This is a genomic window from Paenibacillus sp. GYB004 (assembly GCF_036577605.1).
GTDB lineage: Bacteria > Bacillota > Bacilli > Paenibacillales > NBRC-103111 > Paenibacillus_AB > Paenibacillus_AB oceani.
In genome coordinates, this window is record NZ_JARBDB010000067.1 from 1 (window position 1) to 57671 (window position 57671).

Consider the following 57671-nt stretch of genomic DNA (forward strand, 5'->3'; position numbering starts at 1 on the left):
TTACCGTATAATGGCCACTACGACTTGACTTTGATTAAACCATAAATTACCAAAAGTCGTTTAGAGAACGGCTTGTTTGGCATGCTCATTTCCGTTACTGCGTGCGTTGGCTAAGGATTTCAGACTTGTGTTCTCCTCTCCGGAATGGCTGGCTGTGAAGCCTGGATTGCAAACTAAACTTACCCGAATCTGTTCCTGACTACGGCACACTCATCCGCCTCAATGACGGCTTTGCTGGCCTCTATTATATCGCGGTGCGTAAACGTGCCGGGACGGCCGGCCACGCGATCGAGAAAATCGGATACGGAAGTTGCAACCGCCGCATCCGGCGCCATGACCGTACCCAGCTGATCCGGCGCGTCTCCCCGGGTAATCCGCAACTGCGCCCTGTTTTTCCCGTCCGCGGCATCGTAGCCTACGCTCCACTCCGCATATCCTTCGGTACCGGCCACGACGATCCGGCTAAACCGCCCGTCCGTATTGCAATCCGGCGTATGCCAGTCCGCATACAACTGTGCGGTCGTCCCGTCGTCCAGCACCGCCTGCACGGAGGCAACGTCATAAAAGTCCGGATACTCCGGCAATATATTTTTGGCCAGAACGCTTTGCGTCAAGACGATCTCTCGCCCGGTCAGCCAGCGCAGCAAGTCCGTATCGTGAATAAGCAGGTCGATCAGCACGCCGCCGTTCTGCTTCTTGGAGAAATGCCACGCATCCCGGGCGGACGGCATCAGCTTATGAGGACTGGATATATGGATATGAACCACTTTGCCCAAAGTACCGGCAACGATCTCCCGCTTCAGCACCGTCATCGCTCCGCTGAACCGCTTCGGCAGCATCAGTCCGATCTGGATCGCTCCCCGCTCCGCGACCGCCTCGAGCCTCTGCAAGCCATCCCGGTCCGTAACGGCCGGCTTGTCGAGCATGATATGGATGCCTCTTCGTTCGCATGCTTCGATCAGCTCGATTTTCTCATTATTCACCGCTGAGGAACCTACGATCTGCACAGAGGACGCCAGCAGCTCCTCCCTGTTACCCGCGAGCGGGATCCCGTACAGCTCGGCGTACCGGTTCGCCAGTTTCCAATCTTCCGGATCGTATATACCGACGCACGTATGACCGGCATCCAGCATCTCTTTAATAAAAGTCGAGATATGCCCGTGGCGACATCCGATAATCGCAAACCGAAATGACATGTCGCTCTTCGTCCCCCTTTAGCCGATAGAGTGCTAACTCTCTTTACAACAACAGGTTAACAATTTTCCGGCAAGCCGTATATGGGAGCGGGATGACTTTTTCATGGACTCAGATAAACACTTTTTCGAATTTCATGACTTTTCGAAACTTTTTCGTCCGCTTCCGAGTCCCCGATGGTATGATGAGGGATAACGGAGGTGAGAACGCTGGGCAAGCAACCGAACAGCTTTTTATTTGAATTGCATCAAGGCGGCTGGGTACGCATCAGTCCGGTCTCGCCCCATACGTTCCGGGTTCAATACAGCGGCTCCGGCCAGTTTCCCGAGTCGGGACTGATTCGTTACGGGATGATTCGGCAGCCCGGGGAACGCTGTCCTTATACGACCAGTATGGACGGGGAGACGGTGCACGTCCGCACCGAAGAAGCGGAGCTGCGTGTCGCGCTCGCAGACGGTCAGTTTAGTTGGGGCGGCGGGGAGCGAGTCCGCACGGAGACGGCGTCTCCGCCCTGGTCGCATCCGGGCGGCGGCTTTGGCTTGCGGCTCGTCTTAGGCGGCGACGAGTGTATATACGGACTGGGGGACGTCGCCCCCGACAAGATCGAGCGGCGCGGGCAGAAGGTGGACATGTGGGTGTCCGGCACGAACTATCATGCGCCGATTCCTTTCATGATGAGCAGCCGGGGCTGGGCGCTGCTGATGAACACGACGTGGAAGCATACGATCGACATCGCGCACGAAGTGCGTGGCGAGATCCGGATCGAAGGCCCCGAGGGCGGCCTGGACGTGTATCTGATCAGCGGCGATACGTATGCCGAGCTGCTGAACCGGTACACCGGGATTGCCGGTAAACCGCGTCTTTTGCCGATATGGGCGTACGGGCTTCATTATTATTGCTCGGTGGAGACCGGGGGACGCCAAGTACTTGAGGATGCGCTGAAGTTCCGCCAGGAGGGGATTCCGTGCGACCTGATCGGGCTCGTAGGCGGATGGATGGCTTCGGGTGAAGAGAGTTCCGCTCCCATAAGCTGGGATCCCCGCCGTTTCGTCGTCTCCCAGCAAGGCCAGCAAGGAACGCTGACGTTTATCGATACGCTCCACCGTCACGGCTTCAAGCTGAGTCTGTCGATGGATTGCAATTACGACTTGTCCGGATACGAGGAACAACTAGCCCGGTCCCCTGCAGCCGATGAAGTCCCTTCGGAAAAATCATGGTTCGATTCCATGCGCCGATTCGTCTCCGACGGTGTCGACGCGTTTAAGTTCGTCAGCGGCAAGCAGACGCTCGGTCAGCCGGAGAGGCAGTGGCAGAACGGGATGTCGGACAACGAGCTGCACAATCTGTACCCGCTAATGCTCGGCAAGCAAATGTATGACGGGTACCGGGAGCAAACCGGCAAACGGCCGATGATTCACGCGGTCGTCGGGTACACGGGAATGCAGCAATATACAGCCACCGAAAGCGGAAAATACGGCTTGCGTTCCACCGCCATCGTATCCGCTCTCAATTCCGGGCTGTCCGGCCATGTGCATACGGCGATCCATATTCATGTCGACGCTCCCGAGGGAATTCACGCCGGTTTATTATTGCCTTGGGCACAAAACAATTCCGACCGGCATTTCCGGCATCCTTGCTTTCTGGAGGAACGGCAGCGGAACTTATTCCGGACGTACACCCGGCTGCGTTATCGGCTCTTGCCTTATCTGTACTCTGCCGCATACACGGCCATGCTCACCGGCATGCCAATCGCGCGGGCGATGCCGCTTCTGTTTCCCGAAGATCCGGCCTGCCGCGATTTGAGCCGGCAGTATATGCTCGGCGATTATTTGCTTGTGGGCGTCTTTACGGATCGCGTCTACCTTCCGGAAGGACGATGGACGGATTTCTGGACGGGCGATCGTTACGAAGGGCCGTCCGAGATCGAGTACCGCCCTCCGGAGCAGGCAGGGGGCCCTTTATTCGTGCGGGCGGGGGCGATCGTGCCGATGTGGCCGGATATGGATTATGTCGGCCGGTCGTCTCCAGAACGAATCACGCTTCACATTTACCCCAGCGGGCAAAGCGAGACCGTTCTGTATGAGGATGACGGGGAGTCTTTCCAATACGAGGACGGGTATGCCGCGACGACCCGGATCGAATGCGATTCGGACGACGAGCGTACCGTCCTGCTTATCTGGCCGCGGACTGGGACATATGAGGGTATACCATCTAAGCGCAGCTATGAGCTTGTCGTCCATACCGGCAGGAAGCCGTCTCTTCTTGAGCTGAACGGCGAACAGTGCCCGGAGCAGCACCCTCGTTCCGCAGCCAAAAAGACGCTGTCCGGCTGGAAATACGACCGGGTCACAGGAACCGTGCGGATCTATGCCGAGGAAGATGCTGCCCGCGGGGAGCCTGTGAGCGTCGGGTTATCGTTCGCGGCACCGGAGCGCAAGCGGACAAGCAGCGGCCCGGCAGGTGAAACGAGTGACGCTGCGCTTCCGGTTGAAGAAGGAGCAGCGGCCGCAACCCGCGGCGATGCCGAGCAGTGGCTCCATATTGCGCTGGACACGTGCCGTCCCGACGAAGTGAACGATGCTTTGAACGCATGGTGGAGCAGCCGAATCGAGCTTTCTGCCGGTCCCGGCAATTGGCGGGTCCATCTGCTGGACGGGTGCCTGCTGATCGTCCGTCATGCCGAACGCCGGGGATGGAGTCTTGGCGAAAGCTTCGGCATCGCAGACAACCCGCTTGCCGCACTGGACGCGAAATATCCGGAGCAAGGCCTGGAGCTGCTGAAGCGGCTGGCGGACGAAGTGCTTGCAGCGGCGAAACGGACGGCCGATACGGCCCGGCATCCGATCATTCGCGAAGTGCTCGCTTTTGTGCAGCAAAGCTTGCATAAGAAGCTGTCGCTTCAGGAAATCGCCGGTCATACCGGCATCCATCCCGTCTACTTAAGCCGCCTGTTCAAAAAGGAAACCGGTCTGCCGTTCACCAATTATGTGCAAAACCGGCGCATGGAACGCGCGAAGGCGCTGCTCGAATCCGGCATGAAAGTGTACGAGGCCGCCGCGCTAAGCGGATTTGCCGATGTCAGCCATTTCTCGCGCGTATACAGCCGCTACTGGGGGCGGCCTCCGGTCAGTTTCCGGAGAAAATGAACGGCACACAGGCGCACGAGTCTCAGCGGCAAGGTGCCGTGCGGGAAGGAACAATTGTCGGTTCCGGTTCTGGGTTCTCGGTTTCGGTTGTCGGTTCTCGATTCGGTTCCGGTTGTCGCTCCTCATTCTCGGTCCGAATTCTTGCTTCCCGGTCTCGCTATTCGATCTCGGTCTAATTTTCTCCGTTCGCGCGCTCTCCCGGAGCCGTCAGGCGCTGCGATCGGCCAGAACGAAGACTTTGACGTTTTTCTTCACTCCGAAATCGACCGCTTCCTTCAAATCGTTCATGAAAACGTCGATTCGGGCGCCTTTGATGGCCGAGCCCGTATCTTCGGCTTTGCGCACGCCGATCCCTTCGATCAGCACCGTCGAGCCGAGCGGAATGATGGACGGGTCTACCGCGACCGTCCTCCCCTCCTCCGCTTTGCTGCCGCTGCGCGTAATGCCGTAAGCCGGATGCGAAGGGGTCTTGCCTGTGGATTCCTTACCGGCCGTGTAAGCGGTCAAGGTCGAGCTCAGTACGCGCTGCACGACCGGCCGGTCCGCGCTGCCTCCGCTCCACTCCGCATCCAGTTGCGGAATCTCCAGCATTTGTCCGACCTTCAGCCGGTTCGGATTATCCAGCGTATTGAGCGCTTGCAGGTCCTCGACCGTAACGCCGAAAGCTTTCGATATTTTATATAACGTATCCCCCGCGTTCACTTGATACTGGAGCAGTTGGATCGCCGAAGCGTCCAGCTCCGCCGCCTCGCTTCCAAAGGTAGCCGCAGCCGCAACTGTATCCGTCCCGGCTCCTTCATTCGCCTGCTGAAGGGCGGCCTCCCGCAAGCTCCACGCCTCCGCGGCGTACGACCAATGCTCGACTAACGCCCACTCCTCCGCCGGAGTCAGCTCCGCCTGGACCGCCTCGCCCGCACCGATCGTCAGCGCGATTCCCGCCGCCGCGGTTATCCACCATTTCTTCCCTCTAGCAGCCATAGTAATATCCTCCTCGTTTAGTAGTGATAGATTGGGATATTACAAGAGTTGACAGATTGAGAGGAATGTAAACATCAGCCGCTTGCTGCCGCATCACCGACGGCCGGAATGACGCCGATTGACAAAATGGCGCAGAAGAAATTAAAATGACCTTAGTCAAATTATGACCAAGGTCACTTATGGATTCAGGAGTGAACTCCAATGCTGAGAGAAACCCGCAAAAAAGCATTAAAAGAACAAATCTTCGTGCAGGCGCTCCAGCTCTTTCAAGAAAAAGGTTTCGAGCAGGTGACCGTTCAAGAAATCGCCTCCGCCTGCGGCATCGCCAAAGGGACGTTTTTCAATTACTTTACGAAAAAAGAAGAAATTTTATTGTATTTGGGGGAATCCCAGCTCGAAGTGTTGAACCGGGGCATGGAGGAGTATCAAGATGTCCCGGAGCCGAAAGAGCAGCTCAAGCTCGTATTAACCGACTTGCTGCAGAGGTATACGTCGAATGGGGAACTGATGAAGCTCTCCATCGTCGAAGTGATCAAGTCGGCTTACCTGTTCGAGAACGAGTCGAAAAGCATCCGGCGGCTGCAGCAAAGCCTCGCCTCCCTGATCGACCGGGCCAGACGGAACGGGGAGCTGAACAGCCGCTGGGACACGGACGTCATCGTCTCCACCGTCCTCGGCGTCTACCTCCAGACCATGATGTCGTGGTCGCTGCCGCATAACCAACATACAAGGATCGGCGACATGTTCGAACGGTATTTGGACGTCATATGGGAAGGGATCGCCCAGCGATAAATTATCACTCAACATGAAATTGCCGAGTAGTGTAGCAGCGGCAGAAGGAGATCGGAATGGTAACCATCATCGTTGTACTGGCTGCATGTATCCTGTTTGCTATCGGCCTGCTGCATGTCTTCTGGGCATTGGGCGGGCAGTGGGGGACAAGGGCTGTGATCCCCGAGCAGGAAGGCGAGCAGGCATTCGTCCCAGGCGTGTGGGAGACGTTTCTCATCGCGCTGCTCGTCAGCTTGGCCGGACTGTTTCTCCTGCTTCGGACCGGTCTGGTCGAGTTCAGCTTTCCCGCTCAGGACTTTATCGTCCGGGTCGGCGTATGGGTATGTGCCGTCGTATTTGCGCTTCGGGTAATTGGCGAATTCAACCTTTTCGGGATTTTCAAGAAAAAGCGGGCTACGACGTTCTCCAAAATGGACACGTATCTGTATGTGCCGCTTTGCGCGTTTCTGTCGCTGGCGTTTGTTCTTGCCATCGGCTATGGAGAGTAAGGGCCTGACCTGATCTGTTTTGATCTGATCTCGCTCCTCCGGTCGCAGTTGCCGCTAGCTCTAGTATGCCATAAAAGCCCGGTCTTATCGCAGCATCCCGCTAAGCTTCTCGACAAGCCGGTGCGTCTCGATCACCCGGTCAGCGCTGATCGTGCACCGGTCCGGCCGGTCCAGCGAAGCGAAAAAATGGTCGATGATGCCGGTAAAGCCCCGTCTGTACGAAATGCTGTCCCAGCTGCCGAAGCGCCGGCTGCGCTCGCCTTCGTTCCGGTCGCGAAATACGGCCGACTCCAGGTTGACGACCTCTACGGAGCGTCCGCCGCCGTGAAGCTCCAGCTTCTCGAGATCGCCGCCCGCTCTGCGGCTCATGCTGACGAAGGAAGCGGCCGGGCCGGACTTGAGGCTCCCCGAGGCATGAAGCAGCGCTCCGTCCCCCGTTTTCTCGCCAAGCCAGCTTGTCACCTCATACGAATCTTTGCCGAGCCAGAGCAGCAGATCGAACATATGAATCATGTCGTCATACATCGTTTCTTTAGCGCTTTGCTGCTGCGGGTGCATCCGATGCTTCTGCGCGATACACAAGTCGAAGCCGCCCAACTCCTCCACCCATCGTTTCGCCTCCGCGTACATCGGCGCGAAACGGCGGTTAAAACCGACGGCGACCAGCTTGCCCCGCTTCAGCGCTTCCTCGGCGATCCGCTCGGACTCCTCCAGCCGGTACGAGATCGGCTTGTCGACATACACGTGAAGCCCGCGCTCCAGGCAAGCCATCACGATATCGGCATGCGTCTGCGTCGTGCTGTGCACGAAAACCGCATCCAAATTTTCGCGAAGCAGCTCCGACAGCTCCGTAAACCGCTTCGCGATCCGGTACGTCTCGCCCACCCGCTCCACCGTCTCCCTCGAGCGGCTCAGCACGGCGGCGATCTCCGCCTCCGGATGCGACGCAAGCACCGGCAAATAAGCTTTATGCGCAATATCTCCCAATCCGATAATCCCGATTCGTTTTCTCATCCGCTTCTCCTCCAGCCGGTGCCGCCGAGTCGGCGGACCTGCAGCTTTTTGTCCAGCAGCACGCGCGAACCGATCGTCGCCGCCACCACAAGCATCAGAACGCCTACACCCAGCGATATCCCATACAACGCTACCCATACCGGAGCTCCCGCCGCCATCTTGTATACGGCTCCTCCGGACAGCGGACCTAAGAACCCGGCCAGTCCCGTCAGCGCGTAAAAGACGGCGATGAACATCGGCCGCTCCTTCTTCGGCGTATCGCCGACGACGAAATTAAACATCAGCTGGTTAAACCCGCCTACTCCGACGCCGATCAGCATATGTATAACTACCAGGACAGCCTTATCCGGCATAAAGGGCAGCGCCCCCCACCCCATGCAGGACAAAGCGATAACCGGCAGCGTCCAGAACAGAAGTCTTCGGGTCGCATACTTGGCATTTAAGTTCCCCCACATGAAATAACCGGCTACCATCGCGACATTTTGCGTTAAGGTGGCGATCGAGATCCAGTTGTAGCTGATCTTCATAATATCCATCATGACATAGTTGTAGAACGGGACGGAGATCCCTTGAACGAACAGCCACAGCGAGATAAACAGCATCGACTTCAAAAACTTCGTATGACGAAACGGCACGCTCAGCATCGCGGTCATATTCGTTTGCTCCGACTTCTCGAACGGAGGGCTCGGATACTTCAGGAACAGGACGATGTCCAGCACACCGCAAACCGCCGCCACGATATACAAAATATAAAATCCTTCCGGCTCGGGCATCCGGTCGAGAATTTGTCCGAACACCAGGATGGCAAGGCAGCCGCCCGCCCACAAAATCGTGTTGCGGATGCCGAAATAACGGCCGCGTACCCGGGCGGGGACCATGTCGGCGATCAGCGACGTCCAGAACACCGAGCCGATCGCTTGCCCGGCAAATCCGAACAGGCTGACGGCGATATAAGCGATTACGCCGAATTCCTTCGGAAGCAGCAGCGGCAGGGCGCCTGCGGCCACCCACATGACGCGGTGGAAGCCGCACAGAAGCGAGAAGAGCAGCTTCCGGTTCGTATAACGCTGAATGAGCAGCGCCCCGACTATTTGCAGCATGTTGGCCATGCTGGGGATCGCCAGCACGATCCCGATCTGGAACGAGGAGGCGCCCAAGTACAGCAAATAACCCGTAAGGAACGGTCCTCCGAGCAGTTGAAACAAGATGATCGCCGGTATGCCTTCAAGCGTGGCGGCTGTCATGCCGCTACGGTAATGGGACGGCTTCCGGGTGCGCATGCGTTTTGCGAACAGCCTCATGATGAGTGCCTCTCTCCGTAAATAATTTGTGCAAGGTGCCAACAACTTCATCTTCAAAGGCGCAAGCCCATATGCTATAATAAGTGCGTATTTTCGCGAAAACGCTCGACTTCGAGTTGGAGGAAGCTCACATGAAATCTAAGGGATATTTGTTAGCGGGTCTGATTATATTTGCCGCATTTTTCGGCTCCAGCATCTTTTTTGAATCGCCGCTTCTGCTATACATCGCCAGCGCCATCCCGATTTTTATCGTCCCGTTTCTGCCGGACATCCGTACGAGCCAGCGGCTCAAGCCCGAACAAAAAGGTGTCGAAATCGTCAAGCTGATCAGCGACGGCGGTCCGGAATGGCTGGTCGTGTCGTTTCGTCCCGGTACGGTGAACTGGAGCCGCAGAACGCTTATCGTTCCGTTCGAACAAGCTCCGACCGTAGAGTCCGTACCTACTGACGACTATACTGCGGCATTGACCGTGCTCCAATATGACTTGCGGGTCCGCAAAGGAAGACAGGGCCGATTCGGCATCCTTCTTTCGAACTTATCGGAGAGAACCACCGGAATGCCATTTACCGTAAACGAAGTAAACCGGCTCCTTATTCCGCTTAACGATATCGCCGAATCGATGCCGATGCCAATGCCTGCGTCCGCTGCCGTAACGTCGCATAGCGTCGAGCTGCAAGCGTAACGACTTAGCGACCGCAACTTTCTCTTTCGAACGGAGTCTGCCAGTTAAGATTTGATCTTCGAGCAAACCAAGGCCCGCCTGTGAAAAGGCGGGCTTTCTTATGTCCATCTATCGGCTTCCCGGCAGCGTTCCCCGGCTGGAGCCTTCTCTCTTAATAACTCGCGGCTGCCTTCTGTATAACCGACTGCATCGGCAGATGATAAGGACACTGCTGCTGGCACAACGGTTTTTCCTTGCACGGCTCATAGTCGGCGCACGATACAATCTTCTCTTTGTGCTTCTCATAAAATCCGCTTCCTTTCGGAAGCAGTCCGAACTCGCTGCGAATGTTGCTGGAAATCATCACGTCCGGAATCGGAATGCCGATCGGGCACGAACAGTAGTTGCACCGCCGGCAGTTATGCGTCCCGAGCCGCATAGCAAGACGCTCCAGCTCCTCGCGCTCCGCGTCCTCCACTTCCCGTTCCATCGCCGCGATATTTATTTTGACTTCCTGGGCGCTGACCATGCCCGAGATGATCACGTGGACGTCTTGACTGTACGGATAGCGAATCGCCTTCTCCACAGGCTGGATAAACCCGCCGGACAGCGGCTTCATCGCCACCTTGCCCATATCCCGCCGCGTCAGCTCCGGGATCAGCTCGTCCAGCGCGAACGGCTGCGCCAAATTCAGATGGAACAGCACCTGGTCGAACTGGTCTTTCCGAATCCACTTGGCCAGCAGCTCCGGACGATGTCCGGTTATCCCGATATGACGCACTTTCCCCGCCTTCTTTGCTTCCATAGCCGCCCGGTACGCCCCGTCCTCTTCCATCGCCGTCTTGAATTCATGCACATAGTTCACATAATGAATCTGCAGCAGATCGATAACGTCCGTCTTTAACCGTTCGAGACTTCGTTCGATCTCCGCTTTGGCCGTCGCGTAGTCCCGCTTATTCGTTTTGGTCGCCAAAAAATATTCACTGCGGCGGTGCGAGATGCATTCGCCGATGATCTCTTCGCTGTTCCGGTAAGCGGCAGCCGTATCGATATAATTAATGCCGTGGTCCAAGGCGTAGTTCAGCGCCTCACGGGCCTGCTCCAGCGGAACCCCGGGCAAGTTCATCGCCCCGAATCCGAGCGACGACACCTGAAATCCGATTTTTCCGAATGTCCGATACCGCATAAAGCTTCTCCTCTCTACAAGCGTAGCTACTATTAGTCCTTCGTATAGAAGTAGAAAGTTCCTCCTCATTGTAGCATACGGACTCAGCAGAGCGGCAGCGTTATTTTAAAAATCGTTCCTTCGCCGATCGTACTGTCCACTTGAATATGTCCGCCGTGATTTTTAATAATCCGGTAACATACCGCAAGTCCTAGTCCGGTGCCTTCAACCTTCGTCGTAAAAAACGGATCGAACAGCTTGGACTGCGTATGGTAATCCATCCCCGTTCCGTTATCCTCGACGCTGATCGCCACTTTGGCTCCTTGCTCCGCAGCGGAGATCCGGATGACGCCGCGTCCGCTCTGAGGGCTCTCGCCGACCGCGTCGAGCGAGTTTTTAATAATATTCAGCAGCGCCTGCTTCATCTGCTTGACGTCCACACATACGGTCGTAGACGGCGGCAGATCCTCTAGCAGAATATCGCAGCCTTTTAATATCGCTTCGCTTTCGAACAGCAGCGTAACTTCCTTCAGCAGATCGACGACCCGCACCTGCTTCTTATCCGGCGTCGAAGGCTTGGACGAATTCAAAAACTCGTAAATAATATCGTTGGCCCGGTCGATCTCTCCGATGACAATCCGTGCGTACTCGTCCTTTCCGAGCTGAGCCAGGTGCGGGCGCAGCAGTTGAATAAACCCGCGGATCGAGGTGAGCGGATTGCGGATCTCGTGGGCGATCGCCGCCGCGATTTTGCCGAGCATCGCCAGCTTGTCGTTCTGGTAGGCGGACTGCTCGATCTTTTTGAACTCCGTTATATCTTTCACGCTGATCAGAATATCCCCGTCCAGCTCTTCTCCGTATGTAGCGGTAACCAGATAATGCCGTCCGTTCTCATCGATTACCTCGTGGTATCGCAGCCGGTACAGGAACATTTCCCGATGCAGCTTGACGACGAGCCGCCGGAACGAACGGGACAGCCGGGAGTGGGCGGCGAGCCCAGGCAGATCGAGCCCAAGCAGCGTTTTGCGGGGCATGCCGAGAAACTTGGCCATCATCACATTAACGAACGATACGAATCCTTCGCTGTCGAATATAACAATTCCGCTGTCCATATGCTGTAAAACGTTTTCATATTTGCTTGCCACAGACTGGAACGAGTTATGCGTCTTGAACAGCAGATTGCGCAGCTCTTCGAGCACTTGCTCGTTGCTGTGGACATGACGGAACTGGAACCGGTAATGAGCGAACAGCTCCATCAGGAAGACGAACGACAACCGGTAATAGCGCAATGCCTCTTCCGGCTCTGCGCTTGCCGCCAAAATATGCATGCTTTGCTCATGCAGAAGGACGAGCTCTTCGGGTCCGATCGACTGCAGAGCTTCTCCGAGTGCAACCGCCGGATGGTGGGAGCCGCTGCTTCCGTCCTGAAAGTACTGGTTCAAGGCTCGTACATATTGCTTTCTCAATTCAGACATAAGTACACCCCGCACCCAATTGGTATATACCGCAAGCCTCGCGAGCAGCGCTCCCCCGGCGAACTACCAGTATCATAGTGTGTTTTTCCATATGTCGTCAATCGCAAATAAGCACTAATAAATGGGAACGATGTCGAAAAAAAGAAAAACGTTCTGCAGTCCCTCTATCCGGGAAGTTACAGAACGTTTTTGCAACAAAAGTCGACAAAATGCTGCCCCAAGCTGTATTCGTTTCCGAGCTTTTGCGCTAGTCGCCCCGGTTGTTATAGTCGGATCGGGAGGAGTCGCCTCTTCGATTTCCGTCATCTCGTGCAGGATAGCCGCCTTGCTTATTCCGCTCTTCTTCTTTTCGTTTCTCTTCTTCTTTCTTTTTCTGCTCTTCCTGCTTGCGCTTCTCTTCTTCTTTCTTCTTCAGTTCTTCATCCTGCTTGCGCTTCTCTTCTTCCTTCTTCTTCAGTTCTTCCTGCTTGCGGTTCTCTTCTTCCTTCTTCTTCTGCTCTTCCTGTTTGCGCTTTTCTTCTTCTTTTTTCTTTAGTTCTTCCTGCTTGCGTTTCTCTTCTTCTTTCTTCTGCTCTTCCTGTTTGCGCTTCTCTTCTTCCTTCTTTCTGTCGTCCTGTCCGCGGCTGCTGCCCGTATTGCCGTTTACACCGGCGGGGATCGTTCCCGGCTTCAGACCGGCTGTAGGCGTTTTGTTGCCGTTGTTCGAGTTGTTGCCGTTATTGCCGCCCGGACGATTGTTCGAATTGTTCCGGCCGTTCCGGTCATCATCGTCATCGTCATCATCGTCGTCTCGATCTCTGTCAGTTTTGTTTGTCTTATCGTTTTTATTGTCGTTTTTGTTATCGTTTTTGGAGGAGGAGGTATTCGGCTTCGACGATTTTTTATCGTCATCCTTGTCGGATTTGCCTTTTTCCGCAAGCTTTTCTTTCACCTTCTGATCGAGCTGGCCGCTTTTCTCGTCTTCCAGCAGTTTGGAAAGCGTTTCTTTTTTCGGCACTTCTTTTGTATCGATCAGTTTGTTCAAGCCACCCGCCTCTTGAGCGAGTTTACGTACGGAGTCCTCTTTAAGCCGATTCAGGTTGATGTCGTTTCCGTTGTCCTTCGCACTCAAGTAGACGGCATACTTGCCGGCCGACACACCTTTGGACAGCGCCTCCTCGCGGATGGTCGGGGGAGTGACGAAACTGGCGACCTGAATATTGGAGGCGGTTTGGGGATGCTGCTGCTCGATATGCTTCGTTACGGTTGCTTGAACGATCTGACTGAGGCTCGATTCGTCCACTTTCGCTTCTTCGTACACTTTTGTGCTGGAGATGATGACGTCCCCTTCTTCATCTTTAAAATACCCCTCTTGCTCGACCCGCTGCATCAATGTTTCCGTAGCCGTGACCAGCGGCTTTCCGGTCAGCAGCAAGTCTTCCAGCAGCTTGATGCCTTCGTCGTTAAGTCCTCTCGCCTCCTGCACCTCGTTGTCTTTGTCGATGCCGAATTCGACGCTCGGGTTAATATCCAGCGTCACATAGGCGACGATCGGCTTAACGCCTTCCAATTTGCCCCCTAGTCCGGTAAATAGAACGATACAAAACAGAACAGCGGCGGTAAGCGCGAACGTTATGGACCATACAGGCCGCTTCAGACGAATTGGAGGAGTGGAGAACAAAATTTCTTCCCCGACCTGGCAAACGCGTCCCGAACGGGGAATTTTCTTGAATTGACCGTCGGGCGTCATTACGACGACATCCGAGTCGGTCATTTCCATCACGATGCCTCTATGCATGTCCTTACTCCTCTCCTGGTTGATCTTCGGGGATATTCAAGTAATGTTTCAAATAAGGATAAGAGCCGTTCGTGATCAGGGCTACCGCAATGATGAATTTGCGGTTTCGTTCCAGGGTCTTGCGCGATACCTCCACCTTCTCCAGCAACTCCTTAATCGGCAGCATTTTCTTCGTCTGCACGATCGACATCATGACCTGATCCCGCGCCAATAACGCCCCGATGGCGAATAAAGCTTCTCTGGAATCGCTATGCTTGGGAGAAGCGTCCACAAGGTCGTTAAAGGAAATTCCGAATTCCTGCAGGCAGCGGTTGAAGTCAACGATTTCGCTTCGGCGTTCTTCGATTGTTTTTTCTTTCTCGTAATGCTCAATCGCCTGGTGAATCTCCACCGGATTGACGATGCTGTCTTCATCATCCTCCACTTCGAAGGAGCTGTACGGGATTTGTCCCGTAAAGCGCGTTTCTTTACGCACATGATCGATCAGCCGGCGTCGCATCACCGTCTCCGCAAAGCTCAAAAAAGACCTTCCCGACTCCGGGGAAAACTGATTGATCGCCTCATTGAAGGCGCCAAGCGCTATGCTGAATTCGTCGTCCCGGGACGGATCTATATATCGCTTGCAGAAGCGGCTTGTCACTTTGGCTACATAAGGCTGATAATCGGTTATGAACTGATTCCGGAGCCGGATGTTTCCTTCCTGGATTAGCTTGACTTTATGCTCCGGAGTTTCGGCTATATCGGAAGAGTCGTGAGACTGGCGTTTTCCCAGAAATTTCTTGAATAAGACCAGCAGCAAACGTTCCACCTCACACTACATGTTTCGAGTTGCTCCCCCAAGATATGGGGGTCATCCCAACCCGATGGTTGTTATTATAACACACAAATTTATGCAGAAAGAAGCGATTGGGCAGAGAAACGGCGTTATGCCACAAATTGGCATCCAGCAATTAGCAATCCGCCTCGTCTGCGGGCACAAAAAAACGCCCCTGTTAAAGGGACGTTTACCGCTTCAGTCCCGCCTTTGTCCGGCGGAGAACGCTTTTTTCTGAAATTTATTGCGCCGCTCGTTCAAGGCTGTCAGCCGCCTCTTCAATTGCTGCTCCCATTCGTCGTCCTTCAGCAATTTGGCGACGGTGAGCAGATCAAGCGCCATATCGATTTGCCGGTTCACCACATCCAGAGGTTCTTCGGCCTCGCTGTTGATACAGTTATCGTACAAGCCGGCTTCCGTCTTGTCTTCGACGTAGTCCTGGAAATCGACTTCCGCCGCCCCGTCGCCGTGCGCATACTCCGCCAATATCTCGTACTCGCTCTCCACCATATAATGCACCTCGATCCGGTGACATACCGGACAAAACAGCAATGGGACGTTATGAATATGCGTCTCGATGTGACGCAGCGTGCCTTTCGTGCCGATCATCCCGGCTCCGCAGCAATAACTCATCGACCTGCCTCCTCTTTATTCCCGGCCGCGAACGAAACCTTATCTATTGCGACATGCTTATGCAAGCAACGGTAAGAAATACGATCTTAACTTATTCGCCTTAGAGGCCGGAAATTCCTTTTTCGCCCCTGGACCATTATTAGGAAAGCTGCCAATCATAACCCGGTTGCCGTTGCCGTTGCCGCTGGTGCACGATAAGGGTACGATAAGGCCTATAAACCGCTTTCTTGAGCCAGATCCTGGTCAAAGACGCTGAACCGTAATGCGCATGGACTCTTGCATAGACTCTATTATGCAAACTCGATCGGTGAACAGCTCTCAGCGAAGTCGAGCGGTTTCTTGTCGCATAGCGGCAGTCGGCCGACTACAATAAGAGCCTCTGGGACCCGTTATTTCCGGCCATTTCGCTAAACCGAGGTGAGTAAAGGCGGTTTGCACTCTGCGAACCGGACTTATACGTTGTATGACCATGTCCGGCCGCCCGTCTCGGCTCGTGATAACGTTATAGTGAGCTTTAACAGCCATCAAAAACGACATTAAAAAAGACGCTTCGCCCTGCCGGATTGTTGCACCGGCGGGACTTGCGTCTGTTGAGCAGGTTATATGCGTCTTGCCGCAGCGTTTTACGAATCCGCCTTAGCCGTAAGTTTCCGTGTACTTCTCCGCGCTCCACAGCTTGTCTGCTTCGGAAGCGTCGTTCATCTCCACCACGATCATCCAGCCGTCCGAGTAGGGGGATTTGTTGACATTCTCGGGAGCGTCTTCGAGCGCGCCGTTTACTTCCACTACTTTACCCGTTACTGGAGAATACAGCTCGGATACGGTTTTCACCGATTCTACGCTGCCGAACGGCTCGCCGAATTCAACGGAGTCTCCTACTTTCGGCAATTCGACGAACACGATGTCGCCCAATTCGCTTTGTGCGAAATCGGTAATGCCGATCGTCATCCGATTGCCTTCGATTTTAGCCCACTCGTGCTCTTCACTGTACTTCAACTCTGCTGGTACGTTCATTGTACGATCCCTCCCGAGGATATTCCGGGTTGTCCTTGTCGGCCCACCCGATCGGTTCGCTACTACGCTTCCTTAGGCCCCAAAATTTTATGAAGCCGCTGCTCGACCATGCCGATCGCTTTCTCGCCGGCGCCGTAAAACCGCATCTGGCCTTCCGCGTCGAACAAATAATAAGCCGGCACAAATTCGTTCTGGAACGAATCGGTAACCGCATGATCGTTGTCGATGGCGATCGGATGTTTCATCTCATACTGCTTGATCGTTTCTTTGACCGAGTCCAGATCGGTATCCTTCTCGGAACGGGGCATATGGATGCCGAGGAGCTGCAGGTTGTACTGCTCCCCGTACTTCTCCCGCCATTCGTTCAGCAGCGGCAAGCTTTCTTTGCACATGTAACAGCTGACCGCCCAGAAGTGAACAAGTACAGGCTTTCCTTTAAACTGGTCTTTATTCAGTTCGCCGTTCACCCACTCCGTAATTCCGTGCAGATCGGGCATCGGCTCGCGCAAACGCAAAGGCATATCGGTTCCCTCCTCGGATGGTAAATGGTCGTGTTCCCTCAGCAATTGGCAAATGCTGCGAAAAAGCCCCCCACCTGCAGCTTGCAGACAGGGGGGCTTCCCTTATGTTCCGATAACGTCCTGGACGATTACTTCGCAGTCAGATGCTTCTGACCTGGTTTCCAGTTAGCCGGGCACAATCCGCCGGATTGGAGCGCTTGAAGCACGCGGATCGTTTCATCCACGCTGCGGCCTACGTCCAGATGGTTAACCACTTGATATTTCAATTCGCCTTCCGGATCGATGATGAACAATCCGCGAAGCGCGATGCCTTCTTCTTCGATCAATACGCCATAGTCGCGGGCAACCGTCTTCGTGAAGTCAGCTGCAAGCGGGTAGTTCAAACGGCCGAGACCGTTCATGTCACGCGGAGTGTTGAGCCAAGCGCGGTGAGAATGCTTGCTGTCCGTGCTGACGCCGAGGATTTCCGCATCCAGGTCGTCGAACAGTTCTTTGGCGTCGCTCATTGCAATAATTTCGGTCGGGCATACGAATGTAAAGTCGAGCGGGTAGAAAAACAACACCAGCCATTTGCCTTTGTAGTCGTTAAGCGATACTTTACCGAATTCTTCTCCGTTGCCAAGCGCCGTTTCCATTTCGAAATAAGGTGCTTTCTTGCCAACCAAACGATCTGCCATGAGACGCTTACCTCCTTATAATTCCGTATTCTCCGTCTGCCTGACGCAGCCGGGAACCGGTATGAATTCCTGCTTGTATGGGAGCCTTGTCCAGGCCCACTTGTAAAATCGTATCATCCTGATTAGTGAAAGTCAATATCGATAATGAGTACTTGTTTAAATTTATTATAAACTTTGACGATCCGATGGCAAAAGCGAAAAAAGCCTCTAAACGAAGCCATCTCCACGTCGAATGCCCTTGCGCAACCGGTAGCTTTTTCTGTGCCAGAAAGTACTCCGTTTCGCTAAAAAAACTCCGGGAATCGCAACAGCGACAGCCCGGATCCTTCGTACATCGTTTATTCGAATTAACGCTTCATCGCTGCAATGATCAGGTCGCCCATAGCGGTCGTGCCGATCGCCTTGCTCTTGTCAACCGCGATGTCGCCGGTGCGGTGGCCCGCGTCCAGCACGTCTTTCACTGCGTTCTCGATAACGTCTCCCGCTTCCTGGTAGTTAAAGGACAGCTTGAACATCAGCGCGACGGACAGAATGGTCGCAATCGGGTTCGCGATCCCTTGGCCGGCGATGTCAGGCGCAGAACCGTGTACCGGCTCATACAAGCCGAAGCTTCCTTCGCCGAGGGACGCCGACGACAGCATGCCGATCGATCCGGTCAGCATCGCCGCTTCGTCGCTCAGGATATCGCCGAACATGTTCTCGGTGACGATCACGTCGAAGCTGGACGGACGGCGCAGCAATTGCATCGCGCAGTTGTCGACGAGCACGTGCTCCAGCTCCACGTCCGGATACTCAGGAGCGATCCGGATCACCGTCTCCCTCCACAGGCGCGACGTTTCGAGGACGTTCGCCTTATCGACCGAACACAGCTTTTTACGGCGTTTTTGGGCGATTTGGAACCCTTGGTGCACGATGCGCTCGATTTCTTTTACATTATATACACAAGTGTCCACCGCTTCCTGGCCGTTGTCGCTGTCGCGGCGGAACTTCTCTCCGAAGTAGATGCCGCCCGTCAGCTCACGCACGACGATCAGATCGGTGCCTTCCAGCACTTCCGGCTTCAGCGTCGAAGCTTCCTTCAAGCAGTCGAAAATAACGGCCGGACGGATGTTCGAGAACAGGCCTAACGCTTTGCGGATGCCGAGCAGTCCGGTCTCCGGGCGGGTTTCCTTCGGATTACTGTCCCATTTCGGTCCGCCGACGGCGCCAAGCAGCACCGCATCGGCACGCTTGCATTTGTCGAGCGCGTCCTGCGGGAGTGGAGTGCCGGTCTCGTCGATCGCGATGCCGCCGAACAGGGCGCTTTCCGTCTCGAATTTGTACCCGAACAGCTCCTCGGTTTTTCTTAATACTTTTACCGCTTCGGCAATTACTTCAGGCCCGATGCCGTCGCCGGGAAGAATCGCGATTTTTTTCGTTTCTGCCATGGGGGAGGTCACTCCTAATTAGGGATTATAATCTCGGTCTATCTTTTTTACGTATACTATCATTTTTGCACATTTCCCCCGTAATGACAAAGATATAAAATCTATCGGCGTTATAGGAGAACGCAATAACTATAACAGATTCGCCATAGGAGCGGGGGAATACGGGCAGGATTTATTTCCCCGACTATGCTATTCTATTGCTATACGATTAGAAGCCGCACCTGCTGCAAGCCGCCGCACAAGGTCCGAACCGGACAAGCGCCGCTTGACTGGCCCGGAACGATCACTCCACCTAAGGGGCAACCTGTCATGAATCCGAATATTCAACAATTCAAAGCCGAATTTTTTAAAGCGCTGGCCCATCCGATGCGCATCCGTATTCTGGAAGTGCTTTGCGAGGGGGACAAAACCGTTAACGAGCTGCAAACGATTCTCGGTTCCGAAGGATCGGCCGTATCGCAGCAGCTGGCCGTGCTGCGCAATAAAAACGTCGTGTACGGCATAAAGGAAGGGACCTCGGTCATATACTCTTTGCGCGACCCCTTGATTCGAGATTTACTCGCTGTGGCGAAGCAAATCTTCGATAACCATCTGGTCGATGCCATTTCCTTGCTCGAAGTCATCCGAAATGAACCGTAACCGGCCGAAAACCGGCCGATTCGGAAGTTGACGGAATCGGCTCGGCGGCTTATTATTGTTCATATATTCAAATAATCAAATATTTAAAGAAAAGAAGGTTTGCACATGATACGGTCCGGCCGATTCGCCCGTTACGACGCCGCGGCTTTCCGGAAAGACCTCGTCTCCGGTATTCTTGTAGGGATTATTGCCATTCCGCTCGGAATGGCTTTTGCTATTGCCTCGGGCGTCAAACCCGAGTACGGGATCTATACGACGATCGTCGCCGGCGTCCTGATCTCTTTGTTCGGCGGCTCGCGCTTCCAGATCGGAGGACCTACAGGCGCCTTTATTCCGATCTTGTTCGCCATTGTGATGCAGCACGGCTACGAGGACCTGCTGATCGCCGGATTGATGGCGGGCGTCCTGCTCGTTCTCATGGGCCTGCTGCGGCTCGGCTCGCTGATCAAGTTCATTCCCCGCCCGGTCACGATCGGGTTTACCTCCGGCATCGCGGTTATTATTTTCAGCGGCCAGATCCCCAGCTTTCTTGGCCTGAAGGATGTGCAGAGGCACGAATTTTTCGGGGCGAATATGAAGGAAATTTTTCTGCATCTGTCTACCCTTAACTTCTACAGCGTCGCTCTGGCCGCTATCGGCCTGGCGGTCATTCTCATCTCGCCCCGGCTATGGCCAAAAGTTCCCGGCTCGCTGATCAGCCTTCTCGTAACGAGCGGGATCGCATACGTGTTCTTCCGGGATCAGGTCGCTACGATCGGCTCGGCATACGGCCAGATTTCGGGCTCACTGCCCAGCGTTCATGTTCCTGCCCTGACTTGGGACAAAATAAGAGAGCTGGCCGGACCGGCGTTTGTGATCGCCATGCTCGGCAGCATCGAGTCGCTGCTCTCCGCCGTAGTAGCGGACGGAATGACCGGAAGCCGCCATAACAGCAACCGGGAGCTGATCGGCCAAGGCATCGCCAACATCGTCACGCCGCTGTTCGGAGGCATCCCTGCCACCGGGGCGATCGCCCGCACGGCCACCAACGTTCGTACCGGCGCCGTCTCGCCGATGTCCGGCATCATTCACGGCGTCTTTGTCCTCGTCGTGCTTCTCGCTCTCGCTCCGCTGGCGTCCCATATTCCGCTGGCCGCGATGGCCCCGATTCTGATGATGGTCGCCTGGAACATGAGCGAGCGCAAAGAATTCGGCCGTATCCTGACGAGCCGCACGAGCGATTCGCTTGTCCTGCTCCTTACGTTTCTGCTCACGGTCTGGACCGACTTGACGACGGCCGTCGGCATCGGTATTTTGCTGGCTCTGCTGCTGTTCGTCAAAAGGATGGGCGAGATGCTTACCGTAGCGAAAGTGCTGCCCGATCCGAAAATTCCGCAGTCCCAAGTGAGCGCGTCGATTGCGGCGGAAGGGCACGGTTGTCCGCAAATCGAAATCTATACGATCGAAGGCCCGTTATTTTTCGGAGCGGCCAATATGTTCGAGAAATCCATTATGGACACCATCCATGACCGGCCGAACGTGCTGGTGTTGCGGATGGGCGACGTTCCTTTCATGGATACGACCGGGGAATCGAACCTTGCGAGCCTTGTCGAACATTTCGCCAAATTCGGCGGTACCGTCCTTGTCGCGGAAATTCGCACGCAGCCTATGGAAGTAATCCGGAGAACCGGATTGTACGAAACGATAGGCGAGGAGCGGTTTTTCGACCATACCGGAGACGCGATCCGTTACGCGCTTACGTATCTGGACAAGAAACAATGCTTGAGCTGCAAGCGGGCCGCCTTCCGCGAGTGCGCCGGACTGTCGCAAGCCGTTCCTTCGCCCGACCCGGGAGCTGCCCAGCCTTCGTCCGCCGGCGTCTCGGGATAATCACCTCTCCCTTCCTGAATTGGACCAAAAGTCGAACCTTGACAAAAAAAATAGAAACCACTTTCAAAATCGGGTACAATAGTTGTATGCGAAAGGAAGGGAGAACCCTTATGAATTACACATTTTCCAGTTTTACCGACGGCCTGAAATCGTCCGCGGTACGTGAAATCTTGAAGCTGACCCAAGGAAACGCGGTCATTTCGCTGGCCGGAGGGCTCCCCGCGGAGGACCACTTCCCGATCGAAGCCGTCAAGGAAGCATTCGAGCGCGTCTTCCAGCATGGAGGCAAAAGCTCGCTGCAATATGGACTTACCGAAGGCTACACTCCGCTGCGCGAAGAGATTTGCAAGCGAATGGCTGGCAAAGGCGTACACGTTAAGCCGGAGAACATGCTGATCACGACAGGCTCGCAGCAGGCGATTTATTTGCTTACACGCATTTACTTAAGCGCAGGCGACGTTATTTTGGTTGAAAATCCGACTTATCTGGCTGCGCTGCAAATCTTCAAAGCCAGCGGCGTACAGGTGATCGGCGTCGAAGCCGACAATGACGGAATGCTGATGGACGATCTCGAAGCGAAGCTGAAGCAATACCGCCCCAAAATGGTATATGTCACGCCAACCTTCGCCAATCCGACCGGCAAAGTATGGAGCGTAGAACGCCGCAAAGGACTGCTCGCACTCTGTAAGCCGAACAATGTGCTGATTCTCGAAGACGATCCTTACGGAGAGATCCAATTCGACCCGAACGCCAAATATCCGTCGATCATGTCGCTCGACGACCATCCCGAAGACAGCGCCGTGCTGTATACGAGCACGTTCTCCAAGACGGTCGTGCCTGCGCTTCGGACCGGCTGGATCGTCGGAGATTCGCATGTGATCGCTCAGATGGCCAAAGCCAAGCAAGCGGTCGATCTTCATTCCAGCACACTCGACCAGCAGGCGCTCTACCAACTGCTGGCGAACTTCGATCTGGATGCCCACATCCGGACGATCCGCAGCGAATACGGCCGCCGGATGGAGCTGATGAAGTCGCTGCTCCAGGACAGCCGTTTCTCCGATCTGCGTTGGAGCGAGCCGCAGGGCGGCATGTTCTTCTGGGTCGAGCTGCCTGAAGGAGTCGACGCTTCGGAGCTCCTTAAAAAAGCGGTCGAGAAAGGCGTCGCATTCGTACCCGGAGTTGACTTCTATGCGGAGAATCCTCGCCGCAACACGATGCGCCTGAACTTTACCCATACGGACAGTGCCAATATGAAGCTCGGCCTGAACCGGCTCGCCGAAGCACTGGACGCTTACAAGCAGAACGTATAAACCCGGCCCCGGCTCGAAAACGCCGGATGATGAGCAGCCCGCTTTCTCCTTGACGGAGAAGGCGGGCTGTTTGGTTTGACTTTGTCGGGTGCGGGTGAATAATTATTGCCAACTCGGCCATATTACGGACATAAAGGCAACCTGTCGGGATGCCGGCTTTGCTCCGCAAAGCTCAAGCTATGCTTACGAAGCAGCTTTGCGGAGCAAAGTTCTTAGAGAGAAGGCGATGAGAATCGAAAACAAATCCATCTCCGCCATCCTGTTATTTTTCCTGTTTATGGGCAGCGTGGGCTTCATGAACCATGTTATCGTCATTCCCGCCATCCTCGATATCGCCGGTCGCGACGCCTGGACGACCGTCCTGATGGGGTTTGCCCTCCTCGCTCTCTGGACACTGCTCCCCGCCCTAGTCGTCCGGAAGATGAACGGCAAAGCGTTGAACGACTGGCTTCGCGGCCAGACGGGTCCATTTTGGTCCAAGCTTATTTTGACGCTGCCCTTTATCGCGCTGCTGGGGAGTGTGGCGGTCACGCTGTTCGACACCTTAACATGGACGCGGACCAATTATTTGCCCGAAACACCGTTGGTTGTTACCGGATCAGTATTCATGCTTCTTTGTTTTGCGGCCGCCATCTCCGGCTTATCCGCCATTACGCTCGCCAACGGCATTTTGCTGCCTTTCGTCATCCTATTCGGGTTTTTCGTTATGACGGCCAACATTCCCGATAAACATTACGACCTACTCATTCCGGTATTTGAAAAAGGTCCCGTTCCGTCGATCACCGCGATTCCGTTATTCGGCGCCGGTTATGTCGAGCTTGTGCTGATCGTTCTACTGCAGCATCGGCTGAAACGTCCGGTCGGAGCGAAGTGGCTGCTGCTGATCGGCTTCGTCCTGGCCGGCCTGACGCTTGGGCCGATCATGGGCGCCATCTCCGAGTTCGGTCCGGCCGAAGCGGCCAAGCAGCGTTACCCCGCCTACGAGCAGTGGCGGCTTGTCCAGATCGGCAAATATATCGAGCATGTCGACTTTTTATCGATCTATCAGTGGATGACCGGCGCGTTTATCCGAATCTCCTTATCACTGTATTTACTCGGCCAGATCTCCGGTCTTCGCTCGGAGCGACAGAGAACGTGGCTGCTGTTACTGATTGGCGCCGCTGCCGTCGTTTTCGCTATCAGCCCGATCAGTGACGCCTCCTTTTATTACGCGCTGAGCCGCTGCTGGCTGCCGGCCTCCTTCGGGATACTGTTTGTTTTCTCGTTGGCCGTGACCGTTGCATCCTGGCTCCATACGGACAGAGGAAGGAGTAAACGATCCGATGCCTGATTCGAATTACGAAGCCAAGTTCCGCCAATGGTTTGAAAACTGCGCCGACGTTATCATCCAGCCGGTGTCCGCCGGTGCCACTCCGGACAGCCCCGGCTATGTGCTTCTCTATTGCGACGGGCTGTGCGATATGAACCGGATCGATCAGACCGTAATGCCGGCATTGCTGAACGGCTTCCATCCTTCCTTGGGTGCGGACGGCCTCCATGTGCCGGGTCTTCGCAGCAACCCGATCGAGGACACCGGCAATATCGAAGTTATATCCCAGCTCGTGTTCAAAGGACGTCTGCTGATCGCCTTCGAGGAAACGGGCCGACTGATCGACGTAGAAATTTGCAGCAGTCCCGAACGCCGCCCGGAAGAACCGAACATGGAAATGTCCGTGCTTGGCCCACGTGACGGCTTTACCGAGCATATGGCGACCAATGCGGCGCTTATCCGCAAAAGGCTGCGATCCCGTCAATTGTTCTACGAAACTTATCGGCTCGGCACCCAAAGCGCAACCGGGATCGGCCTCTTTTATTTGTCCGACCGCGTAGAGCGGGAATGCTTGGAGCAAATTCGCAGCAGGCTGCAAGCGGCAACACCGGAAATCGTCATCAGCGCTTCCCAGCTCGAGGAAATACTCGGCGACTCGCCGTTTGCCGTTTTTCCGCTGTTCAACTATACGGGCAGACCGGACTTTGCGATCAGCTGCATGATGCGCGGCAGAGTCATCGTGCTGATGGAAAACATCCCGCTCGCGCTGATTGCTCCCTCCAACCTGCTGCATATGCTGAAAAGTCCCGAAGATGCCCAGTTCGGATTCCTGATGGTTTCGTTCGGGCGCCTGCTCCGGCTGGTCGGGCTCGTATCCGCCGTATTTCTGCCCGGTTTCTGGATCGCTCTCGTCCAATACAATCACGACCAGCTCCCGTTCCCGCTGCTCGCTACGATCACCGTATCCCGCAACGGAATTCCGCTGTCCGCCCCGCTCGAGATGGCGCTTATGCTTCTGCTGCTGGAGCTGTTCCGGGAGGCCGGAGTACGTCTGCCCAAAACCGTCGGGCAAACGTTAACCGTAGTAGGAGGACTGATCATCGGCGAAGCGTCGATCCGCGCCGGCCTCGTCTCGCCGTCGATGGTCGTGGTAGGCTCGATTACCGCCGTAGCTACGTCAGCGCTCGTTAACCAGAAGCTGAGCGGCACGGTCAGCGTCCTGCGCCTGTATGTGTTTCTAGTCTCTTCCCTGCTCGGCATGTTCGGCTTTATCCTCAGCATTTTATCGCTCGTGTTGTATCTGGTCCGTCTGCAGTCGTTCGGACTCCCTTACTTGTGGCCGGTCAGTCCCTTATCCCTGGGCGACTTTCTGCAGGGTGTCATCCGGGTCCCTTGGAAGTACATTACTCCTTATTTCCAAAAGAAGAAACGGACGGATCCGAAATCCGGAGCGGGGAGAGATCCGGTATGAGACCACTTGCGCGGAGCCGCATCCGGCGCCCGCTGCTCCTCCTGCAAGCGGTCTTGCTTCTGCTGCTGAGCGGCTGCTGGGACGCCAAAGAAATTCAGGACGTCGCTTACGTTTCGGCTATCGGAGTCGATTACGAGGATCAGCTATACCGGGTCTACGTCCAGTTGATCAGTTTCGGCAATGTGGCCAAAACGGAGGGTGCGACAGTCGGTACCGCCCAGAAGGCGCCGATCTGGGTCGGAACGGGAGTCGGACAGTCGTTGAACGAGGCGTTTTTCGACCTGTACGGTACGTCCCAGCTCCGATTGTTCTGGGGCCACGTCACGTCGCTTGTATACAGTGAGCGATTTATCCGGAAAGGGCTGAACGAACTGATCGATCTGGTCAACCGGTACCGCGAGATCCGGTATACGAAATGGGTGTTCGGTACAAGCGAACCAATCGATAAGCTGTTCGCCACTTCTCCGCTGTTCAACCTGACGCCGCTCAGCTCGATTCTTCATCAGCCCGGAGAGCCGTTCAGGCAAAATTCGGTGGTCGTTCCGCTTCAGTCCCAGCGGTTCATCTCGTTATTCAATGAACCGGCCGAGACGGTTCTGCTGCCGAGACTGGAGCTGCACAAAGGCAATTGGAAAATGGAACAAAAACCGCTCGGTATGCTGCGCATGCATGGAGCTTTTGCCTTTGCGGGCGGAAAATTCGTTGGCACCGTGCAGCACGAGAGCTTTACCGGCTTGCGGTGGCTTCACTCGGAGACGATCCGCACTCCCCTTCATGTGTACAAAAACGGAGAGCTTGTCGCCGCCCTTGTCATGAACAAGCCGAAGCCGCGGCTGGAATGCTCGGCCCGGCCGTCCGAAGGCCAGGTAAAATGCCGGCTTCGCTTAACCGTTCACGGTTCGATCAACGAGTTGTCTGCCGATATCGGCCTCTCTGCCCTCGAACACGAAGCGGCGGCTGCTATTGAGAACCAGATTCGCGATGCTTATCAGGCAGGAGTGAAACAAAAGCTCGATCTGCTCCAGATCGGGAACACGCTGTACAAAAAACAGCCCGCCCAATGGCACGAGCTGTTCGCGGACCAATTCCCGTTGAACGAGCAGTCGCTCGAATCGATTCAAGTACAAGCCCATATTTTATTCACCGGCAAATATAAAAATCAGGCAGCCCGCTGAATGAAGCGAAGGCTGCCTCTGTTTTTCCGGTCAGACGTTGTTTTCCACAAACTCAATCCGGTTGCCGAACGGGTCCCGGATATGGAAGCGGGTCTTGCCGGCAATAGGCTCATCCTCATTAGCCGTAACCCCGGCATCCTCCAGCCTGCCGCGAAGCTCCCCGATTCCGTATACTTCAAAGGCGGGGTGCGCTTTGGAGGCCGGAACAAAATCGTCCTGCACGCCAATATGCAGCTCATGCACCCCGCAGCGAAACCATACGCCTCCCCGCTTGCGGAGATTTTCCGGCTTCGGAATCTCCTCCATACCGAGCAAGCCGCCAAAAAAGCTTCGCGCTTCTTCCTCGCATCCTCTCGGTGCGGCCAATTGGACATGATCGATTCCTGCGTAGCCAAATGACATGGACTATCCCTCCTTAGAAGTTTCACTTAATGAAACTATATTTTATACAGTGGGACTTCCTTAATAGTATATTACCAGCTTCGATTGGATTTGTCACCAAATTCGGGCGCCAGTAAACTGTACCATGCGAAAAAACCGCCACCCAGCACATTCGCGCTGTATGACGGTTTCGTTGCCTATTCCTTGAGCCCGGCGGCGATCTCAGCGATCACGCCGTTACTTCACAATCACTTTCAAAGTAGCCGTCTTGCCGCCGAATTTGGCTGTGACGGTAGCCGTTCCTTTCGCATAAGCCGTGATGGCTCCGTCTTTGACGTCTGCCGTTGCGTCACGCGAGCTTTTCCACTCGGCTTTGCCAGCTACATCTACATCAAGCCCGTCACGGTAAGTCGCCGTCAAATTGACCCGCTTCGTCTCTCCGACCTTCATCTCGATCGTTTTGACGTTCGTTTTTAAATATTTCAAGCTGTCTACTTCGATCGGAATCGATACCGTCTTGCTGCCGTATTTGGCAGTGATCGTCGTTTTCCCGTAGCTGACTGCGCTAACGAGGCCCGTATGGTTTACGTCGGCGATCTTGTACGAGCGTGTCGTCCATTCCGCTTCACCGGTTACGTCGCGCGTCGAGCCGTCGGAGAACGTCGCGGTCAAACTTAACTGCTCGTTTTGACCCGATCTCAGCTCGGCGGATTTCTTGTTCAGGGTCAGCTTCTGGGCGGTGTCGACTTCGACCGGAATGGTAATTACCTTCGCTCCGTACTTGGCCGTCACCGTTACCCGTCCGCTATCGAACGCCGTAATCAGACCGTTATACACGTCCGCTACCTTGGCCGAAGAAACGGACCATACCGCTTTATTCGTAACGTCTTCCGTTGTACCGTTGCCGTAAGTTGCCGTCAAACCGACTTGCAAATTATCGCCTTTGCGCATTACGACGCTCCGGTGAGTCGGCGTCAGTCGGTCGGCCAGCTCCACTTGTACGGAGATCGTAACCGTCTTCTCCCCGACCTTGGCCGTAATCGTCGATTTGCCGCTTCCGACCGCGGTCACATAGCCGCCGGACACTTCAGCGACGTTCGAGGAAGACGAGCTCCAGGCCGCCTCGCTTGTCGAATCTTTGGAAGTGCCGTCCTTGTATTTGGTCGTGAGAAGGATTTGCTTGCCTTCCCCTTCCTTCAGATAGATCGTTTTCTCGTTAGCGGTGAGGGATTCCATCGCTCCGACGCTGACCGTAATTTTGATCGTCTTCTTGCCGTACTTCGCCGTAATGACCGCTTCCCCGCGATCGACCGCGCGGATTATACCGTCGTCGGCCGTTGCGATCGATTCGTTGCTGGAAATCCATTCGGCCTTGGAGGTGACGTCTTCCGTATTATTATCTTCGTAAGTAGCCGTCAGCTTGATTTCGGCCGTATAACCCGGTTGAAGCTCCACTTTCACCTTATCCGCTTCAAGTTTGGAGGCCGGGTCTACGGAAACCGGAATCGTAATAATTTTATCTCCGTACTTCGCCGTTACTTTCGTTTCTCCGGAGCTGATCGCTTTAACGATCCCTTTGGATTCGAGAACCGCTACCGCTTGATCCTCCGAGCTCCACTCTGCGGAATCGGTAATGATCTCGCTGGTGCCGTTGGCATAATAAGCTTTCAGCTCCAGCTTCGGAGCCGATTCCCCTTTGCGCAGCGACAAAGACTTTTTGTCCAGCTCCAGCTTTCTGGCTATGCCTACGTCTACTGCGGCGGTAACGGTTTTGGAACCGTAAGTGGCGGAGATCGTCGCTTGGCCGACCTTATAGGCCCGGATCTGACCGTCTACGACGTCGGCCACGTCGGCATTGTCCGAAGACCATTCCGCCAGATTGGTAACGTCCACCGATGCTCCGCCGTCCGCGAACGTCGCTTTTAGTGTCAGATTATCCGTGCCGCCCACTTTCAGGAATAGGTCGCTTTTGCTCAGCGTCAAGTTTTTCGCCAGCTCTACATTCACGGTGACGACCGCCGTTTTCTCACCGAAACTGCCGGTAATGGCCGCTTGGCCAGTCCCGAGCGCGGTGATCTTGCCGTTAATGACGTCGGCGACTTCCGGCTTGTCGGAGCTCCACTGCGCTTTGGTGGTAACGTCCTCGCTATTGCCGTCCGCATAGGTAACTTCGAGCTTGACCGTATTCTCGTCGCCCACTTTGACATTAAGCGTCGAAGGCGTCACTTTTAATACGCGGGCCGTATCGACCTGAACCGGAATCGATACCGACTTGTCCCCGTACTCGGCCTTGATCGTCGCCTCTCCGCTTCCGTTGGCGCGTACTTTACCCTTCGATACATAAGCGACGCTCTCGTCGCTCGAAGACCATGTCGCGAGTCCGGTTACGTCCTCAGGCGCATTGCCGCTTGCAAAGATCGCTTCCAACTTGATCGTCTCTTCCGTCCCCTTGCGCATCGAAAGCGACGTTTTGTCCGCTTCCAGCTTGCGCGCGATTCCGGCGTCGACTGTGATTGTTACGGTTTTCGTACCGTAGCTTGCGGTAATGGTCGCTTGACCGACCGAGTTGGCGGTAATGATACCGTCCTCTACGTCGGCAATCGATTCGTCGCTGCTGGACCATTCCGCTTTGGCTGTCACCACTTCGCTAGTGTTGTTCTCGTCGGCATAATACGCCGTCAGCGTAATGGTCTCAGACCCGTCTATCTTCAGGAACAAATCGGTCTTGCTCGCTTCCAGCTTCTTGACCGTCTCTACATTAACGATAATCGTAGCCGACTTGCCGCCGTAAGTTCCCGTTAAGGTCGCTTGTCCGGCGCCGTAAGCCGTTACGACTCCCTTGAATATATCCGCCACGCTTCCGTTCGAAGACGTCCATTCGGCGAGGGCGGCCACATCGTCGGTATCGCCGTTCTCGAACATCGCCATCAGCTTCACGTCGTCGGTGCCGCCTACGCGCAAATCGATACTTTCGACGGAAGGGTCGAGCCGGCGTACAATATCTACGTTGACCGGGACAGTAACGGTTTTGCCGCCGTAGGTCGCGATGACGTTCGTCTTCCCGGAGCCGACCGCCGTCACTTTCCCGTTCACGACGGATGCGACCAGATCGCTTTCGGTTCTCCATTCCGCTTTGGACGTTACGTCTTCAACTTGCCCGTCCGTATAGGTCGCTTCCAGTGTAATCTGCTCAAATTGTCCGACGCGCTTGGATAAGGACTGTTTGTTCTTGTCCAGGCTGCGCACTTTTTTGTGGACGTTCACGGTGACGACCTCGGTTTTGCCCAAATAAGTCGCCGTAATGTACGCCGTTCCTTCCTTCTTGGCTACGATATTGCCCGCGTACACGGAAGCGACGTCCGGATTGTTCGCATCCGCATTCCAAATCGCTTTTATCGTGACATCGGATGTCGAGCCATTTACGTTAATAGCCGTCGCCGTCAAGGAGAACGAGTCGCCCACCGATAACGACAACGCATTTTTGGATAACACAAGACGCGAGATTTCTTCCGCGGCCCATGCCCGTCCCGTACCAGGCCCGATGACCAGGGCGGCTATAAGAATGAACTGCATCATGACGATACTGATTTGCTTCCATCTAAACCCGGACAACAAGCTTGTCCGTTTGTTCCTTTGCGTCAAATTGGCCATTCCTTTCTTCCGCTCCTCCGCTGAGGACACGCTTTTTGTAAACTTTCATTACGTCTCCTCTCTATATCGACAAAAATGGACAATAACTTTATACTTATATTTTTATAAATCTTGCAACTTTTCGTGACGCTCTCCCGTCTATGTTTAATTCCAGCACAAAAAACCCTTCCCGCCTATACAAGGAAGGGCTGCTTGACGTTCTTCCATCGCCAATCAGATCAGCGGCTGCTTAGCGTGGGGGATGACTTCGTCGATGAAACCGGCTTCGATCCGGTCCACCGCCAGCTTCTCAAGATGCCGGGTGATTTCCGCCTTCTCCTGCGTGTTCAGGCTCCTCCCCCTAGGCGTATTCCCCCCACATAACACAAAAGTTCAATCCCCCATAATGGGAGATTGAACTTCTATTCCGCATATGGGCGGGAGAGTTAGTCCTAAGATATACCTACTTATTACTTCTTGATCCAGTGCATCATTTCACGAAGCTGACGGCCAACCGTCTCCAGTTGATGCTCGGACTCGCGGCGGCGAGTAGCTGTGAAGAACGCGCGGTTCGATTGGTTTTCAAGAATGAAGTTGCGCGCGAACGTACCGTTTTGGATATCTTCGAGCACTTTCTTCATTTCTTTTTTCGTTTCGTCCGTTACAACGCGAGGACCGGTCACATAATCGCCGTACTCAGCCGTGTTGGAGATGGAGTGGCGCATTGCAGCCAGACCGCCTTCATACATCAGGTCGACGATCAGCTTCAGCTCGTGCAAGCACTCGAAGTAAGCGACTTCTGGCTGGTAGCCGGCTTCAACAAGCGTCTCGAAACCCGCTTTAACAAGCGCCGAAGTACCGCCGCACAATACAGCTTGCTCCCCGAACAAGTCGGTTTCGGTTTCTTCGCGGAACGTCGTTTCGATAACGCCCGCACGGGTGCAGCCGATTCCTTTTGCATAAGCAAGACCGAGGTCTTTCGCTTTGCCGGAAGCGTCTTGGTATACAGCGATCAGGCCCGGTACGCCGAAGCCTTCTACGTATACGCGGCGAACGAGGTGACCCGGCGATTTTGGAGCGACCATGAATACGTCGGTGTCCGCGTTCGGCACGATTTGGCCGAAGTGAATGTTGAAGCCGTGGGAGAATACAAGCGCTGCACCTTTTTTCAGGTTTGGCGCAATCTCTTCATTGTATACTTTCGCTTGCGTTTCGTCCGGCATCAAAATTTGTACCAGATCCGCGCGGCTAGCTGCTTCTGCAACGGAAACAACTTCGAAGCCGTCGTTTTTCGCCTGGTCCCAAGAACGGCCTTGACGAAGCCCGATAATGACTTTTACACCGCTGTCGCGCAAGTTTTGCGCTTGAGCGTGACCTTGGCTGCCGTAGCCGATAATTGCAACCGTTTTGCCGGAGAGTACGCTTAAGTCAGCGTCTTTTTCATAATACATTGTTACTGCCATGGAATAAGTTCCTCCTCGATTTTTCTAACAACCCTGTGAGCGGGCGTCCGAGGCGGCGAACCGGCAAGCAGCGCGGGCTGCGGCAGGCTCGTCCCCTTGGACCCCCGCTCGAGGGCTGCGAATGTGTTCCTTAAGCGGGTTAACTTTAGAATAGCCGATCCGTCACTTCACCATGCCGCGGATCATCGCGGTAATCCCCGTCCGGGAAAACTCCCGGATGCCGTAAGGCTTGAGAAGCTCCGCCATCGCATCGATCTTCGTCGTATCGCCGACCACTTGAACGATCAGCGAATTCGGGCCGATGTCGACGACAGCCGCGCGGAACGTCTCGACGATGCCGAGAATTTCCGGCCGCATGCTTGGCTCGGCGCTTACTTTAATAAGAGCGAGCTCGCGGGCTACCATCGGATGGGAGCTCAGGTCGACTACTTTAATGACGTCAATCAATTTGTACAGCTGCTTCTGCACCTGCTCGAGCGTCCGGGCGTCGCCCGTCGTCACGATAACCATGCGCGACAGGCCCGCCTCCTCGGACTCCCCGACGGTAATGCTCTCGATATTAAACCCTCTGCGTCCGAACAATCCGGAGACGCGTTGCAGGACGCCAGGCTGGTTATTGACCAAAACGGATATGGTATGCTTCATCGTACTCATTCCGAATCCCCCAATATCATCTGACTTAACGTGCTGCCCGCCGTAACCATTGGGAAGACGTTCTCCCCTTTCGGCACGACGAAGTCGATGACGACCGGTCCCGGGGTATCGAGCGCTTCCTGCCAAGCTTGGCGCGCTTCTTCCTTATTGGTCGCACGAAGCCCTTTAACGCCGTACGCTTCCGCCAATTTCACGAAATCCGGGCTGCCGGCCAGGTCAATATGGCTGTAGCGGTTCTCATAGATGATCTCCTGCCACTGCCGTACCATGCCGAGCACCTGGTTGTTAATGATCACGACTTTCACCGGAATGTTGTTAATCGCGCAAATCGCCAGCTCCTGGGCGCACATCTGCATCCCGCCGTCGCCGTTGATCGAGACGACCAGCTTATCCGGGTTGCCCATCTGGGCCCCGATCGCCGACGGGAAGCCGAAGCCCATCGTGCCGAGTCCGCCCGAAGAGATGAACGAGCGCGGATTTTGGAACTTGTAATATTGCGCAGCCCACATCTGATGCTGGCCGACGTCGGTCGTCACGATCGCTTCGCCCTTCGTCGTCTCGTTAATCATCTCGATGACGTATTGCGGCTTCAGCTCGGTATCCGAGTCTTTGTACCGCAGCGGCTGCTGCTGCTTCATCGCGGCGATCTCCTTGATCCAATCCTGCGACTTGGCCGGTTTCGCCTTCTGGTTGGCGAGCTGCAGCACGGCCTTTACGTCGCCTACGACCGGGATGTCGGTTTTAATGTTTTTGCCGATCTCCGCCGGATCGACGTCGATATGGGCGACCGTCTTCACGTTCGGCGCGAAGCCGTCCAGGTTCATCGTCACGCGATCGTCGAAGCGGGAACCGATGGAGATGAGCAGATCCGCATTTTGAATCGCATGGTTCGCCGTATACGTGCCGTGCATCCCCGGCATGCCCATCCACAGCTCGTGGCCGCTCGGGAATCCGCCGAGTCCGAGCAAGGTCGTCGTGATCGGAATTTGCGTCATGTTCACGAATTCGACCAGCTCCGGAGCCGCGTCCGCGTAGACGACGCCGCCGCCGGCGATAATGACCGGACGTTCCGCCTGCTCGATCGCCTGGAGCAGCTTGTCGACTTGCAGCTTGTTCGGCTGGGTCGTCGGATTGTAGCCGCGAATCTCGACCTTATCCGGGTAGTAAAATTCCGTCTTGAGCGCCGATACGTCCTTGGGAATATCGATCAGGACAGGACCTTTACGTCCAGTGTTGGCGATATGGAACGCTTCATGAATGATGCGCGGCAGGTCCTCGACCTTGCGCACCAAGTAGCTATGCTTCGTAATCGGCATCGTGATGCCGGTAATGTCCGCTTCCTGAAACGCGTCGGTTCCGATAAACTGGGTCGCTACGTTGCCGGTAATGACGACGAGCGGCACCGAATCCATATACGCGGTAGCAATTCCGGTGACGAGGTTGGTTGCTCCCGGTCCGGAAGTCGCGATACAGACACCGACGTTCCCGGTAGACCTCGCATAGCCGTCAGCGGCATGAATCGCGCCTTGTTCGTGACGGGTGAGCAGATGCTTGAAATCCGGATTGCCGTGCATCGCGTCGTAAATGTACAATACAGCTCCGCCCGGGTAGCCGAAGACGCAATCCACTCCCTCCAAAAGCAGTGAACGAAGCAAAATCTCCGACCCGGTAATCACATCCGGCTGAAGCAGCTTGCGGCGAAGTTGTTCTTTAGACAGTGTCGCTTCCATTTGAGCACACATAAGTGACCCTCCTCTCAAAGATTAACCATCAGCGGTATATGCTTCAGACGAAACCAAAAAACCCCTTTCGTCCGAAGCGCGCGAATGCGCGAACGGGACGAAAGGGGTTAGCTCTTCCGTGGTACCACCCAAGTTTGCGATGCGCCTCACAGCGCAAAGCCTTAGCAAGTACGAGCTCCTCGAGGTCGGCTGATACTTGCGGCACGGTAACGTGTGCCATTCCGATTCCCCCTACTAGCGCAGCATCTGACAAGATACCGTTTTTCAGGGAAACAGCTCCGAGGTGAGCTCGTCGACAAAGGATTATGGCTTAGGTTTCAGCTGATCCTTAAGCTCTCTGGTACATAAGGGCCTTTGTCACTTCGTCCTCATCATAGCCGATCACGACAATTAATTGAAGTCAATGTTAGACATATTATATCACTACCGTCCGAATAGTCAATACCCTTCGATCCGAATCGCGTCCCGGAATGATCTGGAAGCCGTCAGCTCCACTCATTCTTCTTCAGATCGGCGAGCTTGGCCAGATGTTTCGCATAATCGAAAGCTTTGCCGGCGCGCGTGCCCGGGGCCGCTTGAGACTGTATTTGATCGAGCCCTGCGCTCAGCTTCTCGAGCAAAGCCGTGACCTTGTCGCGCGCCTGTGCCTTCTCCTGCTCCGGGATTTTATCCGCATCGACGATCCGGTGGGGGAACAGCGGGATGTTCCAGCCCGTGACCTCGGCGGCGGCGTTCTCCACTAGCTCCAGCAAAGCTTTGACCGGCTCCCTCTGCTCTAGAGAGTAGTAGGTGTAGTAATCGTTCAATATGCCGCTTAAGTCATCGCCCCAGAGCGCTCTGCAGAATACGTAGCCGTTAAACGCCTGCGCCCATTTCCAGTCGTAATCCGGATATCCCGGGCAAGGCACGACGAGGTTGGTCAAGCCGTCAGCCCGCAGCTCGCGAAAATAAGCCATATCGGCGACTATTCGGCTGGGGATGCTTGGGAACAGGGCGGAGAACATATAATGATCACTGTAATATTCGAAAATCGTCAACTTCCTGCCGTTCCTGTGCGCTTCCGCCGCCCAATCGCGCTCGATCCGGTCCGCTTTCCGGTCGGACAACGACGGCGACTCCTCCAGACCGTACCGGTAATCTCTGCCCCAGAAGGCGAGCAGCGTGTCGATCTCCCGGGAGCCGGACATGCTTCCCCGGTCGAGCATCTTCCAGGACAACCCCGCATTATAGGAAATGTGCTCCACTTCAACGCCGGGCAGCTTGTCGTATAATTTCCGCTTCAACTGCTCCGTATGCCGGATGTACAGCTCCAGAAACGTTTCGCTTTGGGAGGAGACGTCCTCGGGCCATAACGACACCCGGGTCAGACGGGGGACATCGGCGCAATAGTCCGCGATCATTCCGATCACCGATTGCTGCCAGGACGGGTCCCCATAATCCAGCTGACGTTTAGCCGTGTAAGGATGATCCGCAGACTGTCTGCGCAAAGCCTCTTCCTTATCGAGGAAAAATTTCATGCTGTGTCCGCCGAGTGTGATGTCCATGCCCCGCTTGACGATTTCCGGCGCGACCGTATCACGGATGTTGTCCCATAACATAAACGTAAAGAATATTTCGCCTACCCGATTTTTTGCCATCCAGTCGATCATATCGCTGATGAAGACTGGGTCGTAGATGTTCTCGAATACGAACCCTCTGCGCCCGAACCACGGCTCGTACAAGCGGGCCTCCCCTTCCGGACCCGGCAGCGCCGGCAGCTCATCGGACAGCGCCGGTTCCTCCCCCGGATAGATCCAATGCACGCCCGCGTACACTTTGAAAAAGTCGTAGACGGCATACAGAGCCGCAGCCGGCGTCAACCCCGCAAGCAGCACTTCGCGCCCCTTTACCTCCATCCAGTAGCTGCCCTGCTTCAGCTCCCGCTGATCGGCCAGTTCCGCCTGAAGCCGTGCGCTGCACCCGTGCTCCAGAGCTTCGTCTATCGTCGTGATCGTTACGGCGGCATCGGAAGCAACCGCCCTCAGCCTTCCCCCATATTGCATCGCAAGGCGCGCCCATTCTTCCGCCGCAAACCGGATCGCCGGCTCCGCTGACCAGCTCGTAATCTTGTTGTTCATGCCTACGCTCCTCCATTTCCGCTATACACTTGCACTTGTCGTTATTCATCCGGCAGAAGCCCGCCTCTTAATAAGAATTCCGGCTACTTCCGCACCGGCAGCTTGATTAACTGCGCCCCTTGCGTGTAATAAACGCTTCCGTCCGGACCGAGAGTCATCAGGTTCACCGGTTTGTCCGTCAACATACGCGAGTCGAGAGTCCGTGGATCGAAGACGAGCAGACGGCGACCGATCGTCGTATACAGCATTCCGTCGCCGCCCCATCTCATGAAGAAGGGCCGCCACGTGCTCCCTCTGTCGCCTTCCGTTATGACGCGGCTTTTGACGACTATCCGGGTCAGCGGGTCCATCGCGAACAAAGCGCACGTGCTGTCCGCCCCCTCCGCTCTCCCCCACATGATCCCCCACAGCAGTCCGTCGGGCCCGAAGCTCAGTTCTCCGATCATTTGCGGCGAAATAAATCCGGGAACCTCGGGCTTCAGCTCCGCCGTCCGGGCCGCCTTGGCGACGTCCCATACGAAGAGGCGCGCTTCCGTTTCGGAAGGCGGAGTGCCGAGCCCGCCCCAGATCGAGGTACCTCCATACACAAGACCGTCCCGATAAGCGAGCCCGATGACGCTCTGGTTGCTCACCACATGACGGTGCACGTTCCAGGTTCCGGCTGCCGGATCGTATACGGTCAATGCTCCCCCGAGCTGACCGTAACCCGGGATCGTTCCGATAAACAGCTTGCCTCCGCCTGCGGCAAACGTAAACGGACGGCTCTGCTCGTCTTCGATCTCGTACGCGACGAACGGATTATCGCCCATCCGGAACGGCTTCATCGGATCGTATTCGCAGATGACGGCGCCGCCGTACAAGCCGAAGTAAGCTTTCCCGTTCAAAAAGCCGATCCCCTCGATCTGATGCGGCTCTTTCTCCTGTACGGCAAATTGCCCTGCGGACGTGTCGTATACGCTCATCGCGCCCTGGTAGCCGCCCATATACAAGTTGCCGTCGGGACCGGTTTCCAGCGACTGCACGTCGATCCCTCCCGGCCGTACGTCCGTCTGCAACACTTCCACCGTACGCTCGATCGGATCGTACAAAATCCGCTCGATTTCGTTCGTCAGCACGATCAGCACATGACGTCCCGCCTTCGGCCCTTCCGTAATCCGCATCCAATTCGCGGCTCTCCACGAATGGCCCGGCAGCGCCAGATCCGGCTCCGCCGGCGCAGTCTCGTCGCTGGACAGATCATAGGTCCACAGCGCAGACGTTTTTTTGTTGCGGTAATAGATCAAGGTTCCGTTGTACGGCGAAGGCGGAGAGAGCATTCCGTCGAAAGCCGAAGCGGACAACCAGTCGATCTGCCGGATCACCCGATACGTAAGCTCGTCCAGAACAAGCAGCGACGTCCCGTATGCGACGAAAAGCTTGCCGCCGTACCCCCATATGTTCGAGATCGACGTGGCCGACCCGGTGATCGGCAGCGGAATCTCGGTCTTCTCTCCATGCTCGCGGTCATACCGGAACAAATGAGCCGTCGTACCGGTCCCCGCATAGAAGTAACGGCCGGATACCCCGCCGCCCCGCACATAATCCTGTCCGGGCTGAACGACCCCCAGATCGGTAAACGAAGCCGAGGCGATGTCGTAGACGAACGCTTTGCCCGCTCCCGGCGCATACGTGGAGCCATAGATGCGGCCGTCCGGTGAAGCGTCCAAGTCCCAGATCCATTTGTTCGACGGATTCGTCCCGAGATTTTCAAGAACCTTCTCGTCAGGCTTGTAGCGAAGCAAATAACCGGTATTCGTTCCGCCTATGTACACATAGTTGTCCGATCCGACGACCACCGCCCAGATCACGTCGTGTCCCGGCAGCGGCTCCTTGAAGTTCACCCGGCCGGTCAAAGCGTCTACCGCATAAAAGGTCGACGGAGAGCCGTTCGTGCCCAAATACAGCTCTCCGCCCGCAATCGCCCCTCCTTGCGTTCTGGCCACAAGCGTCGCATCTCCCAGCGATACGGGTCCGGCATATTCATAAGGCGATACCAGGACGAGCACCTCCTGTTACTGTATAAGTTGAACTAATAAAAATTAAAGTCCATTCCGTTACGAAAAAAATTGCTTGAAGCTTCAGACATCTTGTTTTGAGTTGTCTCGGATTGAATTGGCCTTCGGATTGTTGACACTCAAAGCTTATCCTTCCGAAGCAGCTTTCTAACGAAAGCTCTTAAGCCAAAACTCGCTTTCAAGCTAATTTCTTTTCTCCACTACATTCAGCTTATCCATGGAGTATATTTAGTTCAACTTGTATAGATTCAATTAAGGCAAAAAAAGACTGCCTGAGGGCAGCCTTCTTCATGATTAAGCGTTGATTTTTTGCTTAGCTGTGTCAGCCAGGCTCGTGAATGCTTTCAGATCGTTAACCGCCAGATCGGCGAGCATTTTGCGGTTTACGTCGATGCCAGCCAATTTCAGGCCGTGCATCAGCTTGCTGTAGGACAAGCCGTTCAACCGTGCTGCTGCGTTGATCCGTACGATCCAGAGCTTACGGAAATTACGCTTCGTTTGACGACGATCGCGGTAAGCATAAGTCAACGATTTCAGAACTTGCTCGTTTGCGGTTTTAAACAGTCTATGTTTGGAGCCGTAGTAACCTCTGGCTAACTTTAGAATTTTTTTGCGACGACGTGCGCGGACGATTCCGCCTTTTACCCTTGCCATGTGTGGGATACCTCCTGAGCGTTATTGCGCCGTTATGGGCGGCTGCTATTGATATTCGTAATCGACGATTATTTCAAGTTGGCGATTTGCTGCTTCAAGCGAGCTACATCACCGGCCGCCATGATCGGCGATTTGCCCAGGCGTTGCTTCTGGCTTTTGGCTTTACCGTACATCAAATGGTTCTGGTAAGCTTTTTGTCTTCTTACTTTACCGGTTCCGGTAACTTTGATGCGGTCTTTCAAGCTGCTGTGCGTTTTCATCTTAGGCATATGGAAAGTCCTCCTCGTTAGATTAGCTTTGCGGTTTCGGCGACAAAATCATAATCATGCTGCGGCCTTCAAGCTTCGGCCGGCGTTCCACGATCGAGTCGTTCTCGACTTCGGCCGCCATTCGCTCCAGCACCTTTTGCCCGATGTCGGCGTGCGTGATCTCGCGTCCGCGGAAACGGACGGACAGTTTCACTTTATCGCCGTCTTGCAAAAACTTCGCGACGTTACGAAGCTTCGTTTGAAAATCGTGCTCGTCGATCGTTGCGGTCAGGCGGATTTCCTTGATCTCAACGATTTTTTGGTTTTTGCGGGCTTCTTTTTCTTTCTTCTGCATTTCATAACGGTATTTGCCGTAATCCATGACCCGGCATACCGGCGGCTTAGCCGTCGGAGCCACGTTTACGAGGTCCAGACTCGCATCGATCGCAATCTGCATCGCCTCGCGAAACGATTTGATACCGAGCTGTTCACCGTCGGGACCGATGAGCCGCACTTCTTTGGCGCGAATTTCCTCATTGATCATATGATCTTTACTAATAGCGTTCCACCTCCTAAGTAGTCCCCCAAAAACATAAAGCTTGCAGATGATTCCGGGTACTAGCGGGGGTGCCCGGAACCATTCCGGAACGTACGGGACGCTCCGGACCGACAATCGGATACAAAATAAAAAAGATGCGGACAGAAATCGCCCACATCTTACGATGACAAATTGAACTTTGAACAAGGTTCGTTCCGTTCGTTGTAGACCCGCCGACTCCGGTCGGCCAAGGTGAGAAGCGGGCGCCTCTGCTTGGTTACGATTATGAACACTTGAATACTATACTACGTTTAGCCTTTCTTGTCAACCGCAGGCGGCGGCGTTACACTTGCTTGCTTTGAACGTCCTCGAGCCGGATGACGCGGGTATGCTGCGTGTGGCTCCATTGCTTATTGTTCTGAGTGAAAAAGGCGTACAGCGTAATCGGCCACCACGATGCCAGGAAGATCGGATACGTAATGAGCGATGCGTACATTTTCCACGATTTGACCTTCTCGAATGCCATAGCCAGCGGGAATCCGAGGTAGACGGCCGCCGTTACGACGGTGAGCAGCCATGTCGGCACATAGTCGTAAAGCGACGAGAAATGCGGCGTACCCGGAAGCGCGATATCGACCCACAGGATGGCGCTGAATACGAAGCCGAGCAGGACGTTGTACACGTTGAATGTGTAAATCGCCGTATCGATCTTCGCCCAGCTGCGTTCACGAATCCCTTGCCACAGCAGAGGGAAAAAGTAACGGCGCGCGACTTCGAAATGTCCTTGCATCCAGCGAAGCCTTTGACGGGCGGATGCTTTAAACGTGAGCGGCTTTTCGTCATAAACCTTGGCGTCGTAGCAGAACGTCGGGTTGATGCCCCGCTTGACGCAGCGGACGGTAAATTCCAGATCCTCGACCAGGCTCGTAGCGCCCCAGCCCATTTCCTTGAGCAGGGTGGAATCGAAACACATGCCTGTGCCTCCGAGGAAGTTGGCCAGCTTCAGGTTCGTGCGCGGCAGCTGCCAGAGGCGGTTGCAGAACCAGTAGGTGACCGCATAAGCGGCCGTAATCCACGAATCGTTCGGATTTTTCGTATCGAGATAAGCTTGAATGACTTTGGAACCCGAGCAGAGCTCGTTATTCATGTGCTGGAGGAAGTCGTCGTTCACCAGATTATCGGCGTCGAGAATGACTACCCCGTCGTACGATTTTGGCATTTTCCACAGTTCTTTGAGCATCCATTCGATGGCGTATCCTTTGCCGCGCAAGCTAGGATTGTTGCGGACGCAGGCGTAGACGCCCATGCTTCTTGCAATGTCGGCCGTCCGGTCAGTACAGTTGTCGCAGATGACAAAAACGTCGTACAGCTCCTTCGGATAATCCAGGTGCTTCAAGTTTTCGATCAGCGCTCCGACTACTTGTTCCTCGTTGTGGGCGGCTACAAGAACCGCAAACTTTTTCTGGGCGTTAAAGTGCGCCGTGCGTTTTTTCCGGTAAAACCCGAAGAGCGAGAAAAACAGTGAATACGCTCCGAGACAAGCCAGAAGCACCTGCACGACCAAGATAATAATGTCCGGCATGATGTGACCCCCTTACACCCGAAATTTTCTCTCTACATATGGTTCGGTGTATGTTTTTATTTTGTTGACGTAGCCGAATATGATTTTCCTCTCTTTGCAACCATTTGTCAAAATCCCTTTTTCGCTCGTTTTAGTCAGATTGCAGGGAAAAAGGAATTTCCGGCCGACGGAAACTGCAGGCTCGCGCATTCCAGCAGATTCCTTCTTATTTTCATCCATTTGCGCCGGTTTTACTTGCAACTGAAGCCCGAGAAGGAAACCTTTTTTTACCTTACATGCCGCCCGCACCCCTATTATACTTGGCCGCCTGTCCCGAAAACAACCTTGGCCGGGTCCTAATTTTATGCATGCGCTTTCGCCAAATTCGACTTTTTTCTCCGCAGGCGTCAAGTAAGCGCTACCCTTATCCGCATCTTCGTCGCAAACCCTTATGAGACGCTGTATCTACGGCTCCAGGCTCCAGGCTCCCTTCCCGTGCGAACCATTCATCCCCCTGGTAAAATCCGGTGACCCGCCTCGACTAAAGACCCAGCGCCCTTTTATTTCACGCAGGGTGATTTCGCCTTTTTTGGCGGATTGTGTACATTTTTTTCACAGTAAACTTGTCTGGCATCGCCTCCCCATATACAATTTATAGGTAGCGGCTTGATCCATCGGCATAACTATATAGAATTAACCCATTTCACCGCTGTTTTAACACTCCAGTAACAATTGTAGCTTACAATACGTTTGAATATACGCAATCTCCATGAATTTATGAAGGAGGGATCGGCGCTATGAATCGAATCGTCAATTGGCTGAAGCAGCGGGAGCGCCAGCTCTTCTTTCTCGTAAATCATAAAGCGCGAAACGGCATCCTTGACGTTATTCTCGGTACGATTACGCATCTCGGCGGGGCGACCTTCACCATCGCGTCCACGCTGCTGCTCGCCCTGTTCGGCAGCGGCGTATGGAGGCAGGCGGCCTTAGGCAGCCTGATCGCGCTCGCGGTCAGTCATATTCCGGTCGCGATCGTGAAGCGGACCTATCCCCGCAGACGGCCTTATCTGGTTATGCCGGAGACGAGAACCGGCAAAAATCCGCTGACCGACCATTCGTTTCCTTCGGGCCATTCGACCGCCATCTTCGCGGTCGTCGTGCCGATCGTCGCGACCTTCCCCCCGCTCGGGTATGTGCTGCTGCCGATCGCGGCCCTGGTCAGTTTATCGCGGATTTATCTCGGGCTCCATTATCCGTCGGATTGCATAGCGGGAGCCGTGATCGGCTCGGGTATAGGACTTCTTGCGGTTGCAATCGCCGGTTAAAATCGATTATTGTTAGAATCAGGTATACACCTTTTTGAAGGTAAAGGTCAGGTGACGATCTTGCAAAAGAAACGGATCTTGCTGCTTTCCGAAGGTTTCGGTGCCGGCCATACCCAGGCCGCACATGCACTTTCCGTCGGACTTCGCCAGCTCTCTCCGGACCTGCAGACGCGGGTGATGGAACTTGGATCGTTTTTGCATCCGACGCTGGCTCCGTTGATTTTTTCCGCTTACCGGAAAACGATCACCTCGCAACCTAAGCTTTACGGCCTCGTGTACCGTTCGCAGTACAAGAAGTCGCTGAACAGGCTGACCCGCTTGGCGCTGCACCGGATCTTCTACGGGCAGACCGCCGAGATCATCAAGCAGCTGAGGCCCGACACGATCGTGTGTACCCATCCGTTTCCAAGCGCCGTCGTCTCGCGGCTGAAGCGCGCCGGACTGTCGATTCCGCTGTGCACCGTCATTACCGATTACGACGCGCACGGCACCTGGATTAATCCGGAGGTCAACAAATATCTGGTATCCACCGAGGAAGTGAAGGGCAAGCTTCTGCTTCGCGGCGTACCCGATTCGCATATCGAAGTAACCGGTATTCCCGTTCATCCGAACTTCTGGGAGCACCACAACAAGGATGAGCTGCGGAGCCGATTCGGACTGAAGGCGATGCCTACCGTGCTCGTTATGGGCGGCGGCTGGGGACTTGTCCAGCACGAGGAGCTGCTGCGACACATGGCGCGTTGGCGGGAGCGGGTTCAACTGATCATCTGCTTGGGCAACAACGAGAAGACGCTGTCCAGACTGGCGGAAGATCCCGATTACCGGCATCCGAACATCCGGCTGATGGGCTTCACGCGCGAGATTGACAAGCTGATGGACGTCTCCGATCTTCTCATTACGAAGCCCGGCGGCATGACCTGTACGGAAGGACTGGCCAAAGGGTTGCCGATGCTGTTCTACAGCCCGATTCCGGGTCAGGAGGAAGAAAACTGCCTTTATTTCACAGAGCGCGGATTCGGCGAACAGATCAAATCGCTGCAGACGGTCGACTACTGGTTCGACAAGATTGCCGGCGGGATGCCGGACAACCGGCTGCTGCACCGCGGACCTTTACGGAAAACGGAGAAGTACAATCCGAGAACATGCCATCAGGCGATTATGCAAATGCTGTAACGTCACGAACGAAGTGGGGTCGGTACGAAGCAACGGGTTTAGAGAGCCGAGCCGCCAAACAAATACATCACGCTGCAACGGGCGCTCTGCACCAGGCCTTGATCTTCTCTGCGGGAGGAGATCGGGGCCTCTTTGTTTTGTCTCAGGAATTCCGGCGCTTCAAGCGCGATACGACTCGCCATATTTATTCTCATAAAATTTACCTTCAGGACACTTAACGGGGTGTATAATTAATGCTTGCAGACGGATAGCCGACCGTCCCGCCAGAATGGAACGATCAACGAAACGAACGGGGGAACTATCCTATGGATCTGAACTGGACTCAAATCGTCCTCGCCGTAACGGCCGCGGTGATGACCGGCTTTTCCAAAACCGGCATTCCCGGTGTGGGCATTTTCAGCGTCGCTCTGATGGCGATCGTGTTTCCCGCCAAATTGTCGGTCGGGATGATCCTGCCGATGCTCATCACCGCAGACATCGTCGCCGTCTCCTATTATCGCCGGACCGTCGTGTGGAAACATCTGATCGTCCTCATTCCCTGGGTGCTCGGAGGCATTCTGCTCGGCTATTTCGTCATGGACCGGATCGGCGACAGCCAGCTGTCTGTGATGCTGGGCACGCTCATTTTGTCGCTGCTGCTGCTTCATCTGCTGAAGGACCGGCTCGAGCAGAAGATGCGTTACCCGATCACTCAAACAATCTACTTTCAGGCGGCTATGGGCATTCTGGCCGGATTTGCGACGATGGTGGGCAACGTGGCGGGTGCGATTATGACGGTGTATTTGCTGTCGAAGGGGCTGTCCAAGCAAGCTTTTATCGGCACGGGGGCGTGGTTTTTCCTGGCCGTTAATCTCATTAAAGTTCCGTTCAACGCTTCTTTGGGACTGATCACGGCCGACACCTTTGTCTTCAGCGCCTGGATGGCGGTGCCGGTTCTAATCGGAACCTGGATCGGGATCAAGGTCGTGCCGAAAATTCCGCAAGCCCATTTCCAGACGATTATTCTCGTCATGACCGCGCTGGGCGCCATACGGCTGCTGTTCCCTTAAACAGGTTGTTCAAAAAACCAGACTTTTCGAACACGCACTTCCAAACAAAAAAAACGTTCCGGGGCTTATACAGAAGCCTCGGGACGTTTCAATAGCCGCTCATGCTCCGCCAGCGCGTCGCTGCCAATGACAGCTTCCAGACGGTAAATCGGCATATTTTGCTCGGAAAATTTCGTCTCGTATTCGGTCATCACATTGTTGGGCGCAGGACCGTCCTTGTGCAGATCCAGCGAGATGTTGCGCAGCCGGATGTTCATATCGGCGAACGAGTTCAGCGAGAACTCGAACAGCGAGCGCGAGTCGGTCTTGAAGTGAATCTCGCCCCGGCTGTCGAGCAGTCGGATGTATTTGGTTATAAAGCCCGGGTGCGTCAGTCTGCGGCGGGCGTGTTTCTTTTTCGGCCAAGGATCGCTGAAATTCAAGTAGATGCGGCGAAGTTCGGCTTCGGCAAACATCTCCTCGATCCGCTCGATATTAAACAGCGCGAGAGCCAAATTGTCCGGCGCGCTTCCGTCTTCCCGCTCCGCTGCCACTCTCGCCTTGTCGCTAGCCCGGCGAATCAGCTCGTCGTACATGTCCACTCCGATAAAATTACAATCCGGATGCTGAACGCTCATTCCGCTAATAAACTTTCCTTTGCCCATCCCCAGCTCCACATAGATCGGCTTGTCGTTGCCGAACCATTCGGACCAGCGGCCCTTCCACTGCTGCGGTTCGAGGACGACCAGGTCGTTCTGCCGTTCGATCTCCTCGCGTATCCCTTTTCTGCCTCTCAGTCGCATTGGTTTTCCCCCAACTGTTAATTGCCTGTACGATTTATCATCATACCGGATAACCCTTCAAAAGGGAAGCGCGGCCAAAAAAGAGCGCCGTCCTCCTCTGCACCATACGAAAGGTGCATAGGATTCGGCGCCCCGTGACTGGGCTTATATCCGGTTAACGTTCATAGATCCAAGGTGTGATACGGAATACGGTCGCTGTGCGGCAGCATCTTGCGGTCAAGCACTTTCTTCACTTTTTTCTTCGCGCTGAGAGCCACCTTGCTCTCCGGACGGAATCGGATTCCGCCGCTTAGCGCCATCGCTTCCTTAATCGTCAGTTCTACCGTGATAGTCTCGTCGCCGTTCGGAATTTCAAACGCAGTATTCATGGACTTCACCTCATCAAGAGTATTTGTACAAGTATGCCCTGAATCGACGAATAGGTATTCGAAGCTGCGAAAAGTGCGGGGATTATAGGGTTTTCCTAGTGATTAATATAACATACCATGTAAGGTTTTGCAAGCGGGAACGCCGGGATTTCAAGCCTTTTTCTTCATTTTCATTTAGTTTTCAAAGCAGCCGGACGGCTAGTCTTCAGGCCGCTTTTCAGACTGGTTTTCAGCCCGCTTTCCCTGCGTTCTGAAACCTTTTCCCGGTTTTTTCGTAGTTAGGAGTATGCGATCGCATAGTGGACGATCGGATTTCCGAATACATAGGATGGGAGAGATCGGAATTGAAGAAACCTTTAACCTTGGCGTCAACTGCCTTGCTTGCGTTGTCCTTATCCGCAACACCGGTGCTCGCGGCGAATACGGCATCCCCGGAATCGTCCGTTACACGCGGACAGTTTTTTAAGCAGGTAACCGATTATTTGGAGATGACCCCCGGGAGCGGCAGCAGCGTCAAGCTCCCTTCGGATATAACGAAGGATTCCCCGTATGCCTCCTCGGTACAGGCATTGATCGAACGGCAGATCATCGACGGTTACCCGGACGGCACGTTCCGGCCGGATCAGCCGATCACGAAGCAGGAAGCCAGCTATGTGCTTGCCCGCTTCCTCGGCCTCGAAGACAACGCCGCGCTGGACCAGTTGAAGTCCAAATTCGGCGTTTCGCTCGAAGACCAGTCCGTTCTGCTCTCTTCCTCCACACAGGAAGCGATCCGGCTCTCGCTGGAGAACGATCCCAAAGTAGTCAAATGGCTGGAGCAATCGTATGCGGAGCAGGCTAAGCTGAAATCGTACAAGATGGTAATGGATCAGAAGGTAAAGGTGCTTCTGAAAGAGGCGTTGCCGATTCCAGGTGATTTGCAAACTTCGATGAAGTCGGAAGCTGCGTTCGACTCGGCCAAAGGCATGCACATGACGATGAAGATGGAGATGCCGATTCCGGGCACACCGGCGATGGATATGGAGCAGTACCTCGTACCCGAAGGTACCTTTATGAAAATTCCGGACCCTGATGGCACAGGCTCGGCCAAATGGGTGAACATGTCGAAGCAAATGCCGTTTACGTTCGAGCAGCTGATGGAGCTGCAGAAAAACAGTGCTTCGATGAATCAGGCTATGATGAACAAAATGTTCTTCTACCGCGACCTGGGAACGGAGACGGTCGGCGGCAAAACGATGCGCAAAATCGGCGTCAACGGCAAAATCGGCGATATGAAGCAAATTATGGAGGCTTTGACCAAGGCGATGCCGGACAACAGTATGTTCCAGTCGCTGCCGGAAACTCCGGAATTGCAGAACATGACGATGTCGATGCACGGCACGATGTGGATCAACGAAATGACGATGCTGACGGAGAAAATGGACGTTGCGATGAAAATCAACTACAACAGCGACTCCGCCGACATTCCGCTTCAGGGCATGGATATGAGCATGGCGGCCCAGTATACGTCGTTTAACGAACCGGTCGACATCGTACTTCCGGCCGAAGCCAAAAACGCCGAAGAATTCGCCATTCCGGATTTGACAGAACTGCCGGAGGCACCGGCACAACCGGAATCCGGTAAGACGGATGAAGGCAAGCCGGAAACGGACAAGGCCGACGCCGGTCAAGCGGCGGAAGCGAAGCAGGAACCGGCTGCACAACCCGCCGACTAAATATAGAGCGTTCGACCGCCCGGGATTCCCGGGCGTTTTTTTGCGTACCCGGAACGGTTGAGAGAGCGGCGGAAGGCTTGCGGCACCACTCCTGCCCGCGCAGGCCGTTAGGCTTGAAGCGGAACGCGGCGATTTCTGGTACAATGGTGCTTATGGATCTATCCCGCCGGGATGCCTCTTGCGGCCCCCGGGCCTGCCGATTCAACCTGAATAAAGGAGTTTGACCAAATGAACGTAACGCCATCCGCCATCCAGCCTCGCTTATGGGGAGACAAGCGGTTTCATACGTGGAATTACGAGATGCGCGAGCAGTTTGGCGCCAAGGTGTTCAAAGTGATGCTCGACGCCGGCTTCACCTGTCCGAACCGGGACGGCAAGATCGCCACAGGAGGCTGCACCTTCTGCAGCGCCAGAGGCTCGGGCGACTTCGCGGGAAGCCGCAGGGACGATCTCGTCACGCAATTCAACAAGATCCGCGACCGGCAGCACCAGAAATGGCCGGAAGCCAGCTATATCGGCTACTTCCAGGCGTATACGAATACGTACGCGCCGGTCGAGGAGCTGCGCGAGTATTATGAAGTCATCTTGCAGCAGCCGGGGGTCGTCGGGCTGTCGATCGCTACGCGGCCGGACTGCTTGCCGGACGAAGTCGTCGATTATTTGGCCGAGCTGAACGAACGCACCTACCTGTGGGTGGAAATGGGCCTGCAGACCATACACGAAAAAACGTCGGAGCTGATCAACCGGGCGCACGATACCGACTGTTACCTGGAAGCGGTCGAGAAGTTGCGCCGCCGGAACATTCGCGTCTGCGCCCACATCATATACGGGCTGCCGGGCGAGACGCACGAGATGATGCTCGATACGGCCAGGGCGGTCGCCGATATGGACGTGCAGGGCATCAAGGTGCATCTGCTCCATCTGATGCGCAAAACACCGATGGTCAGGCAGTATGAGGCGGGTCTGGTCCGCTTCCTGGAGAAGGACGAGTATGTGAAGCTCGTCGTCGACACGCTGGAGCTGCTGCCGCCGGACATGATCGTGCACCGGCTGACCGGAGACGCTCCCCGCGACCTGCTCATCGGTCCGATGTGGAGCTTGAAGAAGTGGGAAGTGCTGAACGCCATCGATGCGGAGTTAACCGCACGCGGCACCTGGCAAGGGAAGCTGTGGACCGGGAAATCGTCCGGAGAAGCGGCATCCGGAGCATAGAGGATCTTACTTGAAGCGCGCAGCCTCTGCGCGCTTTTGCATTTTCGGGATTCAACGCCGGAAGCAATGCTGCGCCGCTCGCTTCCTGCAGATCAGCCATGCTGGCAATAGGATCAGCATACTCCGTTTCTCAATCGACGATTTGCAGAAGCCGGCTGTCGTTCGAATTGCTCATCCCCTTCCGGTATTCGGACGGCGTGGAGCCGACGAACTGGCGGAATACTTTGCCGAAGTAGCTGACATTGTCGAAGCCCGTTTGCTCTGAGATCCGCTCGATCGGCAGCGTGCCGTTGCGCAGCATTTTCGCCGCCTCCTCAACCCGGATTTTGCGCAGATAATGCATCGGCGTCACCCCTGTATACGACTTGAACACTTTGCAGAAATGATGCTTCGACATGCCCGCCGCCGCTGCTGCGTCGTCCAGACTGACGTCGGTGCCGATATGCCCCTCGATAAAAGCTTTGGCGTTCTGCAGCGATTCGGGCAGCGGCCGGGCGCTGCCGTCCCCGCCCTCGGCGATTCTCTCGAAGGAGAGCGCCCATTCGGTCAGACGCAGCGACGTATGGTATTTGTCGCGCAGCCCTTGACCCGCCGCATCGCGGTACATGCTCCACATCAGCCGGATCGGCTCCGAATCGGGACGGAACATGGCGACATGGCCGAAGGAGCGGATGAAATGCTCCCAATACTCCTCCATCGTCCTGCCGATCGCCCGAATCCAGATGAATTCCCAAGGCTTGGTTGCCGTCGGGGGATAAAAATACCGGTGCTCACTTGGAATTGTGACGAAGAAACCGTGGTGCTTCGGAACGCTGTACGTTTGCCCGCCCACCGTAATTGCCCCTTCCCCGGACAACGTGTACTGGAACAGATGCCCCCTGCCGGGACGCCGCATGCCGTCATTGCCGTAGCCGGTATCCAGAGCCTGGCCGCACCCGAGCGATTCCATCACGATCAGCCTTTCGGGGATCTCGTTATATTGAAATCCGTATGAGGTACGCAACATTTTTTTACTACTCCCATCTCAATTAATTACTGTTGATTCCTTGTTTGAAGCGGAGTACGTTTACTTTATACGAAAAACAATACCACAATATTATAGGATTCGGAAAGGAAGTAGATGTTCTTATGACACCGTTTTCGCAATCGGATCGTTCTCCGCTCGTCCCTGCAAGCCGTCCCGTTCAGGCCGTTATTGTAGGGGCCGGCAACCGCAGCATGCTGTACGCCTCCTATGCGCTGACACACCCGGATGAGCTGCTGATTACAGCCGTCGTCGATCCGGACCCCGTCCGCCGCAGACGGGCCGCCGACCGTTTCGGCTTGCCGGACGATCGTTTATACGCTTCTGTCGAAGAGCTCGTCGCGGGACCGAAGCTGGCGGACGCCGCGATTAACGGAACGATGGACTCGTTCCATGTGGCGACGACGATCCCTTTGCTGCACGCGGGCTACGACGTATTGCTCGAGAAGCCGATCGGCGTCAGCGAGGCAGAGGTGCTGGAGCTGTATGAAGCGTCCCGGGCTACCGGACGGACGGTATTTATATGCCACGTGCTGCGTTATGCACCCTTTTATGCCGAAATCCGCAGACGGATCGAGAACGGCGACATCGGGGAAGTCGTCGCCATCCAAACCGAGGAAAACGTCAGCTACCATCATATGGCCACCGCTTTTGTCAGAGGCAAATGGAGCAATTTGAAGGCGGGCGGCTCTTCGATGCTGATGCAGAAATGCTGTCACGATCTCGATATCGTTTCCTGGATGAAAGGTAGTGTCCGCCCTGTTCGAGTAAGCAGCTTCGGAAGCTTGTATCAGTTCCGTTCGGACAAAGCTCCCGAAGGAGCCGGGACGCGCTGCCTTGCGGATTGCCCGATCGAGTCCGAGTGCGCCTATTCCGCCGGCTCCATGTACATCGAAAAAAAATTGTGGAGTCCCTATGTATGGGCCGGTTTGCCGCAAGGCAACAGTGCGGCGGACGAGCAAAAAATCGAATCGCTGCGTACCGACAATCCCTACGGCCGCTGCGTCTGGCGTAGCGATAACGACGTCGTCGATCACCAGTCGGTGATTATCGAATTCGAAGACGGTAGCACGGCGTCGCACAGCTTGACCGGTGGTACGTCGAAGCCTTGCCGGACCATTCATATTACCGGCACCAAAGGCGAGATCGTCGGCACGATGGAGGAAGGCAGCTTCAAGATCCGGCATCCGGACCGGGACGGCGCGTCGACTTACCAAGAAGAGCTGGTCGAATTAAAAGTATCCGCCGATATGCACGGGGGCGGGGATATGCGGCTTGTCACCGACTTCATCCGCACGCTGCGCGGCGAAGAGCCGTCTATCTCCTCCACCTCGCTGGACCGTTCGATCTACGGCCATCAGATCGGCTTCTCCGCCGACCGGGCGCGTCTGGAGAACCGGGTCGTCGAGATCCGGGAGCTGTCCCGGGAACTAACGGCAGGCCGGCTAGAGGCGTCGGGATTATAAAGATCAAATGGGGTGTCCCAAAAGCGCCCGCATGACATGCCACATCCCATTTTCTAAGCGAAAGGACCTCAAATCCCACGGTAAGTGGAGGTTGAGGTCCTTTTTCTCAAGGAAATCGGCGGTTCGAGCGGGGCTCAAACTAATCACAAAACGCTGAAACGAAATGCGAAAGGGCGAACGGACAGAATAAGAGTCTTTGTCCCCCAGAGGGAGGGTACAAACCACTCTTATTACCATTGGGCGCCCTCTCGCCCATAAACGCATAGGCCAGAGAGGCGCAGCGCCGATCTTCCACCTGTTATAGAGGCTCATCCTAATCTAACCAGACAGCTCTTTTCTTGAGTAAGTTAGTAAGGAAATCGTTTGCTCGTCCGCTTTTGTACGATAGAAGCACCTAACCACTCCGAACCATTAAAAAAAACTTGCAACGAAGTTTATTCCACCGTGCATCCCCTTGCGTAAATAGGCCGAAGCTTATCATTGGTAAGAACTGTATTTCATTATCGTTTGAACACCTTGACACCTTAGTACAGTTAACCTTTCATTACATGAAGCTACCCTGATAAATAACGGCGGCCGCCCCAGCGGCCCTTTTCTGCTCTCAGTCAGTCCGTCTCCGGTTTCAAACCAAACGGCCCTCGGCGGCTCTGTCCCCAAGCCACTCTCCCCCCTTGTGTTCCGGCATCGAATATGGTATCTTTCGCTGGAAATCCACCTAAGACCGGAGGCTCGTCATGGGATTTTTATCGGTATTAAGCTTTGCCCATAAATGCGTTCTGGAGCGGGTTCGCCCAGGCGATGCGGTTGTGGACGCCACGGTAGGCACGGGGGCGGATACCGCCTTTTTATGCGAAGCCATCGGGGAGAAAGGTGCTTTGTACGCGTTCGATATCCAGCAGCAGGCGCTGGACCGCGCCTCCGAGCGAATCGGCAGGCTGCCCGGCGTACCGCGTAGGCTGCACTTGCTGCTGCAGAGCCATGCCGAGATGACGGAAGCGATTCCTCCCGAGCACCACGGGCAGATCAGCGCCGTCATGTTCAACCTCGGCTATTTGCCGGGCGGAGATCCGCAGATCATTACGCGGCCGGAATCGACCCTTCCCGCGCTGGATGCGGCGGTATCGCTGCTGAAGCCGGGCGGTATCGTCACGGTCGTCCTGTACCCCGGCCATGAAGGCGGTCGCGGCGAAGCTGATCGGGTCGAGTTGTGGGCCGAGGCGCTGCCGGACTCGGACTACCAGGCGATCGTGTACCGTTTTACGAACAAACGCGGAATTGCGCCCTATGTCATTGCGGTAGAAAAAAGAAAAGTGTACAGTTAATAAGACATCTTTGTTTATCGAGAAAGCGAGGAGACTAAGCATGAAACCATATCCGCTGAAGTTCAAACCGGAAATGAAGGAGCGCGTGTGGGGCGGGCGGGCGCTCGAGCAGTTCGGCCTGGAGCTGCCGGAAGGCCCGATCGGGGAAGGCTGGATGATCGGCGACCATCCGAACGGCACGACGAAAGTAATCAACGGCGAGCTAGCCGGTCTGGGACTGGACGAGATTCGCGAGAAATATGGAAGCAGCGTGTTCGGAGCGAAGGGGTATTCCGCAAACAGCCGTTTCCCGCTGCTGATCAAGCTGCTCGACTGCAACGACGACTTGTCGGTGCAAGTGCATCCGGGCGATGACTACGACAAACTCCCTCCAGGCGAGCTCGGCAAAACCGAGATGTGGTACGTGCTCGATGCGAAGCCGGGAGCCAAAATCATATACGGGCTTAAGCCGGGGGCTACCCGTGAATCATTCGCACAGGCGATCGCAGACAACCGGATCATGGACAGTCTTCAAGAAGTGGAGGTATCGGCCGGCGATTCGTTCTACATTCCGGCCGGGACGGTTCACGCGTTGTGCGCGGGCGTATTGGTAGCGGAAATTCAACAAAATTCCGATACGACGTACCGGTTGTACGACTACGACCGTCCGGGACTGGACGGCAAACCCCGCGAGCTGCATATCGAAGATTCGCTGGCAGTTACCGCCTATGACAACAGCGGCGCGACGCGGATGGCAACCGAAGTGTCCCGGCCTAACGAATGGCTGCGTCTGGCTTCCTCCCCTTACTTCACTGTTGAAAAGGGTGTGACGAAGGGCGGCTGGGCGCTGACCTCGATGCCGGACAGCTTTACGATCCTCGTCGTCTGCGACGGAAGCGGCACGCTCGAATGGTCCGGCGGTTCGATCGGGCTGGAACGCGGCAACTGCTTCCTGCTGCCCGGCGACTTAGGCGATTATTCGCTGAATGGCGAAGCGACCGTTTTGCGCTGCTATTTGCCATAATTGTATAACACCTGCCAGCAGCCCCCGCGTTCAAGCGGGGGCTGCTTCTATTTCAGGAATGGCCCGCATGCCGGCAGCTAGTTCAAAGAAAAACATTCCAGCTTTACGAACGAAGAAGCTGCCTCTATAATCGTACTCGTGTCTAAATCCACATTCCGCATAGGAGCCTACATCGATGGAGCAGCCTTCGTTTGAAATTCTTATTTTCCTTATAACCGCCGGATTTGTCGCGTCGTTCATCGATTCCGTCGTCGGCGGGGGAGGACTCATATCCGTGCCCGCTTTGCTTGCAGCCGGGCTGCCTCCCGGCATTGCGCTCGGCACGAACAAGCTGGGCGGGACGATGTCCTCGCTGACCAGCTCACTTTCTTTTCTGCTCTCCGGCAAAATGGACCTGCGGCTCGTAAAGAAATGGTTCCCCTTGTCGCTGCTCGGTTCGGCGGCCGGCGCGTACACCGTCCGGCTGATCCCGCCTGACTTTCTGAAGCCGCTCGTCATCGTTCTGCTGATCACGGTTACCGTCTACACGCTGTTCAAGCGAAAAGGACCGGTCCGGTCCGGCAACCCCAAACTAACGGTCAGGACGATTGCCGCCGGCGGCCTTGTGGCGCTGGCGATCGGATATTACGACGGTTTTTTCGGCCCGGGGACAGGATCGTTTCTGCTGTTCGCCTTCGTGCTGCTCGGCTTCGACTTCGTCACCGCGGCCGGCAACGCCAAGGCGCTTAATCTGGCCAGCAACGCGGGCAGTCTCGCCGTATTCGCCGGTATGGGTTATATCAATTTCTACTATGGCGTGCCGATGGCACTGGCCATGATCGCAGGCGCGCTGATCGGCTCCCGTGTCGCCATCCGCAAAGGCGCCGCTTACGTGAAGCCGCTGTTCATCGTCATCACGGCGCTGCTGATCGGCAAGCAGTTGTGGGACATGCTGACATAAAACGCCGTTCATCCAACGGGACAGGAGCGAATCACCGGAAGCCCGGAAGTCCGGCGACCAGGCGGCCGGCGGTCGCCAGCTTACGTTTCCTGATTATGCCGCAAAAGGCATCCGCATTTGCCCGCACCGTTCAGACAGCCGGCATCTTCGGAAGCACGATGCGCACTTCCGTCCCCGATTCGCCGCCGGACAGCTCGTAATGCCCCCCCATCTTCTGCAGCACAACCTCGCAGAAGTTCAAACCCAGACCGATCGAATCTTCCTTCGTCGTGAAGAACGGGACCTTCACCAGCTTGAGCAGATCATCGGCAATGCCCGGTCCGGAATCGCGGATCGCAAATACAAGCGTTTTGTCGGAGAAGTGAATCGACAGCCGAACGCCTCCGCCTTCTTCCGCCGTCTTCGAGGCGTCGAACGAATTTTTCATAAACTCGTTCAGCACTTCCTGCAAATAATGAGGGTCGATAAGCAGTTCCCCGTCCACGGAAGGGAATTCGCATACGAAAGGGATACCGCGCCGCAGCGCTTCTTTTTGCACAGAGGGGACATACTCTTCCAGAAAGGAGGATACGAGCACCGGCCGCAGGTCGAGATGGAACGGCTTACCCAGATGCAGCCAGCGTTTCACATAGTTGCCGATCTCCTTCACCTGATCGTTGGCCAGCGTAATGTAGTGCTCCACACTGCGCGAAGCAAAATGATCGGACCAGTGACCGGAGGCCAGATTCGTCTTCAGCGTCGTCTCGATCAGTTGCAGGCTGCCTCTGACGACCGCGAGCGGATTCAAGATGCTGTTCGCCGTGCCCGCCGCCATATCTCCGATCAGCTTGCGCCTTTCATTAGTTAGCTTCATTTCGTAGAAATGAAAAAAACCAGAGATGTCGAACATCGCGGCATGATAGCGGTCTCCCAGGTCCGTCTCCCGCCTGTAGCAATACAAAATCAACTGCATCGTATGTTCCCCTGCCGATTCCTCGATGACGACGCCGGCTATATTTTGCTTTTGCTTAATTGCATGAGCAACTACCTTACGCAGTTGGGACTGTTCCGGCAGAGCTTCTCCGGTATTGATCTGATAAGTGGTCCTGAATTTAGCATTCGCGGATACGAGCTCCATCCGTTCGTCAATTGACGCAATAAAGAGATCGATATCCGTAGATTCCATCACGAAATCGAATTCGTTCATTCCTTCAACGTCCTTTTACCTCTTACTGGCTCGGTTTTGCGTAAGCGCGAATCGCGATAACGCGACAAGCCGCCGCAAAGAAAATGAGCTTTCCGTCCTGTCCCGACTGCAGTTGTACCAGAGGCGTCGTATCCGCGGGTGAAGTGGTATCATCCCCTTCGAATTCGAGTGTACCATGCGGGACACCAAAGAAAAAGGGATTTCCGTTCGCGCGATTCGTTCGGTATAATGGTTGGGAACCGGAAAGGAACGATTGACGAGAGGAGAAAGCCCTATTTTGAACCCGCAAAATAATGCCGTATGGCTGTACCTCGGCTCCGAAGCGAGAGACGCCGAAGAAATTGCAAGCTTAACCGACTGGTGCGAGCGCAACCGGGTTGGAAAAGTGATCGTATATGTAAAAGCCGCCGACCGCTTCTCCGAATCGATCAAGGCGCGGATCGCCCTGCTCGCCGAGGCGTGCGCAGAGCGCGGAATCGAACTCCACGGCATGATCTCCACGCTCCAGCAGCGGGCGGCCGGACGGGATGAACTGCCCTTCCCGAATAAGGAATGTTACTGTGTGGACGTTCACGGAATCTCCAACTACGAGGAGCCGGTTAATGGCACCGGGTACATGTACGACCCGAGGCATCCGGCCGTCATCCGGACCGTGGCCGATACGTGTGTGGACCTGCTCCGGCAGTTTCCCGGACTACACGGAATTCATCTCGACTTCATCCGATACTACCATTATGACAGCAAGCTGGTCATCGATACGAAAAGCGCCGGCCACTGGATCGGACAACCCAAGGTCGGGCAGCCGATCCGGCTTGAGACGGGCGGTGTCGCGACCACCTATTTCGTCGAGGAAGCGCGCCAAACCTATAACGATCCTCCTATCGGCGACAAGCTGGTTTTGTCCCGGTTGCACCGTTTTTGTTTCTGCGACAGCTGCTTGGCCGGCTTTGAGAGTCATAGCGGCATCCGCATCCCGGCAGAGCTTCCGGATACGGCCGGCAAAGCCAAGTGGCTGCTTACGGAACGTTCCGCCGAATGGGCGGAATACCGGGCGCAGATTATCACGGATCTCGTAGGCACGATCCGCGAGGCGGTCCGCAGCTATCGCGCCGATGCCCAGCTCTCTGCCGCCGTATGGTACAACGCTCCGTACGGCAACGAGCTTCGCGGGGAACCGCTCACAGCAGGCAGCGAATACGAATGCTTCGGCCAG

The 57671-nt window shown here is 55.3% G+C and carries 51 protein-coding genes (1 of these 51 running past the window's edge); 20 read left to right on the forward strand and 31 right to left on the reverse strand.

Features of this window, described 5'->3' with window-relative positions:
• Positions 1 to 179 precede the first annotated feature (179 nt).
• A complete protein-coding gene (locus PV433_RS30045; protein ID WP_332075677.1) occupies positions 180 to 1196 on the reverse strand; it encodes a Gfo/Idh/MocA family protein in 1017 nt (338 codons plus the stop codon).
• A gap of 198 nt (positions 1197 to 1394) precedes the next feature.
• On the opposite strand from PV433_RS30045, the gene PV433_RS30050 reads away from it, so the two are divergent.
• Entirely contained in the window at positions 1395 to 4340 is a 2946-nt protein-coding gene (locus PV433_RS30050; RefSeq protein ID WP_332075678.1) for a TIM-barrel domain-containing protein, read from the forward strand.
• 207 nt (positions 4341 to 4547) lie between these two features.
• Here the strand turns inward: PV433_RS30050 and PV433_RS30055 are convergent, their stop codons facing one another.
• Positions 4548 to 5318 (reverse strand): 3D domain-containing protein, encoded by a 771-nt coding sequence (locus PV433_RS30055; RefSeq protein ID WP_332075679.1) that lies wholly within the window; start codon positions 5316 to 5318, stop codon positions 4548 to 4550.
• A gap of 201 nt (positions 5319 to 5519) precedes the next feature.
• Here PV433_RS30055 and PV433_RS30060 point away from each other — a divergent pair, with 201 nt between their 5' ends.
• Positions 5520 to 6110 (forward strand): TetR/AcrR family transcriptional regulator, encoded by a 591-nt coding sequence (locus tag PV433_RS30060; protein ID WP_332075680.1) that lies wholly within the window; start codon positions 5520 to 5522, stop codon positions 6108 to 6110.
• Between the two features lie 56 nt (positions 6111 to 6166).
• Complete coding sequence (locus PV433_RS30065; RefSeq protein ID WP_332075681.1) at positions 6167 to 6598, forward strand: DUF3995 domain-containing protein; 432 nt, start codon at positions 6167 to 6169, stop codon at positions 6596 to 6598.
• An 84-nt stretch (positions 6599 to 6682) separates the two neighbouring features.
• On the opposite strand, the gene PV433_RS30070 is transcribed toward PV433_RS30065, so the two are convergent.
• Complete coding sequence (locus tag PV433_RS30070) at positions 6683 to 7612, reverse strand: Gfo/Idh/MocA family protein (RefSeq protein WP_332075682.1); 930 nt, start codon at positions 7610 to 7612, stop codon at positions 6683 to 6685.
• Entirely contained in the window at positions 7609 to 8913 is a 1305-nt protein-coding gene (locus tag PV433_RS30075; protein WP_332075683.1) for an MFS transporter, read from the reverse strand. Before PV433_RS30075 ends, PV433_RS30070 begins: the two co-directional genes overlap by 4 nt.
• A gap of 131 nt (positions 8914 to 9044) precedes the next feature.
• Between PV433_RS30075 and PV433_RS30080 the strand changes: the two genes are divergently transcribed.
• The gene (locus PV433_RS30080) at positions 9045 to 9596 is read left to right on the forward strand and encodes a hypothetical protein (protein WP_332075684.1); all 552 of its coding nucleotides are present in this window, start codon (positions 9045 to 9047) and stop codon (positions 9594 to 9596) included.
• 151 nt (positions 9597 to 9747) lie between these two features.
• Here the strand turns inward: PV433_RS30080 and PV433_RS30085 are convergent, their stop codons facing one another.
• From PV433_RS30085 to leuB, 9 genes are all read right to left on the reverse strand, one after another.
• Positions 9748 to 10761: an aldo/keto reductase gene (locus tag PV433_RS30085; RefSeq protein ID WP_332075685.1), complete on the reverse strand. Its 1014-nt coding sequence runs from the start codon at positions 10759 to 10761 to the stop codon at positions 9748 to 9750.
• Positions 10762 to 10844: 83 nt separating this feature from the next.
• Complete coding sequence (locus tag PV433_RS30090) at positions 10845 to 12215, reverse strand: ATP-binding protein (protein WP_332075686.1); 1371 nt, start codon at positions 12213 to 12215, stop codon at positions 10845 to 10847.
• A gap of 247 nt (positions 12216 to 12462) precedes the next feature.
• Positions 12463 to 13992, reverse strand: coding sequence for an anti-sigma factor domain-containing protein (locus PV433_RS30095; RefSeq protein WP_332075687.1), 1530 nt, complete (start codon positions 13990 to 13992; stop codon positions 12463 to 12465).
• Between the two features lie 4 nt (positions 13993 to 13996).
• Complete coding sequence (gene sigI / locus PV433_RS30100) at positions 13997 to 14791, reverse strand: RNA polymerase sigma factor SigI (RefSeq protein ID WP_190929096.1); 795 nt, start codon at positions 14789 to 14791, stop codon at positions 13997 to 13999.
• A 213-nt stretch (positions 14792 to 15004) separates the two neighbouring features.
• Positions 15005 to 15439, reverse strand: coding sequence for a hypothetical protein (locus PV433_RS30105; RefSeq protein ID WP_332075688.1), 435 nt, complete (start codon positions 15437 to 15439; stop codon positions 15005 to 15007).
• A 636-nt stretch (positions 15440 to 16075) separates the two neighbouring features.
• Positions 16076 to 16453: a glycine cleavage system protein GcvH gene (gene gcvH / locus PV433_RS30110; RefSeq protein WP_190929094.1), complete on the reverse strand. Its 378-nt coding sequence runs from the start codon at positions 16451 to 16453 to the stop codon at positions 16076 to 16078.
• Positions 16454 to 16515: 62 nt separating this feature from the next.
• On the reverse strand, positions 16516 to 16968 hold the full coding sequence (locus tag PV433_RS30115; RefSeq protein WP_190929187.1) for a redoxin domain-containing protein: 453 nt from the start codon (positions 16966 to 16968) through the stop codon (positions 16516 to 16518).
• A 134-nt stretch (positions 16969 to 17102) separates the two neighbouring features.
• Entirely contained in the window at positions 17103 to 17651 is a 549-nt protein-coding gene (locus PV433_RS30120) for a peroxiredoxin (RefSeq protein WP_190929093.1), read from the reverse strand.
• A 347-nt stretch (positions 17652 to 17998) separates the two neighbouring features.
• Complete coding sequence (leuB, locus tag PV433_RS30125; RefSeq protein WP_190929092.1) at positions 17999 to 19078, reverse strand: 3-isopropylmalate dehydrogenase; 1080 nt, start codon at positions 19076 to 19078, stop codon at positions 17999 to 18001.
• A gap of 309 nt (positions 19079 to 19387) precedes the next feature.
• Between leuB and PV433_RS30130 the strand changes: the two genes are divergently transcribed.
• From PV433_RS30130 to PV433_RS30155, 6 genes are all read left to right on the forward strand, one after another.
• Entirely contained in the window at positions 19388 to 19717 is a 330-nt protein-coding gene (locus PV433_RS30130; protein WP_332075689.1) for an ArsR/SmtB family transcription factor, read from the forward strand.
• A 105-nt stretch (positions 19718 to 19822) separates the two neighbouring features.
• Positions 19823 to 21586, forward strand: a complete 1764-nt coding sequence (locus PV433_RS30135; RefSeq protein ID WP_332075690.1) for a SulP family inorganic anion transporter — start codon at positions 19823 to 19825, stop codon at positions 21584 to 21586.
• A gap of 110 nt (positions 21587 to 21696) precedes the next feature.
• Positions 21697 to 22896 (forward strand): aminotransferase-like domain-containing protein, encoded by a 1200-nt coding sequence (locus tag PV433_RS30140; protein ID WP_332075691.1) that lies wholly within the window; start codon positions 21697 to 21699, stop codon positions 22894 to 22896.
• 226 nt (positions 22897 to 23122) lie between these two features.
• Positions 23123 to 24226, forward strand: a complete 1104-nt coding sequence (locus PV433_RS30145; RefSeq protein ID WP_332075692.1) for a GerAB/ArcD/ProY family transporter — start codon at positions 23123 to 23125, stop codon at positions 24224 to 24226.
• The gene (locus PV433_RS30150) at positions 24219 to 25676 is read left to right on the forward strand and encodes a spore germination protein (RefSeq protein ID WP_332075693.1); all 1458 of its coding nucleotides are present in this window, start codon (positions 24219 to 24221) and stop codon (positions 25674 to 25676) included. The genes PV433_RS30145 and PV433_RS30150 overlap by 8 nt, the downstream gene beginning before the upstream one ends.
• Positions 25673 to 26851, forward strand: coding sequence for a Ger(x)C family spore germination protein (locus tag PV433_RS30155; RefSeq protein WP_332075694.1), 1179 nt, complete (start codon positions 25673 to 25675; stop codon positions 26849 to 26851). The genes PV433_RS30150 and PV433_RS30155 overlap by 4 nt, the downstream gene beginning before the upstream one ends.
• 30 nt (positions 26852 to 26881) lie before the next feature.
• Here the strand turns inward: PV433_RS30155 and PV433_RS30160 are convergent, their stop codons facing one another.
• The 13 genes from PV433_RS30160 to PV433_RS30220 form a co-directional block, all read right to left on the reverse strand.
• Positions 26882 to 27253, reverse strand: a complete 372-nt coding sequence (locus tag PV433_RS30160) for a glyoxalase (RefSeq protein WP_332075695.1) — start codon at positions 27251 to 27253, stop codon at positions 26882 to 26884.
• Between the two features lie 216 nt (positions 27254 to 27469).
• Positions 27470 to 30883: an Ig-like domain-containing protein gene (locus tag PV433_RS30165; protein ID WP_332075696.1), complete on the reverse strand. Its 3414-nt coding sequence runs from the start codon at positions 30881 to 30883 to the stop codon at positions 27470 to 27472.
• 213 nt (positions 30884 to 31096) lie between these two features.
• Entirely contained in the window at positions 31097 to 31249 is a 153-nt protein-coding gene (locus PV433_RS30170; protein ID WP_332075697.1) for a hypothetical protein, read from the reverse strand.
• Between the two features lie 83 nt (positions 31250 to 31332).
• The gene (gene ilvC / locus PV433_RS30175) at positions 31333 to 32325 is read right to left on the reverse strand and encodes a ketol-acid reductoisomerase (RefSeq protein ID WP_190929083.1); all 993 of its coding nucleotides are present in this window, start codon (positions 32323 to 32325) and stop codon (positions 31333 to 31335) included.
• A gap of 162 nt (positions 32326 to 32487) precedes the next feature.
• Positions 32488 to 32979: an acetolactate synthase small subunit gene (gene ilvN, locus PV433_RS30180; RefSeq protein ID WP_190929082.1), complete on the reverse strand. Its 492-nt coding sequence runs from the start codon at positions 32977 to 32979 to the stop codon at positions 32488 to 32490.
• Entirely contained in the window at positions 32976 to 34721 is a 1746-nt protein-coding gene (gene ilvB / locus PV433_RS30185) for a biosynthetic-type acetolactate synthase large subunit (protein WP_332075698.1), read from the reverse strand. Before ilvB ends, ilvN begins: the two co-directional genes overlap by 4 nt.
• Before the next feature lie 485 nt (positions 34722 to 35206).
• Positions 35207 to 36838 (reverse strand): hypothetical protein, encoded by a 1632-nt coding sequence (locus PV433_RS30190; RefSeq protein WP_332075699.1) that lies wholly within the window; start codon positions 36836 to 36838, stop codon positions 35207 to 35209.
• A gap of 83 nt (positions 36839 to 36921) precedes the next feature.
• Positions 36922 to 38820, reverse strand: a complete 1899-nt coding sequence (locus tag PV433_RS30195; RefSeq protein WP_332075700.1) for a hypothetical protein — start codon at positions 38818 to 38820, stop codon at positions 36922 to 36924.
• Between the two features lie 366 nt (positions 38821 to 39186).
• Complete coding sequence (gene rplT / locus PV433_RS30200; RefSeq protein WP_190929079.1) at positions 39187 to 39546, reverse strand: 50S ribosomal protein L20; 360 nt, start codon at positions 39544 to 39546, stop codon at positions 39187 to 39189.
• 68 nt (positions 39547 to 39614) lie between these two features.
• On the reverse strand, positions 39615 to 39815 hold the full coding sequence (gene rpmI / locus PV433_RS30205) for a 50S ribosomal protein L35 (protein WP_190929078.1): 201 nt from the start codon (positions 39813 to 39815) through the stop codon (positions 39615 to 39617).
• Between the two features lie 22 nt (positions 39816 to 39837).
• Entirely contained in the window at positions 39838 to 40338 is a 501-nt protein-coding gene (gene infC / locus PV433_RS30210; RefSeq protein WP_190929077.1) for a translation initiation factor IF-3, read from the reverse strand.
• A 337-nt stretch (positions 40339 to 40675) separates the two neighbouring features.
• Entirely contained in the window at positions 40676 to 41914 is a 1239-nt protein-coding gene (locus PV433_RS30215) for a glycosyltransferase family 2 protein (RefSeq protein ID WP_332075701.1), read from the reverse strand.
• A 12-nt stretch (positions 41915 to 41926) separates the two neighbouring features.
• Positions 41927 to 42304 carry a hypothetical protein gene (locus PV433_RS30220; RefSeq protein ID WP_332075702.1) on the reverse strand — a complete coding sequence of 126 codons (378 nt, stop codon included), beginning with the start codon at positions 42302 to 42304 and terminating at the stop codon, positions 41927 to 41929.
• A 386-nt stretch (positions 42305 to 42690) separates the two neighbouring features.
• Between PV433_RS30220 and PV433_RS30225 the strand changes: the two genes are divergently transcribed.
• A complete protein-coding gene (locus PV433_RS30225) occupies positions 42691 to 43218 on the forward strand; it encodes a phosphatase PAP2 family protein (RefSeq protein WP_332075703.1) in 528 nt (175 codons plus the stop codon).
• A gap of 60 nt (positions 43219 to 43278) precedes the next feature.
• Positions 43279 to 44391, forward strand: coding sequence for an MGDG synthase family glycosyltransferase (locus PV433_RS30230; RefSeq protein WP_332075803.1), 1113 nt, complete (start codon positions 43279 to 43281; stop codon positions 44389 to 44391).
• Between the two features lie 38 nt (positions 44392 to 44429).
• Here PV433_RS30230 and PV433_RS30235 read toward each other — a convergent pair whose 3' ends face one another.
• Positions 44430 to 44585, reverse strand: a complete 156-nt coding sequence (locus tag PV433_RS30235; protein WP_332075704.1) for a hypothetical protein — start codon at positions 44583 to 44585, stop codon at positions 44430 to 44432.
• 111 nt (positions 44586 to 44696) lie between these two features.
• On the opposite strand from PV433_RS30235, the gene PV433_RS30240 reads away from it, so the two are divergent.
• Entirely contained in the window at positions 44697 to 45440 is a 744-nt protein-coding gene (locus tag PV433_RS30240; RefSeq protein ID WP_332075705.1) for a sulfite exporter TauE/SafE family protein, read from the forward strand.
• A 65-nt stretch (positions 45441 to 45505) separates the two neighbouring features.
• Here PV433_RS30240 and trmB read toward each other — a convergent pair whose 3' ends face one another.
• Together trmB and PV433_RS30250 are read right to left on the reverse strand one after the other, a co-directional pair.
• The gene (trmB, locus tag PV433_RS30245) at positions 45506 to 46222 is read right to left on the reverse strand and encodes a tRNA (guanosine(46)-N7)-methyltransferase TrmB (RefSeq protein ID WP_332075706.1); all 717 of its coding nucleotides are present in this window, start codon (positions 46220 to 46222) and stop codon (positions 45506 to 45508) included.
• Between the two features lie 161 nt (positions 46223 to 46383).
• Positions 46384 to 46590, reverse strand: coding sequence for a hypothetical protein (locus tag PV433_RS30250; RefSeq protein WP_190929071.1), 207 nt, complete (start codon positions 46588 to 46590; stop codon positions 46384 to 46386).
• A 344-nt stretch (positions 46591 to 46934) separates the two neighbouring features.
• Here PV433_RS30250 and PV433_RS30255 point away from each other — a divergent pair, with 344 nt between their 5' ends.
• Together PV433_RS30255 and PV433_RS30260 are read left to right on the forward strand one after the other, a co-directional pair.
• Complete coding sequence (locus tag PV433_RS30255; protein WP_332075707.1) at positions 46935 to 48305, forward strand: S-layer homology domain-containing protein; 1371 nt, start codon at positions 46935 to 46937, stop codon at positions 48303 to 48305.
• A gap of 228 nt (positions 48306 to 48533) precedes the next feature.
• The gene (locus PV433_RS30260) at positions 48534 to 49517 is read left to right on the forward strand and encodes a TIGR01212 family radical SAM protein (protein WP_332075708.1); all 984 of its coding nucleotides are present in this window, start codon (positions 48534 to 48536) and stop codon (positions 49515 to 49517) included.
• Between the two features lie 130 nt (positions 49518 to 49647).
• Here the strand turns inward: PV433_RS30260 and PV433_RS30265 are convergent, their stop codons facing one another.
• Positions 49648 to 50523: an AraC family transcriptional regulator gene (locus PV433_RS30265; RefSeq protein ID WP_332075709.1), complete on the reverse strand. Its 876-nt coding sequence runs from the start codon at positions 50521 to 50523 to the stop codon at positions 49648 to 49650.
• A gap of 122 nt (positions 50524 to 50645) precedes the next feature.
• On the opposite strand from PV433_RS30265, the gene PV433_RS30270 reads away from it, so the two are divergent.
• The 4 genes from PV433_RS30270 (at position 50646) to PV433_RS30285 (ending at position 55272) form a co-directional block, all read left to right on the forward strand.
• Positions 50646 to 52007: a Gfo/Idh/MocA family protein gene (locus PV433_RS30270; RefSeq protein ID WP_332075710.1), complete on the forward strand. Its 1362-nt coding sequence runs from the start codon at positions 50646 to 50648 to the stop codon at positions 52005 to 52007.
• Between the two features lie 734 nt (positions 52008 to 52741).
• A complete protein-coding gene (locus tag PV433_RS30275) occupies positions 52742 to 53329 on the forward strand; it encodes a tRNA (mnm(5)s(2)U34)-methyltransferase (protein WP_332075711.1) in 588 nt (195 codons plus the stop codon).
• Positions 53330 to 53369: 40 nt separating this feature from the next.
• A complete protein-coding gene (locus tag PV433_RS30280; protein ID WP_332075712.1) occupies positions 53370 to 54332 on the forward strand; it encodes a type I phosphomannose isomerase catalytic subunit in 963 nt (320 codons plus the stop codon).
• A gap of 175 nt (positions 54333 to 54507) precedes the next feature.
• The gene (locus tag PV433_RS30285; RefSeq protein ID WP_332075713.1) at positions 54508 to 55272 is read left to right on the forward strand and encodes a sulfite exporter TauE/SafE family protein; all 765 of its coding nucleotides are present in this window, start codon (positions 54508 to 54510) and stop codon (positions 55270 to 55272) included.
• Positions 55273 to 55402: 130 nt separating this feature from the next.
• On the opposite strand, the gene PV433_RS30290 is transcribed toward PV433_RS30285, so the two are convergent.
• Complete coding sequence (locus tag PV433_RS30290; protein ID WP_332075714.1) at positions 55403 to 56458, reverse strand: HAMP domain-containing sensor histidine kinase; 1056 nt, start codon at positions 56456 to 56458, stop codon at positions 55403 to 55405.
• A gap of 277 nt (positions 56459 to 56735) precedes the next feature.
• Here PV433_RS30290 and PV433_RS30295 point away from each other — a divergent pair, with 277 nt between their 5' ends.
• On the forward strand, positions 56736 to 57671 hold the 5' portion of the coding sequence (locus PV433_RS30295) for a hypothetical protein (RefSeq protein WP_332075715.1). The gene runs 267 nt beyond the window's last position; 936 of the gene's 1203 nt are visible here — the first part of the coding sequence; it begins with the start codon at positions 56736 to 56738; its stop codon lies off the right edge, out of view.

What these genes read in the sequence shown, in the direction of transcription:
- PV433_RS30045 (WP_332075677.1), bottom strand. Translation starts at nt 1,196, where the DNA reads ATGTCATTTCGGTTTGCGATTATCGGATGTCGCCACGGGCATATCTCG.
- PV433_RS30055 (WP_332075679.1), bottom strand. Translation starts at nt 5,318, where the DNA reads ATGGCTGCTAGAGGGAAGAAATGGTGGATAACCGCGGCGGCGGGAATC.
- PV433_RS30060 (WP_332075680.1), top strand. Translation starts at nt 5,520, where the DNA reads ATGCTGAGAGAAACCCGCAAAAAAGCATTAAAAGAACAAATCTTCGTG.
- PV433_RS30065 (WP_332075681.1), top strand. Translation starts at nt 6,167, where the DNA reads ATGGTAACCATCATCGTTGTACTGGCTGCATGTATCCTGTTTGCTATC.
- PV433_RS30070 (WP_332075682.1), bottom strand. Translation starts at nt 7,612, where the DNA reads ATGAGAAAACGAATCGGGATTATCGGATTGGGAGATATTGCGCATAAA.
- PV433_RS30075 (WP_332075683.1), bottom strand. Translation starts at nt 8,913, where the DNA reads ATGAGGCTGTTCGCAAAACGCATGCGCACCCGGAAGCCGTCCCATTAC.
- PV433_RS30080 (WP_332075684.1), top strand. Translation starts at nt 9,045, where the DNA reads ATGAAATCTAAGGGATATTTGTTAGCGGGTCTGATTATATTTGCCGCA.
- PV433_RS30085 (WP_332075685.1), bottom strand. Translation starts at nt 10,761, where the DNA reads ATGCGGTATCGGACATTCGGAAAAATCGGATTTCAGGTGTCGTCGCTC.
- PV433_RS30090 (WP_332075686.1), bottom strand. Translation starts at nt 12,215, where the DNA reads ATGTCTGAATTGAGAAAGCAATATGTACGAGCCTTGAACCAGTACTTT.
- PV433_RS30095 (WP_332075687.1), bottom strand. Translation starts at nt 13,992, where the DNA reads ATGCATAGAGGCATCGTGATGGAAATGACCGACTCGGATGTCGTCGTA.
- PV433_RS30105 (WP_332075688.1), bottom strand. Translation starts at nt 15,439, where the DNA reads ATGAGTTATTGCTGCGGAGCCGGGATGATCGGCACGAAAGGCACGCTG.
- gcvH (WP_190929094.1), bottom strand. Translation starts at nt 16,453, where the DNA reads ATGAACGTACCAGCAGAGTTGAAGTACAGTGAAGAGCACGAGTGGGCT.
- PV433_RS30120 (WP_190929093.1), bottom strand. Translation starts at nt 17,651, where the DNA reads ATGGCAGATCGTTTGGTTGGCAAGAAAGCACCTTATTTCGAAATGGAA.
- leuB (WP_190929092.1), bottom strand. Translation starts at nt 19,078, where the DNA reads ATGGCAGAAACGAAAAAAATCGCGATTCTTCCCGGCGACGGCATCGGG.
- PV433_RS30130 (WP_332075689.1), top strand. Translation starts at nt 19,388, where the DNA reads ATGAATCCGAATATTCAACAATTCAAAGCCGAATTTTTTAAAGCGCTG.
- PV433_RS30135 (WP_332075690.1), top strand. Translation starts at nt 19,823, where the DNA reads ATGATACGGTCCGGCCGATTCGCCCGTTACGACGCCGCGGCTTTCCGG.
- PV433_RS30140 (WP_332075691.1), top strand. Translation starts at nt 21,697, where the DNA reads ATGAATTACACATTTTCCAGTTTTACCGACGGCCTGAAATCGTCCGCG.
- PV433_RS30145 (WP_332075692.1), top strand. Translation starts at nt 23,123, where the DNA reads ATGAGAATCGAAAACAAATCCATCTCCGCCATCCTGTTATTTTTCCTG.
- PV433_RS30150 (WP_332075693.1), top strand. Translation starts at nt 24,219, where the DNA reads ATGCCTGATTCGAATTACGAAGCCAAGTTCCGCCAATGGTTTGAAAAC.
- PV433_RS30155 (WP_332075694.1), top strand. Translation starts at nt 25,673, where the DNA reads ATGAGACCACTTGCGCGGAGCCGCATCCGGCGCCCGCTGCTCCTCCTG.
- PV433_RS30160 (WP_332075695.1), bottom strand. Translation starts at nt 27,253, where the DNA reads ATGTCATTTGGCTACGCAGGAATCGATCATGTCCAATTGGCCGCACCG.
- PV433_RS30165 (WP_332075696.1), bottom strand. Translation starts at nt 30,883, where the DNA reads ATGGCCAATTTGACGCAAAGGAACAAACGGACAAGCTTGTTGTCCGGG.
- ilvC (WP_190929083.1), bottom strand. Translation starts at nt 32,325, where the DNA reads ATGGCAGTAACAATGTATTATGAAAAAGACGCTGACTTAAGCGTACTC.
- ilvN (WP_190929082.1), bottom strand. Translation starts at nt 32,979, where the DNA reads ATGAGTACGATGAAGCATACCATATCCGTTTTGGTCAATAACCAGCCT.
- ilvB (WP_332075698.1), bottom strand. Translation starts at nt 34,721, where the DNA reads ATGTGTGCTCAAATGGAAGCGACACTGTCTAAAGAACAACTTCGCCGC.
- PV433_RS30190 (WP_332075699.1), bottom strand. Translation starts at nt 36,838, where the DNA reads ATGAACAACAAGATTACGAGCTGGTCAGCGGAGCCGGCGATCCGGTTT.
- rplT (WP_190929079.1), bottom strand. Translation starts at nt 39,546, where the DNA reads ATGGCAAGGGTAAAAGGCGGAATCGTCCGCGCACGTCGTCGCAAAAAA.
- rpmI (WP_190929078.1), bottom strand. Translation starts at nt 39,815, where the DNA reads ATGCCTAAGATGAAAACGCACAGCAGCTTGAAAGACCGCATCAAAGTT.
- infC (WP_190929077.1), bottom strand. Translation starts at nt 40,338, where the DNA reads ATGATCAATGAGGAAATTCGCGCCAAAGAAGTGCGGCTCATCGGTCCC.
- PV433_RS30215 (WP_332075701.1), bottom strand. Translation starts at nt 41,914, where the DNA reads ATGCCGGACATTATTATCTTGGTCGTGCAGGTGCTTCTGGCTTGTCTC.
- PV433_RS30225 (WP_332075703.1), top strand. Translation starts at nt 42,691, where the DNA reads ATGAATCGAATCGTCAATTGGCTGAAGCAGCGGGAGCGCCAGCTCTTC.
- PV433_RS30235 (WP_332075704.1), bottom strand. Translation starts at nt 44,585, where the DNA reads ATGAGAATAAATATGGCGAGTCGTATCGCGCTTGAAGCGCCGGAATTC.
- PV433_RS30240 (WP_332075705.1), top strand. Translation starts at nt 44,697, where the DNA reads ATGGATCTGAACTGGACTCAAATCGTCCTCGCCGTAACGGCCGCGGTG.
- trmB (WP_332075706.1), bottom strand. Translation starts at nt 46,222, where the DNA reads ATGCGACTGAGAGGCAGAAAAGGGATACGCGAGGAGATCGAACGGCAG.
- PV433_RS30250 (WP_190929071.1), bottom strand. Translation starts at nt 46,590, where the DNA reads ATGAATACTGCGTTTGAAATTCCGAACGGCGACGAGACTATCACGGTA.
- PV433_RS30260 (WP_332075708.1), top strand. Translation starts at nt 48,534, where the DNA reads ATGAACGTAACGCCATCCGCCATCCAGCCTCGCTTATGGGGAGACAAG.
- PV433_RS30265 (WP_332075709.1), bottom strand. Translation starts at nt 50,523, where the DNA reads ATGTTGCGTACCTCATACGGATTTCAATATAACGAGATCCCCGAAAGG.
- PV433_RS30270 (WP_332075710.1), top strand. Translation starts at nt 50,646, where the DNA reads ATGACACCGTTTTCGCAATCGGATCGTTCTCCGCTCGTCCCTGCAAGC.
- PV433_RS30275 (WP_332075711.1), top strand. Translation starts at nt 52,742, where the DNA reads ATGGGATTTTTATCGGTATTAAGCTTTGCCCATAAATGCGTTCTGGAG.
- PV433_RS30280 (WP_332075712.1), top strand. Translation starts at nt 53,370, where the DNA reads ATGAAACCATATCCGCTGAAGTTCAAACCGGAAATGAAGGAGCGCGTG.
- PV433_RS30285 (WP_332075713.1), top strand. Translation starts at nt 54,508, where the DNA reads ATGGAGCAGCCTTCGTTTGAAATTCTTATTTTCCTTATAACCGCCGGA.
- PV433_RS30290 (WP_332075714.1), bottom strand. Translation starts at nt 56,458, where the DNA reads ATGAACGAATTCGATTTCGTGATGGAATCTACGGATATCGATCTCTTT.